This window comes from Paraliobacillus ryukyuensis (assembly GCF_003315295.1).
Lineage (GTDB): Bacteria > Bacillota > Bacilli > Bacillales > Amphibacillaceae > Paraliobacillus > Paraliobacillus ryukyuensis.
Genome location: NZ_QNRI01000006.1, coordinates 1 through 57671, shown reverse-complemented (window position 1 = coordinate 57671; position 57671 = coordinate 1). Strand labels below are relative to the sequence as shown.

The window sequence follows — 57671 nt, the reverse complement described above, 5'->3', positions numbered from 1 at the left end:
CATCTTTATCAACTAAAATCTTGTTCACATCGGAATAAGTCATACGTTCATTCGTGCGAATTACACTTTGAAAAATATCGTGGTTAACAACTTCCCCACTTGCATTGATCTCCATTTCACACCCTAAGGTTAAACGATCTACTTGTGGGTTCAAGGAACAAATACCATTAGATAGCCGATGTGGAATCATTGGAATAACACGATCGACTAAATACACACTAGTTGCTCGATCAAATGCTTCTTGATCAATTGGTGAATTTTCTTCCACATAATAAGAGACATCCGCGATATAAACGCCTAACTTATAATTACCATTTGCTAATTTCTTAACGGTTACTGCGTCATCTAAGTCTTTTGCGTCTGCGCCATCAATTGTAACAATCGGTTCATCTCGTAGATCTCGTCGATTATTAATTTCTGTTGGATCAATTTGTTCAGGTACTTGTTTTGCATGCTGGAGTACTTCTTCTGGAAAATCCACTTGAATACCATGTTTATAAATAATCGAGATGATATCCATACCGGGATCATTTTTGTGCCCTAGAATTTCGATTACTTCCCCTTCGGCACTCATTCGTTCTTCAGGGAACTTCGTGATATCAACAATCACTTTATGTCCGCTTATCGCTCCATTTGATGCATTTTTAGGAATAAAAATATCATTTGGTATACGTTTATCATCAGCAATAACAAAACCAAAGTTACCATTATCTTCGTACGTACCGATAATACGTGTAGCGGCACGTTCTATTATTCGGATAACCACACCTTCTGGACGTTTTCCAAATTCATCTCTACCGTCAATTCGCACAAGTACGAGATCATTGTTCATTGCTGATTGAAGATCGGCATGATTAATATAGACATCATCTTGATCTTCATCGTCTGGTAATAAGAAAGCAAAGCCTTTGGCATGCATTTGGATGCGACCACGAATCAAATTCATCCGTTCAGGCAGCCCATAACGATTTTTGCGTGTTCGAACAATTTTACCCTTTTCTTCCAAATCATTAAGTAATTTCATCAGTACTTTAAACTGATCTGCATCATTCAAGTCCAATATTTCTTCGATCTCTTGGATAGCTAATGGTTTTGTTGCCTCTTGTTCAAAATAATTTAATAGTTTTTGTTGTAGTTCTTCTTGTTCCATTTAATCACCTTCTTTCTATTAGACAGGTCTATATCTATTATGGTTCATGACCAATCCAATAATTCTAAAAATTGATAAATATCTTCGTGTACCTCTTCTTTTTTCTTTCCTAAGGTAATCGCATGTCCAGCGTCTTGATACCATTTAATCTGTTTGTTATCGGCTTCTATATTGTCATAGATATAGCTTGCACTATCTGTATTAATCATATGATCATCTTCAGCTTGGACAACTAATGTAGGCGTATAAATTTGATCAACATGATTTTTTACATCTGTAATCGTATCGCCTAACTCTTGAAACAAAGTAGTTGCGTTCGCTAGCAAGTCTTTGACCTCATCATCAATTACCTTATCGCTTTTACCTTCTACTTGTTTATATTGTCTTGCGTAAATTTGAAATCCTTTTGTCAATTGTGTGTTATTGTCAAAAAACATTGGTGCACACATTGAGACCATACCTTTTACTGGCAACGAATAACTTAGTTTTAATCCTAAAACACCACCTAATGACAAACCAGCTATTGCAATTTTTTCATAACCTAAATCTTTGAGATGTCGATAAGCTGCTTGGACATCTTCCCACCAATCAGATGCTTGTACTTCTAACAACTCTTCTGGTGCACCTCCATGGCCGCGATAAATTGGAGCATGGGTCGTATAGCCCTTTTTCTGCAAGAATCTTGCCAACATGCGAACATCTGCTGTATGACCTGTGAATCCATGTAATAGTAATACCGCACGTTCCCCTTCTTCAAACGTAAACGGTTGTGGTTTTTTTATTTTCATCATTGCTTCTTCCTTTCTACATCATACATCTAAAAAATTGGATAATAATTTTATCTTATCAAATCGGTTTCCGAACTGCACAATGTTTGATTTTTACTATACCAATTATTTATTGAAATAAAACAAAGACAATTGGTGTAAGAATAAACGAAAACCCCCTCTTTCACAAAATGTGCCGAGGGGGTTTTATGAACCGATTATAAAATATAAGCAATTGAAAAAGTTAACAAGAATAACAATACTCCTGTTACAATTGTTGCTCGGTGCAAGACAGCATCTAGACCGCGTGCTTTTTGTTTTCCGAATAATTGTTCTGCACCACCAGAAATCGCACCTGATAGACCGGCACTTTTTCCAGATTGTAATAGAACTAAAACAATAAGTGCTATAGCATCAATAATTAATAACGTAATCGCAACACCTTGCATGGTTGCGCACACCTCCTAAGACGCACTAATACATAAATTTAATGTAGCATAAACACCTATCACATCGCAAGTTATTTTTCCCATAATATAGTTACTCTCTAGTCCCAGCTATTTCGCTTCTCCTGTGCATTGCTATATAATAAAAGAAGCTGACTGCGATACTACATAAAATTTGATTGATTTTGATTATTTTTGACTTAATTTGATTGATTTTTATTATTAATTGCTTTATTATAAATATAAAGCCCTTACAAACTGGAGGGAAAACGATGTTAACACCAAAAAGACATCAATTAATTGAGCAAGAATTAAGTAAAAAACAGATGGTTACCATTCAAGATTTAGTGGATATTACAGGTGCGTCTGAATCCACTATCCGCAGAGATTTAAGCGAATTAGAGAAACAGAGTAGACTCATACGAGTTCACGGAGGAGCATCGATAAAAAATGCAGGTAAGCAAGAACTTAGTGTTCCAGAGAAGTCTTCTAAAAATATTACAGAAAAAAAAGCGATTGCTGCATATGCAACTGATTTAGTTGAAGATTATGATTGTATATATTTAGATGCTGGAACGACTACTTTTGAGATGATTCCTTTTCTAACTAATAAAAATATTACTGTGGTGACTAATGGTATCACGCATTTAGATGCACTGAGTCAATTCGGTATACCTACTTACTTAGTTGGCGGATTGGTGAAATATAATACAAGTGCCTTGATAGGACAGTTCGCACGAATGAGTTTATTAAATTACCGATTTGATAAATGTTTTTTAGGTGTTAATGGTATTCATGCTGAATATGCATATACGACACCAGACCCGGAAGAAGCAGCTATTAAACAAACTGCATTAGAATTATCACAAAAAAGCTTTATTCTAGCAGATAGTTCTAAATTAGATCAAGTATCGTTCACAAAAATTGCAGATTTAAAAGCCGCAACGATTATTATTAATCAAACAGATCATCAAATGTTAAATGCAATTAACAAGAAAACTAATGTAAAGGTTGTGTCATAATGCTTTATACCTGTACGCTAAACCCCTCGATAGATTACATTATACATGTAGAAGATTTCGTAGAAGGTGGATTAAATCGAGGGAAAAATACGTCCTATTATCCTGGTGGAAAAGGGATAAATGTTTCACGTGTATTAAAACGATTAGAAGTAGCCAATACTGCGCTAGGTTTTCTCGGAGATTTCACCGGTGATTTCATCAAAAACAAGCTCCATAATGAATCAATCAAAACAGCTTTTATTGAAGTTGACGGTACAACTCGAATCAATATGAAACTAAAAGCTTCCGATGAGACTGAAATTAATGGGCCTGGACCTGATATTTCAGCACAACAACTAGAAGCACTTTATACGCAAATTAGGCAATTGAATGCTGGCGATTTTCTAGTTGCTGCAGGCAGTATTCCTAGTACGGTTCCAGCAGATTTTTATGTCAAAGTGGCGACAATCTGTGCAGAAAACGGTGTGAAAATGGTTGCTGATACATCGAGCCAAGCATTAAAAGAAATTCTCGGCACATCATTGTTTTTAGTAAAACCGAATCATCATGAACTTGGCGAATTATTTGATGTAACCATTAAAACAACAGAAGATGCAATTACCTATGGAAAACAGCTCCAACAACAAGGCGCTGAACATGTACTAGTATCTATGGGAGGCTCTGGTGCAGTCTATATCAGTCCGGAAGCTTGCTATGTTGCTAAAGCTCCTGTAGGAACAGTGAAAAATACAGTGGGCGCAGGTGATTCTATGGTTGCTGGATTTTTAGCAGCATATACAAAAGGAAAATCACTAGAAGACACATTTCGATATGCCATTGCTACCGGTAGTGCTACTGCATTCCAAGATGATTTATGTGAAAAGAAAGATGTTGATGCACTCCTATCGACAATCGAAATAACAAAAAAATAAAACATAATAGTACTTTAGAGTTTGTTTATACTAGTATTGAACGATGGGTATTGTATCCACTCTTACCATGCTATTTTCACAGTTGTATCGCATTAATATAATTAAAAAATATCTTTATCTTTTCTATAAGTGGACGTCAAACAAATATAATGGTATTGTAATAGCGGTATAAGTTTATAGAAGAAGAATAAATGCTTCTTTATATGCAAATCTTACAATTATGCGACGTTTTAGGTGTAGTTCTTGAAATTGCACCTTAAAAAAGAGTAAAATTGTATTGTAGTATACCTATAAAATATAATTATTTAGGAGGTTTTTTTCATGGCAGCAGAAAAAACAGTTACAATTACAGATTCAACAGGAGTGCATGCGCGTCCAGCGACCGTATTAGTAAATAAAGCAGGTAGCTTTTCTTCAGACGTTACAGTTGAATACAATGGCAAATCAGTAAACTTGAAATCAATTATGGGCGTTATGTCTCTTGGAATTCCTAAAGATGCGAAAATCAAACTTGTTGCAAAAGGTTCAGACGAACAAGAAGCAATCGATGCGATTTACGACGTAATTAAACAAGAAGGACTAGGGGAGTAATTTTTAATGAGTACTATCACGGGGATTGCAGCATCTAGTGGAGTTGCAATTGCGAAAGCGTATAAATTAGCAACTCCTGATCTTTCTTTTGAGAAAAAGAAAGTGGACGATGCAGAAGCAGAAGTAAAACGCTTAAATGAAGCGTTAGAAGTTTCTAAGAAAGAATTAGAGATAATTAAAGAGAACGCACGCAAAACTTTAGGTGATGAACATGCTGAAATTTTCTCTGCTCACTTGCTTGTACTCGGTGACCCAGAACTAGTTAACCCGATCCAAGATAAAATCAAAACGGATTTAGTAAATGCTGAATCTGCATTAGACGAAACAGCAAATATGTTTATTGATATGTTCAAAGCGATGGACAATGAATACATGCGTGAACGTGCAGCTGACATTCAAGATGTCACCAAGCGTGTGATGGCGCATTTATTAAATGTATCATTCCCAGACCCTGCACTTATCGATGAAGAAGTAGTAGTTATTGCAGAAGACTTAACCCCTTCTGATACTGCACAATTAAATAAACAATTTGTTAAAGGGTTCACTACAAACATTGGTGGTCGTACCTCCCACTCAGCGATTATGGCTCGTTCGCTTGAAATTCCAGCTGTAGTTGGAACAAAAACAATTACAGAAGATGTGAAAGAGAACGATATCGTAATTGTGGATGGCATTGATGGACAAGTAATTGTTAATCCATCTAATGAAGAGATTACTCAATACGAGCAGAAACAAGCAGATTTTGAAAAACAAAAAGAAATTTGGGCGCAATTAAAAGATGAACCAACTGTTTCATCTGATGGTTCCCATGTGGAACTAGTTGCAAATATTGGTACCCCTGACGATGTTGCTGGTATTATCAATAATGGCGGTGAAGGCGTTGGCTTATATCGTACTGAATTTCTTTACATGGGTAAAAGCGAACTTCCTACAGAAGATGAGCAATTTGAAGCGTATAAATCTGTATTAGAGCAAATGGGGGATAAACCAGTTGTAGTTCGTACATTGGATATCGGTGGAGACAAAGAGTTAAGCTACCTTGATCTACCGAAAGAAATGAACCCATTCCTAGGCTTCCGTGCCATTCGTCTTTGCTTAGAACGTGATGATATTTTCCGTGTGCAATTACGCGCTCTATTACGCGCAAGTACATACGGTAATCTAAAAATCATGTTCCCGATGATTGCTACACTAGATGAATTTCGTGAAGCAAAAGGACTGTTACTTGAAGAAAAAGAAAATCTTCAAAATGACGGTGTAACTGTTTCTGATGATATCGAAGTTGGTATCATGGTTGAGATTCCATCAACAGCGGTAATTGCTCGTCAATTTGCCAAGGAAGTTGATTTCTTCAGTATCGGTACAAATGATTTAATTCAATATACGATGGCAGCTGATCGTATGAATGAACGTGTTTCATACTTGTATCAACCATACCATCCTGCGATTTTAAACCTTGTTAACAATGTGATTGAAGCAGCACATGCAGAAGGTAAATGGGCCGGTATGTGTGGTGAAATGGCTGGCGACTCCATCGCTATTCCTATCCTATTAGGTTTGGGATTAGACGAATTTAGTATGAGTGCTACATCTATTTTACCAGCACGTACACAAATCAAAGATCTTTCCAAAGAAGAACTAGCTACTTACAAAGAGCAACTTCTTAGCATGAGCACAGCAAGTGAAGTAGAAGCATTTGTACGCGAGAAAACAAATCAATAAGATGTAAAAGAGCGTCATTCCTAATAGGAATGACGCTCTTTTGATATAGATTAATCTTTTATATGATTTGATCGATACATTAAAAATAAAAAATACGGTGCACCTATAATAGCAACAATGATACCGGATGGAATCTCTTTTGGGACTAATAATGTTCTACTTAAAATATCAGCAAACACTAGCACTGTTGCACCTAATAATGCAGTGATTGGAAGAATATATTTTTGCGTAGCACCTAATATAATACGCGCCACATGAGGTGCTATTAAACCGACAAACCCAATGGAGCCCACAGCAGCAACACTAGCAGCGGCTAATAAGGAAGCCAAAAGTGCCAAACGAAACCTGGCTTCTGCTACCTTCATGCCTAATCCTTTCGCAGTGTCATCCCCTAATGCCAGTAGATCAATATTTTTCAATTGCAACAGTAGTAACGGAAAAACAATTAAGAATGGTCCAATTAAATAAGTGAATAACTCTGTCCAACTCTTAGCATACGTGCTTCCGGCTAACCATGTTAGTGCAGATGTAACTGCCATATCCGCTTCAGTTACAAAAATTTGAATAATGGCCGAACCAAATGCTGATACACCAATCCCAAGTAGAGCTAATAAAGTCGGCTGAAATTTTGCTCGATAAGATAAAATCATTACGACCAAAAATGCCAACATTGCACCAAGAAATGCCCCCAGTGGAACAAAGATAGCTGATATACCTGAAATATAAAGAATAGTTAATGCACCAACTCCAGCACCAGATGTAATACCAATTACCGATGGATCTGCTAAAGGATTGCGCAAGACTCCTTGAAAAACAAATCCACTAATAGCCAACAAAGCTCCACTGACAGCAGCTACTAATAAACGAGGTAAGCGCAAATTGAGTATCATATTCTGGATAAAAGGATTTTCTAAACCTAAAAGGGCTCGAAAACTATGAACAAGTTGAATGCCACTATTGCCTGTTGCCATTCCAATAACAATCAAGATGACCAAGCCTAACACGAGTAGGTACATAAATACAGCTGGTGAAACAGAAAATGATATTTTACCTGTTAACATATTACTCGATTGTGCGTTGCTATACTTATTTTTTTGATTTCGTAACACAAGCCATATTAGCCATGGGGCTCCAATGAACGCAGTGATTGCTCCTACTGGTAATTCAGAAAAAGATGGATCTATCCATCTAGCAAATATATCTGCTCCTATTAAAACATTCGCACCCCAAATAAATGATCCAAGCAACAACAGATAATGATTCTGAAAACCTAATAATTTAAGTAGATGAGGGGCAATTAATCCAACAAATCCAATTGGTCCAACCACACTAACCGTTATTGCTGTTAAAAATACAGATACAAGTAGTGCTAGTAAACGAATCAAGTCAACGCGTTGCCCTAATGATTTTGCTACATCTTCCCCTAATCGAAAAATATCTAACGATTTCGCTAACAGAAGTGCTGCTAATAAACCTACTACAACAAAAGGTAACGAAAATTGTACGCCTTCCCAATTATTTTGTACAAGTGTACCTGATCCCCATAAAAATAGACCCGACGTTTCATTTTCGTAAAATAATTGCAATAGCGATGTAAAAGCAGAAAACATCATTGTAATAACCATACCAGCTAACACTAGTTTCACTTGATTACTGGACGTCGTACCTGCGATTACATAAGCCATCCCTGCGGTAAGCAAACCTCCGAAAAAAGCAACGAGCAGCCCGTTGTAAGACACAGAAGCAGGCATGAAAACAGTAGCCAATATCACAGCAAAATAAGAACCAGAATGGATCCCAAGCGTACTCGCAGATGCTAATGGGTTTTTTGTAATGGTTTGCAAAATTGCCCCAGCTACGGCTAATGCTCCCCCAGCAAGTAAGCCCATTAATGCACGTGGCAAGCGAAGATAACGTACGGTATGATGGGCTAGTATATCTTGGGGATTAAATATAGCATTGATAATAACAGAAGGTGCTAAATCAACGCTTCCTTGGTTAATATGGATAAATAATAATAACATCAAAAGGACGGCTCCCCCTCCAAAGGTAAGAGCCGTTTTTATTCCAAATGGTAAGCTTGTAAGTTTCATCGAATCACATCTCAATTTTTATTCCGTTAATGCATTTTTTATTTGATTAGCAAATACTTCAGCTGATAATGGTCCTCCATACGTCCATGTATCTCCTGGTAATCCATACGTATTACCCTCTTCAACGAATGATAAGTTTTCCCACGCAGGATTCCCAGCTAATTGATTAGTGAAAATATTGTCATCTTCTTGCACAATGTAAAAGAAGTTTGCATCTTGGAAGTTTTGCAATGCTTCTACACTTGCTTCATCATAACCGTATAGTTGAAACCCTTCAGATTCATAAGCATTTTCCAATCCTAATTGTTCCATGATCTGCACCGCCATTGCATTATCTTTAAATAAACGTAGTACTGGATTATTGTCGGATGTATAGGCTTGCGATAATACGAACGAGTTATTCTCTACATTGGCATCTGAAATCTCCTGTGCAACAGATGTAAATGTTTCTTCCATTCCATTAATAACTTCTGTCGCTTTATCTTCTTTCTGGAATAGTGTACCTAATTTATTAAAAGTGGTTTTCATTTCCTCAAATTGATTTCCTTGACCTTCTTCAGGATAAGGATTAAAAGCTAAGGTTGGGGCAATCTCTTCTAAGCTATCCATAATCCCTTCGTGTCGATAACCTGCAGTGATAATAACATCTGGATTTAATTCAGCAATAGCTTCTAAGTTAGGTTCTTGACGTGTACCAACATCCACTACATCTTCTGATAATTCTAGCTCAATATTGACCCAATTGTGATAATTTTCAATATCAGCCATTCCTACTGGTTGAATTCCCAAAGCCAATAAATCTTCAGCATATACCCATTCTAACACAACAACACGCTCTGGAACCTCCTCAAACGTTGTCTCATCATAAGCATCTGTTACCGTTATAGATTCTGTACTTTCGTTCGTATTCTCATCACTTTCTTGCGTGCCTTCATTATTACCGCAAGCAGCTAATAGAAAAACAACTGCAATAAAATATATTATAAGTCCTTTTTTGCGCATGTCCAATTCCTCCTATATGTAATTGATAAAGATTATCATTTGCATTATTATCTTACAAAAAGCGGTTCGATTTGTCAATGCAGAGTTCACGTTATTTAGAGATATGATGATTTCCAGGCTCTTAAACCGTTTTTCCATCAGATAAAATATGGTTTTGACCAAATCAAAAAGTCTTCTAAAGGTAAACCTTTAGAAGACTTTTTCGCATACACTCTATATTCTTATTTATTAAGGTTATAGAATGCAGTTTTTCCTGCATATTTTGCTGTTCCAACTAGTTCGTCTTCGATACGAAGTAATTGGTTGTATTTAGCTACACGGTCTGTACGAGACGGTGCACCTGTTTTGATTTGACCAGCGTTTGTCGCAACAGCGATGTCAGCGATAGTCGCATCTTCAGTTTCACCTGAACGGTGAGAAATTACAGCTGTGTAACCAGCACGTTTTGCCATTTCAATTGCTTCAAATGTTTCAGTAAGTGTACCAATTTGGTTCACTTTAACAAGGATAGAGTTACCTACACCTTGTTCAATACCTTGAGCAAGCCGTTTTGTATTTGTAACGAATAAGTCGTCACCTACTAATTGTACGCGGTCACCAATGCGGTCTTGAAGCATTTTGTGGCCTTCCCAGTCGTTTTCGTCTAAACCATCTTCAATAGAAACGATTGGGTATTTGTTGATCATGTCTTCATACCAGTCAGCCATTTCAGCTGAAGTACGTACGACACCTTCCCCTTTAAGGTTGTATTTACCATCTTCATAGAATTCAGAAGATGCAACGTCCATTGCAAGTTTTACTTCTTCACCTGGTTTGTATCCAGCTGCTTCAATTGCTTCAATGATTGTTGAAAGTGCTTCTTCATTTGATTTAAGGTTAGGTGCGAAACCACCTTCATCACCAACACCAGTATTGTAACCTTTTGAACCAAGTACTTTTTTCAAGTTATGGAAGATTTCAGCACCCATACGTAATGCTTCACGGAATGTAGGAGCTCCTACTGGCATAATCATGAATTCTTGAATATCTACGTTATTATCAGCGTGTTCCCCACCATTTAAGATGTTCATCATTGGTGTTGGAAGTGTAGTTGCGTTGAATCCACCTAAGTAAGTGTAAAGTGGCATACCTAAGTGATCTGCTGCAGCATGCGCTACTGCCATAGAAACACCAAGGATAGCATTTGCACCTAATTTTCCTTTGTTGTCTGTACCATCAAGTTCAAGTAATAGTTGATCAATAACTACTTGACGGGTAACATCTAAACCAAGTAATTCTGGTGCAATTACTTCGTTTACGTTTTCTACTGCTTTAAGAACACCTTTACCTAAGTAACGGTCTTTGTCTCCGTCACGTAATTCAACTGCTTCGTGTTCTCCAGTTGACGCACCACTTGGTACTAATGCAGAACCAAATGCTCCTGATTCTGTATAAACTTCTACTTCTACTGTTGGGTTACCACGTGAATCTAATACTTCGCGTGCATAAACATCTGTAATGTATGGCATAATGTTAAACTCTCCTTTTATTTTCAATTATTTTTTAATTAATGAACTACCTGTCATTTCTTTTGGCTTCGTAACATTTAGTAAATCTAGCATCGTCGGCGCAAGATCGCCTAGAATACCGCCATTACGCAATTCAACTCCATCTTTTGTAACAATTACTGGAACTGGATTGGTGGTATGAGCAGTCATTGGTTTACCTTCCAAAGTAATAACTTCATCAGAGTTACCATGGTCTGCGGTAATAATTGCTTCTCCACCTTTTTCAAGGATCTTATCTACAATTTTACCAAGACATTCATCAACAGCTTCAATTGCTTTAACTGTTGGTTCAAGCATACCAGAATGACCAACCATATCTGGGTTAGCAAAGTTCAAAATGATAGCATTTTGGTTACCTTCATCTAACTCTTTAAGTAGAGCATCTGTTACTTCATATGCACTCATTTCTGGCTTCAAGTCATAGGTTGCTACTTTTGGTGAATCAATTAGAATACGTTTTTCACCAGGAAATTCTTGTTCACGTCCACCACTCATAAAGAAGGTAACGTGTGGATATTTTTCTGTCTCTGCAATACGTAATTGATTAAGGTTATTTTGTGATAACACTTCACCAAGTGTATTATCTAAATTGACCGGTTTATATGCAACAAGTCCGTCGACTGTTTCACTAAACTGTGTCATGCAGACAAATTGAACGTCTTTTGGCGGATGTTCACCACGATCAAAATCACGGAAGTCATCATTTGCAAACGTACGTGAAATCTGAATGGCACGATCCGGACGGAAATTATAGAAGATAATTGAGTCTTCATCTTGGATCGTAGCTTTTGGTTGTCCATTTTCATCTGTAATAACAGATGGAATAACAAACTCATCATAGATTTCGTTTGCATAAGAATCATCGACAAGTTGGATCGGATCTTGATATTTAGGTCCTTCACCATAAACCATTGCATCATATGATTTTTTCACACGATCCCAACGTTTGTCACGATCCATGGAATAATAACGGCCAGAGATAGTAGCAAACTCTCCAACGCCTATTTCTTTCATTTTTTCTTCTGTGGCTTCAATGTATTTTTTAGCAGATTTTTGACCAACATCACGTCCATCTAAAAATCCATGAACATAAACGTTTTTCAAGCCTTGATCTGCAGCTAATTGCAAGACAGCATATAAGTGTTCAATATGACTATGAACACCACCGTCAGATAATAACCCAAACAAGTGTAGTGCTTTATTATTATCTTTCGCATGGTTGATTGCATCTAGTAATACTTTATTTTCGAAAAAGTCACCTTCACGAATAGACAAATTCACACGTGTTAAACTTTGGTACACAATACGTCCAGCACCAATGTTTAAGTGACCTACTTCGGAGTTTCCCATTTGACCTTCAGGTAGACCAACCGCTTCCCCACAAGCTGTTAATTGGTTGTGTGGGAATTGGTTCCAATAGCGATCAAAGTTAGGTGTGTTGGCATGTTTAACGGCATTCCCTTTATTTTCATCGCGTAGACCATAACCATCCAGAATGATAAGGGCAGCTAGTTTATTTTGACTCATTTTGTACCAGCCTCCACTAGTTTCAAGAATGAATCAGCTTCTAAGCTTGCGCCGCCTACTAATGCACCATCAATATCAGATTGTGCTAGTAGTTCGTCAACATTTGCTGGTTTCACACTACCGCCATATTGGATACGAACCGCTTCAGCCGCATCTGATGATACAGCTTCTGCAACAACTTTACGAATATGGGTACATACTTCATTTGCTTGTTCTGAAGTAGCTGTTTTACCCGTACCGATTGCCCAGATTGGTTCATAAGCAATAATTGTTTGTTTTACTTGATCTTCTGAAAGACCAGTTAATGCTTTTTTCACTTGATCAGCAATTAAGTCCATTGTTTGGTTGCTTTCACGTTGTTCTAATGTTTCACCAACACAAACAATTGGAGTAATACCATGATTAAAGGCAGCGTGAGCTTTCTGGTTTACTGTTTCGTCTGTTTCAGCAAAGTATTCGCGACGTTCAGAGTGGCCTAATACGACGTAAGAGACACCCAAATCTTTCAACATAACTGGGCTTACTTCTCCAGTGAATGCACCACTTTCTTCATAATGCATGTTTTGAGCAGCAACTGCTAAATCAGTTCCAGCTGTTTTTTTAACTAATGCATGAAGATAAGGGAATGGAGCACAAACAACTGATTCTACTTTATCAGCGCTTGGCACATTGTTTTTGGTAGCTTCAACGAAAGATTCTGCATCAGCTAAAACTTTGTTCATTTTCCAGTTTCCTGCAATTACTTTTTTACGCAATGTCTTCACCTCTCTACGATTTATTTATCTGTTAATGCTTCAACGCCTGGAAGTACTTTTCCTTCCATAAATTCAAGAGAAGCGCCTCCACCAGTTGAAATGTGATCCATTTTTTCTGCCATATGGAATTTTTCAACTGCAGCAGCGGAATCACCACCACCGATAATTGTATAACCTTCTGTTTGAGCTAAGGCTTCAGCAACCCCAATTGTACCTTTAGCAAATGCATCTAGTTCAAATACACCCATTGGCCCGTTCCAAATAACTAACTTGGAATCTTTTACTAATTTTTGGTATGCATCTACTGATTTTGGACCAATATCTAATGCTTCCCAATCTGTTGGAATACTATCAATATCAACGATTTGTGTATTTGCATCATTAGAGAAGTCATCAGCTACTATAGCATCGACAGGCAGTACCATATTGACACCTTTGTCTTTTGCTTTTTGCATAAATTGTTTTGCTAAATCAATTTTATCTTCTTCAAGTAATGATTTACCGATTTCATAGCCTTGTGCTTTAACAAATGTATAAGCAAGACCACCGCCAATAATTAGGTTATCAACTTTATCTAATAGATTATCGATAACACCAATTTTGTCTTTCACTTTCGCCCCACCGATAATAGCGGTAAATGGACGCTCAGGATTAGATAGTGCTTTACCTAACACTTCTAATTCTTTTTCTAAAAGAAAACCAGCTGCAGCTGTTAAATGTTCTGCCACACCAGCTGTTGAAGCATGCGCTCGGTGAGCAGCACCAAAGGCATCATTTACATAATAATCACCAATTTTAGCAAATTCGCTTGCTAATGCTGGATCATTTTTTGTTTCTCCTGGATGGAAGCGTACATTTTCAATAAGCACAACATCACCATCAGTCATTTCACTAACAGCTTTGTCAACTTCTGCGCCATATACTTCATCCGTTTTTGTAACCGTTTGACCTAGTAATTCACTAAGACGTTTTGCAACTGGGTCAAGGCGTAATTCTTCAACAACTTCCCCTTTAGGACGGCCTAAGTGGCTAGAAAGAATTACTTTTGCACCTTTTTCAACCAAATACTGAATGGTTGGTAGTGCTGCTTTAATTCGTGTATCATCCGTAACAACACCCTCACTCATTGGCACGTTAAAGTCTACACGACAAAATACTTTTTTTCCTTTTACATCTAAATCTTTAATAGTCAGTTTATTCAACTTGCTCGACCTCCTTAGCTTCATCTATATGTACAAGTATCATGTACATAACATCATTTCAGATTACACATGACTTGAAAAATGGGAGGAGGATTGCCCCCCTCCCACATGATTGTCCTTTATTAATTAAAGACCTTGTTTTTTAAGATATACAGCTAAGTCTACACAACGAGTAGAGTATCCCATTTCATTGTCATACCAAGAAACAACTTTTACCATGTTTCCTTCCATAACAAGTGTAGAAATTCCGTCAACTGTTGAAGAATTTGTGTTTCCAATATAATCAACAGATACTAGTGGCTCGTCACTATATCCAAGAATACCTTTTAAGTCGCCTTCTGCCGCTTCTTTAAGTGCAGCATTAACTTCTTCTGCAGTTACATCTTTATCAAGTTCAGCAACTAAGTCAACAAGTGAGCCGTCTGGAGTAGGTACACGCATAGCCATACCATTTAGTTTTCCTTCTAATTCAGGAAGCACTAAAGATACTGCTTTTGCAGCTCCAGTAGTTGTTGGGATGATGCTTTCACCAGCTGCACGCGCACGACGATAATCTTTATGAGGTAAGTCTAAGATTTGTTGGTCGTTTGTATAAGAGTGTACAGTTGTCATCATACCGCGTTTGATACCAAATTTGTCATTAAGTACTTTCGCAAATGGTGCAAGACAGTTTGTTGTACATGAAGCATTAGAGATAACATGATGGCTAGCAGCATCATATTTGTCTTCGTTAACACCCATAACAACAGTGATATCTTCATTTTTAGCAGGTGCAGAGATAACTACTTTTTTCGCACCAGCATCAAGGTGTTTCTTAGCATCTTCACGTTTAGTGAAAATACCAGTAGATTCGATAACGATTTCTACGCCTAAGTCTCCCCATCCTAAGTTAGCTGGATCTCTTTCAGAAAGTACTTTGATTTCTTTTCCGCCAACTACAAGATTTGAACCATTAACGGAAACTTCTTGTTCTAATTTTCCGTGAACAGAATCATATTTCAATAGATGAGCAAGCATGTTAGCATCAGTTAAATCATTTACTGCCACTACTTCTACCTCATCATTATTTAGCGCTTGACGGAATACGTTACGGCCGATACGACCAAAACCATTAATACCTACTTTTACAGTCATTCTTGTTTCCTCCTTGTAAATATAATTATAATTAAAGGGAAAATCCCTTTATTAACTCTTTTGCTGCAGCTTCATCTGTAATGAGTACACTACTTTTCCCCTGCTTAAAATAGGAATGAATCGCTTTTGCCTTCGATTTACCACCTGCTACAGCGATAACACTTTTTATTTTAGACAAATCTTCTAATTGCATTCCTACTGTTCGAACTTTATGAATTACTTCGCCTGTGTCGTCGAAATAATATCCAAAAGCCTCACTTACTGCATTACCCGATTGAATCTTATGTAAAACCTCTTCTGATGCTTTACGCCGCTTAGCCATAGTTAATGCATCTCCTATACCGTGTACGACAACATTAGCTTGTCTAATGTTGTGTAAAATTTCTTTCACGGAAGGCTCTTCGATAATTGATTGATATGTATCCTCACTAAGTGGATCTGGTACATAAAGCAAGCGATAATCCCCATTTGCTTTTTTAGCCATTTCAGCACATATCGTATTGGCTTGATTCTCCACTCGCTCTCCTAGACCACCTCTTGCAGGTACAAACAAACAATTAACTGCATGGTTAGAGGGTCGCATCATCTCTGCTACTGCAGTCATTGATGTTCCACCAGTAACAGCAACTGTTTGATTAGAAACTAAGATGGAATGCAAATAGTCTACTGCAGTTTTCCCCAGTTCTTGTTTAACTAGTGCATGCTCATCACTATTCCCTGGTGTTATTATAACATGTTCTAAATTTAATGTATCCTTTATTTGCTGTTCTAACACATTAAATTCAGAAAGGTCGCTCATGAAAAGCTCCAACTGTTCCAAAAGTTGATAACCACTGTTAGTAACATGCATTCCTTTTGATGTTACCTCAATCAATGCTTGGTTATTTAAGAAGTCAATTTCACTGCGTACCAGTCGTTCTTTCATGTTAATATGACCTGCAAGCGCACGACGCCCAATCGGTTCTAGCACTTGAATAAATTGTAGAATTTTATATCTCCGCTGTATGACATCAAGTAAATCAGGGAATAATTTTCTTTGTAAGTCGATTAAACTTTTCATGATTTTACTCCTTTTACAAAAAACGATCGGGGAACTTATCGTCCCTAGTAGTCATTTTTTGTCCCACATACAGCAAAAAAATCTCTACATCAATTATTGTAGCAGATGTCTGCTTTTTCCTCAACAAATTTCTCTTGATTATTCACATAAATTTTAAACCTTTATAGAGAAATATTATTGGTAATGCTTAAAGAGCAAAGAAATGACCCAGTAATTTTGGTGTGCGTATAATTTAACAACACTAGGTTCCCCAAATTAGTCTGTATTATCCATTTTGAATATATTAAAAGAGGGCCAAATAGAAAAAATATTCTTTTAGGCCCTTACGTATCATTTATCTTGTTTATATATTAAGATTTAGGCATAACATTTTCGGTCATCTCTTTTAGAATTGCTGCGGACTCTCTCAATTTCTTTAACTCATTTTCATTTAAGTCTAATTCAAGCTTCTCTCTGACGCCATACTCATTCACAACGGCTGGTATCCCCAAATACACGTTATCAATTCCGTACTCACCTTCAAACAAAGCAGATACAGTAACTATCGCATTCTCATTGTATAAAATAGCTTTTGTTAATCGTGCTAGTCCAAGCCCGATTCCATAATAGGTGGCGCCTTTTCGTTCAATGATGTGATAGGCAGCATCTCGTACATTTTCATAAATATTGATCATATCTGGATCTTTTTCAACATCTGTGATTTTACCATATTTTTCGATTGGAACACCGCCAATCTGAACATGGCTCCAAACGGGTAATTCTGAATCGCCATGTTCGCCAATGATATAGGCATGAACATTTCGAGAGTCCACTTGATAATATTCACTAAGAAGGTAGCGGAAACGGGCTGTATCTAGAATAGTTCCTGAACCGATCACTCGTTCCTTAGGTAAATTAGATACTTCTAAAGCAACATGTGTTAGTACATCAACAGGGTTAGTGGCAACTAATAAGATTCCTTTAAAACCACTATCCATAATGCTTGTTACGATCCCTTTCATGATTTTAGCGTTTTTTGCAGCCAAATCTAATCGTGTCTCGCCAGGTGCTTGATTTGCACCAGCTGTTATCACGACTAAATCGGCATTTTTACATTCGTCGTAATCACCTGAACGAATCTTCATTGGTGAGGCAAAGGCAAACGGCATTCCATGATTGAGATCTCGTGCTTCACCTTCGGCACGTTCTTTATTTAAATCGACAAGTACTAACTCATTAACAATACCTTGGTTCACTAAGGAATAGGCATAACTAGCTCCAACAAATCCAGTACCTATGATCACTACTTTTCTTGTTTTTGATTGATCAAACGTCATTGTTTACCCCTCCATGATTTTGTTTAGTTTAACTCTCCTTAACAAGGACTTTATTCTTACATTACCCTATTGCATAAAGAAGTATGCTTTATGTATATTTATCTAACTTATTTCCTGATATTGTAAAAAAGTTTACAAAAGGCACGTAGTTAGTGGACACGTGCAACCCAGGCATAAATTAATTTTTGGCAAGACGAATGCTTTTTAATGATATATTTATTCGTAGTAGATAAGCAAAGTATCCTATTAAAATAATACTTGCTGCATATTGCCAGATAGCTGAAAATTCATAGATGTCTTGCAAAGCATTTGCTTCCCACAAAATCAGAAGTGAAATTAATACCCAATAAACGTATTTCATTCACTCACCCCCAAAATATTGTCTAAATTTAGACATATATACAAAATACCCTATTTATCTCTTTTATAAAACAAGGATATTTATTTAAATTCATTATAAACGATACAGACCAAAAATTAAATAACCTATCCAAAGTGGCAAATGAAATAAAGCATCACTCAGAGGATGAGTGATGCTCTCGGAAAACGTATGTAGCGGTTACTTGTTAAGCAAAACGAGAAGGAGAGGAGCAAGAGGACAAATTCTGCTCAAGGCCATTTTGCTTTTGTTCTAATGCTTTTAACCGTTGATTAGTAGTAGCGATTATGGAAACCAATTGAGCAATGGTCTGCTCCTGTTGTTGCATCTTTCGTTGTAGCTCAAACACGTCCAGTTCTTTATTAATCATGATACATACGCCTCCTTATGGTGTGGTAATTCAGTTATAGTATATCTCCTACGCCGAAGCAACTTACAAAAAAACAAATATGAATCAACTAGGTAGAGATAATTTTAACTTTTAATAAACATGTTATTTGTTTTAAGAAGTTAGGCTTGTCTGAGAATACAAAAATTACGACAATTTGATGTTATTGACGTTTTTTGGTTTTTTTATTGTGTTGCTTTTCGTTTTGGGTTAGTGGTTCATTAGCGAATTCATGATCAAATTCAGTCGGTAAGGTTTCTTTGATTGCTTGTTCGTCACTAAAACCTGTTGCTCTTTTTTCTTTTTTCTTTTTCTTAGCCAAAAAAATCACCTCCACAATTAATTTGTGTAGATGATTGGAAAATATACGCAGTAAAAAAATTAAGAAGTTAAATGTTGAAATTGCTTGGAGTGCTCAATGGCGAACGTAAGGATTTGGTGATAAGTGAGTGGAGAAGTTGTTGCTTCCGTCAGATGATAGATTTTGGTTGTTCCTTCATCAATAACCCTTACTCTTTCTCCACCTCGAGCATAGATAGTTACGTAAAGGAAAGGATCAACTAAATTATTCTCTTCAATGAATTTTTGGGGAAAATCTGCCTTAATAAGCATGCGATCTTCTACTCTTGTTAGTGATAATTGGCTATATAATTGCAAATTATCAATTGCATTTAAATACATACTCTGTCACCACCTCATTACCATTTTTATGCATTCAGTATAACATATAATTTTCTTCACATAACATATATTAATGGAAAAAATAAAATTGAAGCCTCACTACCATTTATTTTATTAATAGATGGAAGTGAATATTACAATTAACAACACCAATACTAATTTAAGTGCAACTCGTTAGCTTCAATCTCTTGCTTAGTAAACCTACTAAAAAAGCAAGTACACTTGAACGATGAATCAGGTGTACTTGCTTTTTCTTTATTGCATCAAATGATTAATGTTTCGTCTAAGATCATGCAATTGCTCATAGGATTGTTGCCATTGTGGATTTGTAAGTGCATCACTTTCCGTCGCCTTTACTTCTTCTAATTGTGCTTCTATCTCTTTTAATTGCATAATGGCATTTTGCAACGCTTCCTTTTTACTTTGCGATACGATCATTTGTTGTTGTGTTCCCTGCAATTGCTGGCTAATATGATCAAGTTTATGTTGAATACTTGATTGCATTGCATACACTCCTTTTTATTTCGATTAGTTTTCTTGTTAGTTATTCCATTTTTATTTATGCATATACTTTTTTACTTCGGAAATCTTTGTAGTAAAAAATAATAGGAGAGTAAATGCTAAAAGGATGCTAGGACTAATCAGTTTAGGAATTAAAGAAGGATACACTATAAACTTAATTGCAGGTGGTAGTGATGAAGACAAGGCACTGGAGACATTGATTGACTTTTTAGAAAAGCTTTTAAATGATTAATTGAAAAACGAGACTGGGCCAAAGCTAATTTTTAACTACAGTATACGAATGATTGAGGAGAGCTTAGCCATCGCAACTGGAAATACACTCGCGTTCTGCGGGCACGGCCTCGGGCACACAGGACGTGGGTCAGTTAGACATTGTCACAGGACGTGACGGTTTTCGTCTAACTTCTAGCCGCTTTACAAAGTGGAACTTCGGCTCGTGGGACTGCGATTACTCGCCCCATCGAAAACATGCACTGTTTCCGCTAGAGTCTCGTATATTTCCAGTTACTTAGTTATGTTTTCTAACTAAAACGAACGATGGATAAAATAGGTTATCCATCGTTCGTTTATCAGGGATCTTCATTCACTTTTGTCCCAGTCTCGTTTCACTTTATTTATTCAGTAGGTTTCTTTTCCATTACTTTATCAATTAAACCATATTCTTTTGCTTTTTCAGCTATCATGAAGTTATCACGATCTGTATCTCTTTCGATAACTTCAATTGGTTGACCTGTACGTTCAGATAAAATTTGATTTAATTTTTTACGCATTTCGATAATTCGATTAGCATGGATTTGAATATCAGAAGCTTGACCTTGGGTACCACCTAAAGGTTGGTGAATCATTACTTCACTATTAGGTAACGCATAACGTTTTCCTGGTGCACCAGCTGTTAATAGAAATGCTCCCATTGATGCAGCCATACCAACACAGATAGTAGAAACATCTGGTTTGATAAATTGCATCGTATCATAAATAGCCATTCCAGCCGTAATTGAACCACCTGGTGAATTAATGTAAATAGATATATCTTTATCTGGGCTTTCTGCTTCTAGAAAGAGAAGCTGTGCAACAATACTGTTCGCCACATTATCATCAATAGCACTTCCTAACATAATAATTCGGTCTTTTAACAGACGTGAATAAATATCATATGCACGTTCTCCGCGGTTTGTTTGTTCAATTACTGTAGGTATTAAATTCATCTAACATCTTCCTCCTTCAACATTTTCACTACATTTGTTAGTGAAAAATAATTTCTATGTACATAGTACCTAAAAGGTCAATAAAGGTCAAACAAAACACATGGTCATTTGCCTTTTATTTTTTAGCTACAAGTATTTTACCCATCTACTTGGTAAAATAAACCTTGTACTAGTATAGCAGAGAATAATAATTTTATGAATGGTTTCCTGGTCTTCTCCTTTTTAGTTAATTTATAATTGAATTACTCTCGAATATCCGTTATAATTATGTTTGTTCGTTTTTACTATTAATTATGCGCCCGTAGCTCAGGGGATAGAGCAATGGTTTCCGGTACCATGCGTCGGGGGTTCGATTCCCTCCGGGCGCGTACTCAGCCTATATTCTTTTTATAAAAAGAATGTAGGCTTTTTATTTTTTATTTGTTTATTGATTATAATTAATTACCTGCGTTATCCATAGCTTAGCAATGGACATACATCATTAACATATGACTTTCGGCAATGTATGCATCATCTATTACTGCATTTTGACCATTATAAACTTTACGATACATGGTCTTATGCCTGACATAGCCACCCCAAAATTCATGTGTAATACGATGGTATTTCTCGTATTCTTCATAACTCATTATCACTGAATTTAATGCACGCCATGCCCCCACCCAAATGAAAGGGATAGGCTTCTCTGTCAAAATGAGAAACCTATTTGTTCTTTCCAAACAACCAATCCATTCTTCGTTTGAATCGAAAATATTTTGTTCCTAACTATTTTCTTAACTTGCTTCTTTGTTTTGGCTTTATCTTATTCGATTGGAGCCAATTCCACTACAACATTATTCCCCTCTATTCTTTTTCTAACATTACATAACATACGATGCTAGTCGGTGCTATTCCTGCTTAATCCGGATTTAATTAAATAAAAAAAGAAGCACAATATCTGCGCTTCTAACTCTGTTGTATCGGTTGTTCTCTTCTTACTTGTTCAGCGAATTGATCAATTTTTTTCAATCGGTGGTTAATGCCAGACTTACTAATTTTCCCACCACTAACAAACTCACCTAATTCTTTTAATGAGACATCTTGATGCTGAACACGAAGTTTGGCAATCTCTTGTAACTTATCTGGTAATGCTTCTAAGCCAACCGTACGTTCAATAAATTTGATGTTTTCTACTTGGCGAAAAGCAGCGCCAATCGTTTTATTAAGATTTGCAGTTTCACAATTAACTAACCGATTAACAGAATTACGCATGTCCCGCATAATACGGACATCTTCGAATTTTAATAATGCTTGATGTGCACCCATATAATTAAAAAATTCCGTTATTTTTTCTGCTTCTTTGATATAAGTAATATAGCCACTTCTTCTTTCTAATTTTCTTGCATGCAAATCAAATGAATTTACAAGATCACATAGTGAATCATTGTGTTCTTGATAGGCATTAGAAATCTCTAGATGATAGGAAGAAGTCTCTGGATTATTGACTGACCCACCAGCAAGAAAAGCTCCTCTTAAATAAGCGCGCTTACAGCAATCAGATTGCAGATATTTAGAAGAGATGGCTCTTACTAAAGAAAATGGCTCTTGTAGTATGTTTAATTCCGTTAGAAGTTTATGGGCGCCTTCTGCCATTCGAACAATGTAAACATTATTTTTTTTCAATTTCATTTTTTTTCGAACAAGTAATTTGATCGGATAGTGATATAAAGATTTTAACAGGGTATATATTCGACGTGCGATCGCAGCATTTTCTGTTTGAACATCTAATACATAATCTTGTCTTGATAACGAGATGGTGCCGTTCATTCGAATCAATGCTGCAAGTTCAGCTTCAGCACAGCATCCTTTTGTCTCTATTTGGGTCAATTCTTTTTTTATTTCGGATGCAAATGACATTTCTTCACCTTCCCAACTTATTCTTTTGTTTCATCATATTAACGAACTAAGAAGCTTCGCTACTTTCCCCGTATCGTGTCGCAACATTTTTTGGGAATGATCAATAATATCTGCTTCTATTATTTCTAATCCCATTTGTTGTAAGCGATCAATATCATAAACAACTGGGGAAGCATTTTCTTCTGCATATTTTTTTCGGTATTCTTCTTCAATCGGTTTGTTATGCACTAAAATAGAATGCACACATCCCTCGCCAATATGATCTACAATAGCCTCGATATGATCAGCTGCGGTATAATTCGTTGTTTCTCCTGCTTGAGTCATTACATTACATACGTAAATAACCTTTCCTTCTGTTTGTTGCAAAGCTTCGCCAATTTCAGGTACGACTAAATTAGGCATCGTACTAGTATATAAACTACCTGGAGCAATCACAACAAGATCTGCCTGCTTAATGGAATGGATGGCATCTGGTAGCGGTAGTACCGGATCAGGTTGCAAGAACACACGTTTAATTCCTTTATTCGCTAACGGAATATTAGATTCTCCTGCAATGATTTCACCGTCTTCCATCTCTGCATGCAAAAACATATTTTGATTGGCAATAGGATAAATGTTCCCTTTCACATTTAGTACACGTGAAATTTCTTTTATACCATTATAAAAATCTCCGGTAATGGAGGTCATTGCAGCCAATAATAAATTACCCATCGAATGGCCAGATAATCCATTTTTATTCTCAAGGCGATGCTCAAATCGATGTTGAAACAACTTTAACAACAGAGGCTCGACTTCGGACATTGCTGCAATAACATTACGAATATCACCTGGTGCTGGCATAGCCATTTCTGTTCGTAATCGTCCAGAACTTCCACCATCATCAGCAACTGTTACAATAGCTGATAAGTCGATCGGATACTCTTTTAAACCTCGCAAAAGAACAGGCATACCAGTTCCTCCACCTAATACAACAATATTTTTTTTTCGGTTCATATGCATTACTTTCCCTTTCTCTTATCGATGTCACGATGACTAACATGCGTGACATACTGACCAGAAAAATGATGTTTCAAATGTTCCGCAATCGCTACAGAACGGTGTTGTCCACCCGTACAACCAATAGCAATAACGAGTTGGCTTTTTCCTTCTTTTTTGTATTGCGGAAGCATAAATGTTAGTAAGTCAGTTACTTTTTCGATAAATTTTTGCGTGTCAGACCACTTAAATACATACGAAGAGACTTCAGAATTTAAGCCGGTTAATGGCTGTAATTGTTCGACATAATGGGGATTTGGTAAAAAACGAACATCAAACACCAAATCAGCGTCAATCGGTAATCCATATTTAAAACCAAATGATAACGTATGAACAGCGAAGACCTCTTGTTCCGGTTCACCATACTTATCTACTATTTTTTCTCGAAGTGCCTTCGGTTTTAGGTTTGTTGTATTGATAAAATGTTGCGCTCGCCCTCGTAGTTCATCTAGCATCTTTCTTTCTTGCGTAATTCCTTCTAGCGGTAAACCATCTGGAGCCAAAGGATGCGATCGTCGCGTTTCTTTATAGCGAGAAACCAAAGTTTCATCTTTTGCATCTAAGAATAGAATATGCTCTTCTAGCCAATCCGCTTTTGCTAATTGATCTAGTGATTCAAATAATGTATCAAAGAATTCTCTACCTCTTAAATCCATTACTAATGCCACTTGTTGGATGTTATTACTGGCATCTTTCATTAAATCTAAAAATTTAGGCAATAACGCTGGTGGTAAATTATCTACACAATAATAACCCAAATCTTCAAAACTTTGCACCGCTACTGTTTTACCAGCTCCCGACATTCCGGTAATAATGACTAGCTTAATTTCTTGTTCCTTTGACATCGATCATTCCCCCGTTCATTTACAATTCAAGCAAATGCGTAATGTGTTAATTGGTAGTCTGGTTGATATTCAAAAGTACCATATAATATGTCATTTTGAAACAAGATATGCTGATGAATAAATTTATCACTAGGCGCTGTCGGTAAGTTAGCAATATCCTCAACCGGTACCCATTCTAACTCTCCTTCATTGGATTGAGGTATTAACTCTCCTTTGAAATCATGACAAAGAAACGTATACATCATCCATTCACTTTCGATTATGCCTGCTTCCCGTCTAAGCATAGTAAAAATACCTCTTACTTCTGGATTAATGAGATGTAAGCCGGTTTCTTCATGAAATTCTCTTATAACAGATTCTTTAATATTTTCTCCTTGTTCCATTTTCCCACCTGGCATGGCATACCAGCCTTTACTAGGTTTTTTTAACAACAATATATGATTATCATGTCTTAATATACAGTTTGTCACACGTTGCAATCTAACTCACTCATTTCTGCACAATATGTGTATATTATACTATATTTGAGTTTGTCTATCTAACTTTAGCTACGGCGTGAAACAAATTTTTCATTTTTCTCTGGATTATCAAAGGGATTCAACTGGGATTAGACAAAAAAATACACAGGCTATGATAACCTGTGTAGCTATATTTATTAAAAGGGGGTCAATTAGTTAATATCATTATAACCCTTTTATATTTCGTGCATGTTACAAGGGAATTAAAAAGTAATTACTTTATATTGCGATTGATGACAAAGGATTAGACGGTTTTTAATGAGTCTTTTAATTCTTCTATATAAGACTGAGCCGCCTGTGCTGCAATGCTTCCATCACCTGTAGCTGTAACAATTTGACGTAGTTCTTTTTCTCGAATGTCCCCAGCTGCAAAAACACCTGGTATAGACGTTTCCATTTTTTCATTGGTAGGAATGTAACCTTCTTCATTCGTGATACCAAGTGATTTAAATGGTTCACTTAATGGAATCATTCCAATATAAATAAACGTACCATCTGCTGGATGTTCATATTCTTCGCCTGTTTTCTTATTTAACAGGGCCAAGCTACTCACTTTACCGTCTTTCCCATTAATTTCTTTCACGATTGTATCCCAAATAAAATCTACTTTTTCATTATCAAATGCACGATCTTGAAGAATTTTTTGGGCACGAAGTTCATCACGACGGTGCACAATCGTTACCTTGCTCGCAAATCTTGTAAGGTATACCCCTTCTTCTACAGCAGAGTCTCCTCCACCAATAACCATTAGTTCTTTCTCTTTGAAAAAGGCGCCATCACACACGGCACAATAAGATACACCACGACCACTAAACTCTTCTTCACCTGGTACACCTAATTTTTTGTACTGCGCACCTGTGGTGATTATTAGTGTTCTTGTTTTGTATTCTTTTGAACCAGCAATGACTGTTTTGTATTCTTTTCCGTCAATTACTTCTTTAATATCACCGTAAGCATAAACTGCCCCAAATTTTTTAGCGTGGTCAAACATTTTATTAGATAAATCAGGACCTAAGATACTTTCATATCCAGGATAATTTTCTACATCTTCTGTATTAGCCATTTGTCCGCCAGGGATCCCACGCTCCAACATTAATGTATCTAAGTTCGCACGAGAAGTATACACAGCCGCGGTCATACCAGCTGGACCAGCTCCAGCAATAATTACATCATAAATTCTTTCTTCTTCCATTGTGTTTCATCCTTTCAAAAAAATCAATTCGGAATGAATGCTATACCCATTATCGTATGTTCTGCATGTGTAGTCCACTAATCTGCTTACGAATCTGTCACTTTGCTATTCGCCTGTCTCCCAAGGTGCTTGCTCCTGTAATAGGATTGCATGAATCTTCTTTCCTTCATCCCATAGGCGTTGTGCACGATTTATATCCCCCATTTGGTAGGAAACCTTAGCAAAATATCTGTAGTAATTAATATGCCCTTTTAAGCGTGCTTTAGCCAAGCTAAGAAACCTTCCATAAGCACTATCTGGACAACCAACATGTGCAAAAGCAATCGCAATCCGTAACTTTTGTTGTTCATGAATTGGATATACATTCGTTAATAACTGTTTTACTTGTGTAACCAATTCTTGTTTGCCTTGTTCATAATAAAATATCATTAAATTAGTGAGACTGAAAATAGACGAGGGATGTTTCGCTATCCAAGTTTCCTCTAGATGAATTGCTTCTCGTTGTTCACCTGAAAAGAATAATGCATATGCATATTCATGTTTAGCAGTCATATGATCTGGGAATATCGCCATCATCTCTTGTAATAATGGTATTGCTTTTTGCCATTCTTTTCGCTCGATATAATAAAAGGCTGTTTCTTGGTACATAAGCAGTTCTTCTTCCTCTGCATCTAACCAGTCATCATCCATATCATCTTCACTTATTTCCAAAATCGCAACCAATTGTTCAGCTTCTTCTTTAAATTCTCCGTCAGAATCTTTTTCAATATACATTTTTGCGTATTTTTGTGCATCGACAGGTAATCCTAGATGAGCATAATTATTCGCCAAAAAATAGTAACAATCTGTATATGCATCACCTTGTTGTTCTAAAACCTCAAGCAAAATTTGGTTGGCAGCATGGTAAGCGCCGACCTCGGTATAGATAATCGACATCTGACACGGATATAGTGGTTCCATTGGGTTTGTATCTATCGCTTTTCTAAGCCATTTTAAAGCCATATCAAATTTTCTTTTCTGAAAAGCTTGAACACCCTTCGAAAAATAAAAATCGTCCTCAGGAATAAAAGGAATGACATTATTGCTTACTGATCGATTTTCTTTACTTTCTGTTGTCTGACTCATATGTCTCCCTCCTTTGTTTCAGGACAATTACACCGTATGAAGTATATCACATATTTACACTTCTTCCTATAACAATCAGCAGAAATGTCGAAATATCCAAAAAGTCCACATCGTTCTTGCTTTGGTTATTTCCCACAAAAAAAAGGACAATAATTTGTCCAGGGTTTAATGACAGGCAAGCTGTAATTCTCTTTTATAATAGGCTGTTTCTTCGGTATTCCATTTTAGTTTATCTCTTAGATATGCGATCACACCATCACTATTCCGTTTAATTACTTCACTATGAAAATGAATAGCACCTGTTCGTCGCTCAAAAAAATCTAGCGGCATATAGATACATTCTTCTTCTAATGTATAATTAAGTTCAGCAAACAGCAAGGCATCTACTTGATAGTTTTGCGCCGATTGTTGGTATTGATGATAATACGTCCAGATTTTTTCAACGTTTTTTCCATAACGATCAATATAACGCTCTTTTGTTGCTTCGTCTATTGGGATATCTTTTGTTTGTTGCAATTGTTGTTGTTTGAAAGTAGCAAAACCTTGCGAACCACCTACTTCACCACCTGCAATAGGGATTGATTTTGTTTCCGATGAAGAATACAATATCCCTTTTTCATCTTTAAATTGCTTTACAAGATGATCTACAATGATTTCAGCATTTTTTCGAAAGCCATTCATTTCTACAGTAGGGATCAAAATTACTCCAGAACTTGAGTGAAGCATTATTTCTTCTTTTTCTAACGGTTTGTATGGCTTTTTTTTATTTCGAAAAATAGATGAACGTAAACCCACCCAGCTAGATACAATATCATTTTTAGATAGATTCACTTCGGAAAAAGCAGCATTGATTGCTTCTAACAAATAGGTCATATCCGCTTCATCTACTCCAGGATAACCAACTTCATGCACACCATAACACACCTCTGAAGGACCAACATGCACTTTACCTTCTCGAGGAATAGCAACTATTCTGTTCCCATCGGTATGAGTAAAACAGATGGCTTGTTGTATCGGAAAAGTAGATCGGTCAAATACAAGATGTACGCTTTTAGTCAAAACAAAGCGGTTACCTTCTTTTGCTAATTCTTGCAAATCATCAAGCCATGGTCCAGTTGCGTTAACCACTTTTCTTGCTGAAATCACACCTGTATCACCAGTTATTTGATCTTCTACTTCCACACCAATAATAGTACCGTGTGCATCATAGATAAGTTGGATAACTTTTAAATAATTTAATGCTGTTGCTCCGAGTTGCACAGCTTTTTTTAGCACTTCAAGTGTTAAACGGGCATCATCGGTTGCATAGGCAATATCATAACGAGAACCAAGTAATTGATCTTGATTTAATAAGGGCTCTTTTTGCTTAGTAGCTTGTTTGGAAAAGTGTTGGTGATCTTGCTTCGGTAAACTAGCCGCACGTTCTAGCATAGACAATCCTATACGTGTCGTCCATTTTTTAAAATTGCTGTGTTTATCAAATGGAACAAGCATCTGTATTGGTTGCGTAATATGAGGTCCGTTTTCTACTAAAATACTATTTTCTTTAGCTAATTCCGTAGCACGTTTAATATTTCCTTCTCGCAGATCAACTTGCGTCCCATGAAATAGTTTGGAAGACCTACTTGAACTTCCTGAAGCAAAATCTTGCATTTCAACCACTGCCACTTTTAACCCTCTTGCTGTTGCATCAAGAGCAATACCAGATCCGTTAATCCCCCCTCCGATCACTAACACATCAAATTGCTGATTCATCAGCGTATGTTTTATTTCATCTCTATACATATTGGAGAATTTCAACATTACTTCCCCCTTGGAACATATCGATTTTAGGCAAATGAATGAACTGAGATCGATACCATTCAGATGTTATCTAAAAAAGTATCGTTGTTTTTGCGTTCGTGCATTTGTTCTGCAGTATATATTACACGCATTGGATTTCCAGCAACAAATGCACCAGCTGGCACATCTTTATGAACCACTGTTCCAGCTGATACAACCGCACCATCTCCAATGGTTACGCCCGGTAAAACAGTAGTGTTCGCGCCAATCATGACTTCATTACCGATTTTTATTGCACCAAGTCGATATTCTTTAATTAAGTACTCGTGAGCAAGAAGTGTGGTATTGTAACCAATGACACTATTACTTCCAACTGTTATCTTTTCTGGAAACATAATATCTAACATAACCATGAGTGCAAAAGAAGTATTCTCACCCACCTTCATTTGCAAAAAATTTCGGTATAACCAATTTTTCATTGCCAAAAATGGGGTATATCTCGCCACTTGAATCACAATAAAATTCTTCATTACCTTCAAAAATGGAACTGTCTTATATATATGCCACAGTGAATTAGCACCATCTACTTTGTAACGTTTGGTATTACGCATTTGCTACACCTCAAGAATAGGAAGCAAATCTTTCATTTCTTTTAACATATAATCTGGTTCATATTTTGCCAAAGTAGCTTCACCTTTAATTGACCAAGCTACCCCAGCTGTCTTTACTCCAGCGTTGTGACCGGATTCAATATCATGGTAATTATCTCCGACCATAAGTGCGTGCATTGGATTCGCGTTTAATTCTGTTAAAGCTTTAATAATTGGTTCTGGATGCGGTTTTGCGTTCGTTACATCATCTAATCCAATAATAACATCGAACATACCTTCCATTCCAGTTATCTTGACTCCTAGTTCAGCAGTCTCGCGAATTTTTGTTGTCACAATACCTAACTGGTAACCTTTTTCTTTTAACGTTTTTACCGTCTCTACGACAGTTGGATAGGCAACAACATATTTTTTATGGTTAGCAATGTTATGTTCTCGATATGTTTGCACCATTGCTTCTGCCTGTGATTCATCCACATGTCGCATACTTTCATCTAAAGGTGGTCCGATAAATGGTAATATTTCTTCACGGGTATATGTTCTTCCAGTATGTTTTTCTAATGTATGTGTAAATGATGCAATAATCAATTCATTCGTATTAATTAAAGTTCCGTCTAGATCAAATAGAATTGTACGTATACTCATGCTCTGTTTCTTCCTTCCTATTTCTCTTATTGCTTTTGTTCCAAAAATATCCTATTACACTAGTCATGACAATGGCGGTTGTTAAACGGATTAATAATAAAGGCCAAACTGGTATACCTAGCGGGAGAAAGACAAGTGTATCTTCTACTACAGCATGACAAGATACTAAAAATATAAACGCTAAATACATATCTTTTTTCGCTACTCCGTCTTGTTGCACCGCTTGCACCATGACACCAACGCCATAGGCCAATCCAATTGTTAATCCTGTTACAAGCGTCATTGAGGCGTTTTTCTCCATTCCCATCAACCGAGTAAATGGTGCGACTACGTTTGAAATTTTGTCCATCCAGCCTAACTCACGGAAAAATTGTAAAACAATCATTAATGGAAGGACGATCGCCGCTAATTGTAAAATGCTAATAAGTGCAGTTTGAAACCCTTCTAGAGTGATAGCTACTACACCTTCAGGTGACTGCGCGTGGTGTGTTAGTAAACCATATTGAGCTACCGATTTGCCACCATCCCAAAAGTAATTTATGAGCAGGGCAGACAGAATCACTAATGTAATTCGAATACCAACGATGATTGGCCATCGAATGCCAACTCTAGTCGCTACTGAGGATTCAATAAATAGATTGTGTGAAAAGGATAGCATCACGGCCATAATGAAAACTTCTTTTACAGTAAAATCGAACGAAACAATGGCAGCAATCCCCGCATATAAATTAAGACTATTCCCTAATACTAACGGAATTGCTGCTTCACCAGACAGCCCGAAACTATTCATTATCGGCGTGATTATACGAATAAGCCAATCAAATACAGGTGTGTATTGAAGGATTGTAATGATTACCGTAATCGGAAATATGACTTTACTTAATGTCCACGTCACTTGTAGTCCTTGTTTCGCACCTCTTATCAATGTCTGTTTCATCTATTAATCACTCCGATTACGCCACTTTTTTTCCATTGTAATGGCGATTGGCAAGCTTTGTTTTTCGACGATAAATGATAATGGCAATTGAAATAAGAACGATAACGATAGAAATGACTTGGGCAGTTCGTAAGGAACCAATAATATATAAACTGTCGGTACGCATTCCTTCTATAAAGTAGCGCCCAATGGAATAACCTATAAGGTATGTGAGGAACAATTCCCCTCGTCTTGGATTGACTTTTCTTCGGATAACTAACAGTAAAATAAAAATCAATATATTCCATACAGATTCATATAAAAAAGTCGGGTGATAATATTCACCATTTATGTACATTTGATTGACAATAAAATCGGGTAAATATTGCATGAAGTTATTGAAGAATGCCTCAGAAACAACCCCGCCATGCGCTTCCTGGTTAACAAAATTCCCCCAACGACCAATTGCCTGGCCCAAAATAAGACTAGGTGCTGCAATATCAGCTAATTGCCAAAAAGATACATTTTTCACTCTAGCAAAAATAATTGCCGTTATAACTGAACCAATCAATGCGCCATGAATAGCGATACCGCCTTGCCATACAGCAAAAACATCCCACCATGGGCCACCTCGGTATTGATCCCATTCAAAAATAACATAATAAGCACGAGCAGAAATAATCGCGATTGGTAAAGCAAACATAATTAAATCTGCAAATAAATCTTTTTGTAATCCTAATCGATTTGCTTCTCTAGTCGCTAACCACAAACCGATAAAAACTCCAGAAACAATAATGACTGCATACCAATAGATGGTTAAAGAACCTATTTCTAAAAATACACGATCAATTGGCGGTGACACATTATATATCAAATCAAACCTCTCCCTTTACATTTACATATCGTAATCTGAACCTAATTTGGAACCACTCTCGTCTATCATTGTTGTTAAGCGAGAAGAAAACTCCTCCGCTGCATTTACGCCCATTTGCTTCAATCGGAAATTCATCGCTGCCACTTCAATGATGACGGCTAAGTTTCGACCAGGACGAACGGGTAATGTTGCTTTTGGTACGTCTACATCAATGATTTTCATTGTTTCTTCTTCTAATCCTAAACGATCATATTGTTTCTTCTCATCCCACGATTCTAAATTAATAACATAGGATATTTTTTTATAAGAGCGAACCGAACCAGCTCCAAATAAAGTCATCACATTAATAATACCCAGCCCTCTAATTTCTAATAGATGTTCAATTAACGGTGGGGAAGACCCAATAAGTCGGTCATAATCTTCTTGTCTAATTTCGACACTATCATCCGCAACTAAACGATGGCCTCTTTTGACAAGTTCAAGTGCTGTTTCACTTTTACCTACACCACTCTGTCCCGTAATTAAAACACCAACACCATAAATATCAACCAATACCCCATGCATCGCTGTGAATGGAGCAAATTTTGCTTCAAGAAAATTAGTTAGTCGGCTAACCACACGTGTTGTTTTATATGGTGAACGAATTAACGGTACATTTGCTTCATCACATGCCTCCGCTAATTCTTCTGGAATATCCATTCCTCTCGAAACAACAATTCCTGGAGTTTCTGGCGTACACATGCGCTTGGCACGATCTGCTCGATCTTTTGACGTTAAATCTTTATAGTAAGACATTTCTGTTTTACCAAGTAATTGCAATCGTTTTTTTGGATAATAACGAAAATAACCTGTTAACTCAATACCAGGACGAGAGATATCACTCATAATAATTTCTCTATCTAATCCATCTTTCCCGGCTACTACTTCTAATTTAAACTGATCTAACAAGTCTTTTGTAATTATTTTAGTCATCTTGATTCCTCCATCATGACGCTCGCTTATTATTATAATAAGATGTACATTTATTGTAGCATTTTTTGTTAGTACTATCACCAAATTTAATAGGATTAACACAACCCTACTATTTTAACACGTATCCAGCCCCTTACCCCATTAATAAACCATATATTTGTGGCAGAAGTAATCTCATGTTTTCTAATGATCTTTTCTTCAATAATCCCTTGGTCGAGAAGATATTCACGGTACGTACCAGGTAACACGCCACATGCTATTGGTGGTGTATAAAACTTGTTATTGTATTCCACTACTACATTACCAGTCGTGAATTCGGTAATTTCCTCTTTATCATTCCAAAGTAATGTAGAAAATATAGACGGTTCATGTGTTTCATGTACATGATAAATTAAACGATTGGTTGTTTTATGATAATGGAATATATTTTCTTGCACAATAGGTTGCTTTGCTAGCGCACAAACCACCGAAGATGGTGAAGGTGTTAAAGGGTCTACGTGGGTATGTACCATGCCTTGTTTATCAAGCAATAATCGCACTTTATAGTTACCAGTTTGTCGTGTTTGTTTCACTTCTGCTAAAGCGCTTTGAACTTTTTTTTGCGAAAAAGGAGAGTTAAAATACGCTGCTGAATTCGCTAATCGTTTCATATGATAGGATGCAATAAAAAAGTTGCCTTCCGTTAATAACATAGTTTCTAACAATTCGAAGCTAGGACGTTTTTCCGTCAGCAATTTTGCTTTCGTTTGTAATTCTTTAAATTCATTTTTCACACTAGAATCCCACGTAATACCACTACCAACACCGTAGGTTGCTTGTTGCCTTGCTTGGTCAATGACGACCGTTCGAATTGGAACATTAAAGATTGCTTCCTGGTTAGGTGTGATATAACCAATCGCACCGCAATAAATTCCTCTTGGTGATTGTTCAAACGAAGCAATATATTCCATTGTTTTTACCTTTGGTGCACCTGTAATCGACCCACATGGGAATAGCGCTTGAAACCAATCGACTAAACCGATGCCTTGTTTAATATTCGCAGTAACTGTTGAAGTCATTTGGTGTACAGTTGGATAGGTTTCCACTTCAAGTAACTTTTCTACTTTTACCGAACCTAACGTCGCAATCTTTCCTACATCATTACGTAACAAATCTACAATCATCAAATTCTCTGCACGTTCTTTTTCTGAATCATATAATGTTTGTTTTAATTGCTGATCTTGTTCGTACCAAAGCCCTCTAGCAGCTGTTCCTTTCATCGGTTTTGTAGTAATTTTTCCATTCTTCACATGAAAAAATAATTCTGGTGAAGCAGATAAAACATGATAGTTGTCAAAAGAAAAATAAGCACTATAGTTTGCTTGTTGATTTTGTTTTAACTGCTGATAAAATTTGTATGGATCCCCAGAGAATTCTGCTTCCATGTGCGTCGTGTAATTGATTTGATAGGTATCACCACGTTCAATTGCCTGTTTTACATTTTTTATCCCGACTTGATAGGAATCATAATTAGACCTGAATTCCCAATCCGATAAATGATAAGATTGCTTGGAAGCGTAGCCTTTTAACGAAGATGGTTTTTCAAATATAGCAAAATAGACGAAAGGAAAGGCATGGTCTGCTTGAAAAACTTGATAGGAGGCATCAAATGCTGGTGCTGCTTCATAAGCTAAAAAACCAGCAGCATAATAACCTTGTTCCACCGCTTTCTCTACTTTATGTAAGATAGGTATAACATCACCTATGGTTTTCGCTTGATATATGGTAATCGGATCGACAAAAGTTAGCGGTGATATTTTGTCTGTTCCAAATGAAAATTGAAAAAACGGCTTGCTCATCTTTCCTGTTTAACTCCTTTTTATCCAGTTAGCACTTATTATAACTCACCCTTAACTATTTCACCAAATAAACAAAAACACGCAAAAAGACAAACAGCCTTTTGCGTGTTAATCCAATCGATCTTTAATTAATCGAATAAGAATTAAGTTAATAAAAGAAAGTACAATTGCTGATAGAATGGCAATACCAAAACCATCAATAACAAATGCATTTCCGATAACTGCTTGGGATAGCATTAATGTAATCGCATTAATGACAAACAAGAAAAGCCCAAGTGATAAAATGGTGACCGGAAGTGTTAATACTACTAGAATTGGTTTTACTACTGCATTTAAAATGGATAAGATCAAACTAGCCAGTAGCGCTGTCCATATCCCAGCTAAATAAAACGAATCAAACAAATAGGATACGACAATCAGCGCAACCGCATTTAACAGTAACGATACAATCCAACGCATCATTAGGAGATACTACCTTCTTTAGGCATAATAAACGCAGCTACGATATAAAGTACAAACAAAGGAGCGCCTCCAGTGAACACAAATACAATAGCGTAAATTAAACGTAAAATAGTTGAATCGATATCTAAATAATCTGCAATTCCACCTAAAACACCAGCAAGCATTTTATCTGAATTGGAGCGATATAATTTTCTCATCATCCTCATCCTCTCTATTGTTATTATTATGTTTGAACATAAATTTTATCCATTTCTGTTGGTTTATACGATATATTCCTTTTTTCTTATGATGTTAAACACCTTTACAAGGTGAAATCACTATCTTGAAGCGTAACTTGATATGGATATACTAAATAACCTACTATTTTCTATACGATTTCTTTGTTAAATCCAGATTAAGTGGAAATCTCTTCTTCTTAGGCCCACTATTTCTTTGTTAAATCCAGATTAAGCGGAAATCCCTTCTTCTTAGGCTCACTATTTCTTTGTTAAATCCAGATTAAGTGGAAATCGCTTCTTCTTAGACCCACTATTTCTTTGTTAAATCCAGATTAAGCGGAAATCCCTTCTTCTTAGGCTCACTATTTCTTTGTTAAATCCAGATTAAGTGGAAATCTCTTCTTCTTAGGCTCACTATTTCTTTGTTAAATCCAGATTAAGCGGAAATCTCTTCTTAGGCTCACTATTTCTTTGTTAATCGTGCTCTAACAAAAATCAATCCTTTATTCGTCATATCTTTTGTGTCATTCTAATTTATAGTTTCTTTACATAATAGGCTCCTTTTCTACTACCTCTCATTTCAAAATGTGGCTGAAGTGTATACTTAATTCGTTGTAGTGTAATCGGTATATCACACCATTCCAATATCTTTACAGTAGTTATAGGTTCATTGGGAAATAAAATCATAAATTCCTCTACATTTCGTAAAATAGCTGATTGAACGAGCTCACGATTACCACATTTCTCGCAAATGCACTTTTTCCCATTGACCTTTTGATAGAAATGTCTACATTGCAAACATGGGATTCCTTTCTGTAATTCAACATATTGATAGATTGGTAATTGTTCATAAGGGGATTTTTCTAAACGAATCGAATGAAGTTTATTAGCTAAGTGATGAAAAATTGGATCCAATGTGGATGTTTGTGGAAATGAACCAAAGTAACGATTTAATTGTGTTGACAGGATAATTCTTTTCGTTCGTGGCGCTTGAAAAATAGTGCAATTGAGATTTACGAAGACAACGGAAGCGTGGATGGGGATATTGTAATCTAGCTTGTTAAGTAACTGTGTTAATAGTGATTCGGTTCGTTTCAACTGTAGTAAAGGATCATCAATTTCCTTATTAGCAAAGGTGTAAAGTCGTTCGTTTGCATAATAAAATTCACCTGTGTAGTTTTTAACTTCATATAAGTAAATCGCTTTATTAATAAATAGAGCAAGGTCAATTTGGAAGGCTTTATTGTTGTAGGATAACCAGAGGTCACGAATGATAAAATGATGTTGCTGGACTTGTTCAACATATTCATCAAATAAAACTTCTCCTTGGTAGCCCGTTTTTAACTTACGGTATTGCAGTGATTCCTTTTCTGCTAGTGTTTTACGATAGCTGAGATACTCATAGATAATTAGTTCACTTGGTTTTTGTCTCTTTTTCAAAGCGCTCTTTCCTTTCTGGATAATTTATCTATATTCTACATAATATATAGTGGTTAGTCTATACCGTACAAGACTTCAAAAAAAGAATAGAACATGAAAAACACGTTCTATTCGATAAAATTCCAAGTATAAAATTGTTCGGTTGTTAGTTTTTCTTTAATTATATCCGCTAAATCTCCAGTGTCAGGATCAATACTTCCTAAAACACCTGCTGCTTGTGAGCGATGTGCGGAGATAGTTTTAAATTTTGTCTCAAAGTAAGGTGTAACATCGATAGAAACATCAGGTTCTCCTAAGTCTTCCAGATGTGTTCTAGAAAATGCTTGCGCCCAAACTTTTGGCCGTTTTTCATGCTCCATTCTATTAATTGCATCTATCGCAGCGGCACCAAATGCATTGTGATCAGGATGAACTGCATATGCTGGATAATGGGTTATCACAAGGCTAGGTTGCAAATCTTGTAAGTATGTTAGTAAATGTTCAGCGATCTTTTCTCTAGATTCGAATTCTAACGTTTTATCACGATAACCCAGCATACGTAAATCGACATCTAAAACTTCACATGCTTGAATAAGTTCTTGTTTTCGAATGCTTGGTAGTGTTTCTCTATTAGCGAAAGTTGGATTTCCCATATTTCTGCCCATTTCGCCTAGTGTTCCACATAAGTAAGTAACTGGTACCCCTTGTTCACGAAAATGGGTAATTGTACCAGCAGCTCCAAATGCTTCGTCATCTGGATGTGGGTAGATGACAACAACATGACTTTCCATGATATTCAACTCCTTTGATATGTTAGTTACTAAATGGGGTTGCACTTATTTGTAAAGCAACCATTAAGCGACCTTCTTGATCATGACCAGCTAACAATAAGCGATCTTGATTGTCAATCTCGTATTGGCGAATTCCTTCAGCATATACCCAACCATTGGTTGTCTTTAAGCCGATACGGTAACTAGATTCATCTCCAGTTATTTTTGCTTGCTCATAACGAATGGTTGCATTACGCATAAATACACCTGCATTATATGCTTTGGCATTATGATGGCTAGCATAAGCGCCGTTGGTTGTTTCGATATGTATATAGACATCTTGATTTAGAAATTGCTCTAATTTTTCTTGAACTATCTCTGTAACAATCGTTTTCAATTGGTTTACTCCTCTCTACTTATTGGTAATTCTACTTTACCTTAAAAGCGTCATTTAGGTCAAAATGAAGGTAATGAAACGAATTCTTAAAAATGAAATACGAACTGCTATGATGTTTGTCTTGAGCAGTTCGTATCTAGCATCCTAACTATTTAAGAAGATTGTTTCACTTTTTCTTTCGTTTTCATTCGTTCTTCCATTCGACTACGATCTCGTTCTAAAATTGGTTTTAGGTATTTTCCTGTATAGGACTGTGCAACCTCCGCTACTTCTTCTGGGGAACCGATCGCTACAATCTGACCACCTCGTTCGCCTCCTTCAGGACCTAAATCAATGATATGATCAGCTGCTTTGATTACATCTAAATTATGTTCAATAATTAACACGGAATCACCGTTTTCAACCAATCGTTGCAATACTTGTAATAAACGGTAAATGTCATCAGCATGCAGTCCTGTTGTCGGTTCATCTAGGATATACAATGATTTTCCGTTCGAACGACGGTGCAATTCACTAGCTAGTTTCACACGTTGTGCTTCCCCACCAGATAATGTAGTGGCTGGTTGTCCTAAACGCACGTAACCTAATCCCACATCATACACTGTTTGTAATTTACGTTTGATTTTTGGAATGTTTTCAAAGAATTTCAATGCTTCTTCAATCGTCATATCCAACACGTCTGCAATACTTTTGCCTTTGTATTTCACTTCTAATGTTTCGCGATTATAACGTTTCCCATTACATACTTCACAAGGCACATAAACATCTGGTAAAAAGTGCATTTCAATTTTAATTATACCGTCACCACGGCAGGCTTCACATCGACCACCTTTGACATTAAAACTAAATCGGCCTTTTTTATACCCACGTATTTTTGCTTCATTGGTTTGTGCAAACACATCACGAATATCATCAAAAACCCCAGTATACGTAGCTGGGTTGGAACGTGGTGTTCGCCCAATTGGTGATTGGTCAATATCTATCACTTTGTCGAGGTATTCAGTTCCTTTAATCGTTTTGTGTTTACCTGGTTTTTGTTTTGCTCGATTTAAATTCATTGCTAAGCTTTTTTGCAAAATTTCGTTAATCAATGTACTTTTACCAGAGCCTGATACACCCGTTACGGTTGTAAATAAACCAACCGGGATTTTTATATCCACTTTTTTAAGGTTATTTTCTTCCGCTCCAACAACTTCAATATAACGTCCATCTGGCTTTCTTCGCTCTGTTGGTAACGGAATAAATTTCTGGCCAGATAAATATTGTCCTGTTAAGGAACGTTTTTGTTTCATCACTTGTTTCGGTGTACCACTTGCTACAACATTTCCGCCGTGTTCTCCAGCTCCAGGTCCAATGTCAATTAACCAATCAGCAGCAAGCATCGTATCTTCATCATGTTCAACTACAATTAACGTATTCCCTAAGTCACGCATTCGTTTTAAAGTGTTAATTAGACGGTCATTATCACGTTGGTGTAAACCAATGGATGGTTCATCTAACACATATAATACGCCAGTTAAGGCCGAACCAATTTGGGTTGCCAAACGAATGCGTTGTGCTTCACCACCAGATAACGTGCCCGCTGTTCTTGCTAATGTTAGATAGTCTAAACCGACGTTAATAAGAAAGGTTAAACGATCCTGAATTTCTTTAATTATCATAGCAGCAATTTGTTGCTCTTTATTAGTTAACGTGAGGTGAGTAACAAAGTCGCATACTTCTGTTACTGATTTTTCAGTAACTTGCCCAATGTGTTGACCATTAATCAACACTGCTAATGCTTCTTTTTTCAAACGATACCCATTACAAGTTGGGCAGTCATTCTGTGCCATGTACTTTTCCATTTGTTCGCGGATAAAATCAGAAGTTGTTTCGCGATAACGACGAGCAATATTCGCTAAAACTCCTTCAAACATAATTTCATTGTCACGCGTCATGCCATAATCATTTTCATAACGAAAATGGATATATTCTTTTCCACTACCATGCAAAATTTTATCTAACTGTTGTTTCGGTAATTGACTGACTGGTATATCCATATCAATCCCGTAATGTTGGCAAACACTTTTTAATAATTGTGGGTAATATTGTGAACTTGTTGGTTGCCAAGCAACTATAGCACCTTCATTCAAGGAAAGCTGTTTGTTCGGGATCACTAAATCAACATCAACTTCTAACTGCGTACCAAGACCATCACAACGTTCACAAGCACCAAACGGGCTATTAAACGAAAATAATCTCGGTTCTAATTCACCAATGGAAAAACCACAAATTGGACAAGCGTGGTCTTCACTAAATAATAGTTCTTCTTCACCGATGACATCTACTTTGACTTTTCCTTCTCCTAAACGAAGGGCAGTTTCCAATGAATCAGTTAATCTACCTGCTACACCTTCTTTTACAACAATTCGGTCTACCACTACTTCAATCGTGTGTTTTTTGTTTTTTTCAAGGGTAATGTCTTCACTTACTTCACGCATCTCCCCATCTACTCTAAGCCTTACATAACCTTCTTTTTGCAATTTTTCTAGTACCTTAGCGTGCTCCCCTTTTCGACCACTAATAACGGGGGCAAGAATTTGAAGTTTAGTACGCTCTGGGTATTCTAATATTCGGTCCACCATTTGTTGTACCGTTTGCGATGTGATCTCAATACCATGGTTGGGACAGGTAGGACGCCCAACACGAGCAAACAAAAGACGCAAATAATCATAGGTTTCTGTCACAGTTGCAACAGTTGATCGAGGATTATTGCTTGTTGTTTTTTGATCAATAGAAATAGCTGGAGATAGTCCTTCAATCACATCGACATCTGGTTTATCCATTTGCCCTAAAAATTGTCTAGCATAGGCAGATAATGATTCTACATATCGACGCTGGCCTTCCGCATAAATTGTGTCAAATGCCAACGAAGATTTTCCTGAACCAGATAAACCAGTTAATACGATTAATTTATCTTTTGGAATGTCAATGTCAACATTTTTTAAATTGTGCGCGCGAGCTCCTCTAACGGTTATTGCTTTTTTTGCCATTATTTCGTCATCCTTCCGCTTTTAGTTCTAATACTAAATCGCGTAGCTCAGCAGCTTTTTCGAAGTTCAAGTCTCTTGCTGCTTGCTTCATTTCTTGTTCCATTTGGTCAATCATTTTCTCTTTTTCTTTCTTCGTCATCTTACTTAATTTCGGTGCTTCTTCATACGATTCAGATTCTTCTGCTGCCATTGTAGCTTTAATGACATCCCGTACATCTTTTTTAATCGTAGTTGGCGTGATATTGTATTTCTCATTGTATGCTTGTTGTTTTTCGCGACGTCGTTCAGTTTCCTCGATTGCTCGTTGCATGGAATCAGTCATTCGGTCTGCATACATAATGACTTGACCATGTTCATTACGAGCTGCACGCCCCATCGTTTGAATCAGTGATCGTTCTGAACGTAGAAACCCTTCTTTATCGGCATCTAGAATTGCTACAAGTGATACTTCTGGAATATCTAATCCCTCTCTTAAAAGGTTAATTCCTACTAATACATCATACTTACCGACACGCAAGTCTCGAATCACTTCTATCCGCTCTAGCGTTTTTATTTCCGAATGTAAATAAGCTACTTTTATCCCAATTTCCTTTAAATAATCGGTTAGATCTTCAGACATTTTTTTCGTTAATGTCGTGATCAATACCCGTTCATTTTGCTTCGTTCGTTTATTTATTTCCCCAATTAAGTCATCAATTTGCCCATCAATTGGACGGACCTCTACCGGTGGATCCAACAAACCTGTTGGTCGAATAATTTGTTCTGTCATTTTTGGTGTATGTTCTAGTTCATATGGTCCTGGAGTAGCAGATACGAAAACAAACTGATTTGCTTTTTCCTCAAATTCAGTAAAGGTAAGTGGTCGGTTATCTAGTGCAGAAGGCAGACGAAAACCATGATCGACTAATACCTGCTTACGCGCTTTATCTCCATTAAACATTCCTCGAACTTGCGGCAATGTTACGTGGGACTCATCAATTACGATCATAAAATCATCTGGAAAATAATCAATTAACGTATATGGGGTAGAACCCGCTTCTCGTAAGGTTAAATGTCTGGAATAGTTTTCAATCCCCGAACAGAACCCCATTTCCGCCATCATCTCTAAGTCATAGCGGGTGCGCTGTTCGATACGTTGTGCTTCTAATAATTTATTATTCTCTTTAAAATAAGCTAACTGTTCTTCTAATTCTTTTTCAATATTCTTCATCGCTATTTTTAATTTTTCTTCTCCTGTTACAAAGTGAGAAGCAGGGAAAATAGCAATATGTTCACGATCACCAATAATTTCTCCTGTTAAAGCGTCCACTTCACGAATGCGGTCAATTTCATCGCCAAAAAATTCAACGCGTACACAGTGCTCTTCTCGTGATGCAGGAATAATTTCAACTGAATCCCCACGGACACGGAACGTACCACGTTGGAAATCAATATCATTACGGGCATATTGAATATCTACTAAATTTCGTAAGAGTTCATCCCGATCTTTTTCCATACCTACACGTAATGAAAGTACTTGATTGCGATATTCTTCTGGTGAACCTAAACCATAAATACAAGACACACTGGACACAATCAGGACGTCACTTCGTTCAAATAAAGCCGATGTTGCCGAGTGTCGCAATTTATCTATTTCATCATTAATACTCGCATCTTTTTCGATAAAGGTATCGGTGGACGGTACATAAGCTTCTGGCTGATAATAATCATAATAACTAACAAAATACTCAACTGCATTATTAGGAAAAAATTCTTTGAATTCGCTATATAATTGGCCTGCTAATGTTTTGTTATGGGCTATTACTAATGTTGGTTTGTTCACTTCGGTAATCACATTAGACATAGTAAATGTCTTCCCTGTTCCAGTAGCACCTAATAGTGTTTGGGCACGTTTTCCCGAGTTGATCCCGCTAACCAGCTCTTTAATTGCTTGAGGTTGATCCCCTTGAGGGCTATAGTTCGACTTTAATTCAAATTGTTCAGCCATATCGATCCTCCGTTCTTCTATCACCTTTCTATACTACCACATTATACTATAAATCAAACAAAAAGCGAACAAATATTCTTATCATTTGGAATTTGGTAAACTAAGATTTTTGACTAACAATCCCTATACCTACACGTACTATTGTATTATCTTAGTGTGCGAAAAAGCTTGAGAGTCGTTACTCTCAAGCTTTCTTATCTATTATTATTGATAGGACTGATCATATTGATTGACCTCAAATAGATCAATTAATTTCATATCCTTATGTTTATCTTGGAACCAACGAAGTGCAAAATCATTTTTAAATAGTACTAAAAATGCGCCTTCTCGGTCTTTTACTAGCAGATTTCTTTCATCAAATAATGTGGTATCAACTTTTTCTTCATCTAGCCATCTTGGAATCCGTTCACCGATAGACTCTAAGACTATTTCTACATTATACTCATTTCTCATTCGATGTTCAAATACTTGGTACTGTAATTCACCTACAGCGCCAATAATGTAACTTTCCATTGGGTAAGCCGTAAATAATTGAATGGCACCTTCTTGAACGAGTTGTTCTAAGCCTTTCTTAAATTGCTTTGATTTCATTACATTTTTAGCCGTCACTCGTTTAAATAGCTCAGGAGGAAACTGTGGTAATTCATCATAGGCGAATTTTTCTTTGCCTTCAATTAATGTATCACCAATTCGATAGGCATTCGGATCATAAATACCTATGATGTCCCCTGGATAGGCTTCTTCTACTGTATCACGAGAAGATGCAACGAATTGTTGCGTTTGTGACAACTTAATGGTTTTACCAGTCCGCGCTAAATGCACACTCATACCACGTTCAAATTTTCCTGAACACACGCGTAAAAAGGCCACACGATCACGGTGGGAGGGGTTCATATTGGCTTGTATTTTAAAGATAAATCCTGAAAATTCTTCTTTCTCTGGTTGAACTAAGCCTTCGGTTGTTTTTCTTGGATTTGGATTTGGCGCCATATCAATAAAGGTGTCAAAGAACGTTTGTACACCAAATGGTGCGAGTGCACTACCAAAGAATACTGGCGTTTGATCTCCACGCAATACAGATTCTAATGAAAAATTATCTCCAGCTTCGTCTAACAATTCCAATTCCTCTTCGGTCTCTTGAAAAGTTGCATTTTGTACTAAATCTTGATGTTCAGCCTGTTGTAATTCATCATATGGAATATACGATTCTGCTTCATTGCCATTAAATTTGACAAACTGTTTTTGATGACGATCAAAGATTCCTAAAAAACGTTTCCCCATGCCAACTGGCCAATTCATTGGATATGTTTCAATATCTAGTACCTCTTCAATTTGTTCTAGAAGCGCTAAAGGTTCACGACCTTCTCGATCCATCTTATTGATAAAGGTAAAAATCGGTATACCACGCATTTTACAAACTTTAAACAGTTTAATCGTTTGAGCTTCAATTCCTTTGGTTGCATCGATAATCATCACCACACTATCGACTGCCGTTAATGTGCGATAGGTATCCTCACTAAAATCCTCATGCCCTGGTGTATCCAAAATATTCACTTTATAATCTTTATACGGAAAATTCATCACACTAGAAGTAACAGAAATTCCACGTTGTTTCTCTATTTCCATCCAATCTGATGTGGCAAATTTGCCAGATTTTTTTCCTTTAACCGTCCCTGCTGAACGAATTAAATTCCCTTGTAGTAACAGCTTTTCCGTTAAGGTTGTTTTCCCTGCATCGGGGTGCGAAATAATCGCAAATGTTTTACGTTTTTGTACTTCTTCTGCAATATGCATTCTCTCAATCCCTCTCTCATTAGTACGTGTCCAAAAAATAAGGCAAAAATCCAGAAAAGTTCTACATGTTTTGCTTGCTTTTTTTGAACGTCTCATTAAATTATGTCACGCTTCTAAATTGGGGTAAGGGGACTGTTTACATCGGTATATTGCTCCTTCAATTTAAATTTTTCATCCATTACTTTCTATCATCTAACACAGAAAATAAATTTATAAAATTTAATGAATACTGTTATTCTATATTTTTATGCAAACGTATCTAATTTGTTATATCACGATAGTAAAAATAGCATGACTCCAAAGCTAAAGTCAACTACTTATCTTAAGTAGTTGACCAAAACTCAAAAACGCAAGTGGAATAATAGCGTATAAACAGTTCATTTTTATCTAAAAAATCAATCATTGTACTCGTTTTGTTTTTCAAATCTTTTGATATAATAAAAGGATACACAATTTTAATCATTAAGGCGAGGAAATAATATGCGAAGCTTTTATTTAGATAAACAAGATATTATCAACATTACCGGTCAACGTTTTTTTAAAAGAGGCTATGAGTATTTTAAAAAGAACAAAGTGGTCGGGTTAACATATAATCAAAACATTAATACGTGGACTGCTGAGGTTCGGGGAGCCTATAACTACACCGTTCGAATTTTTTTCTTTGAAGATGATGAACTAGAAGCAAAGTGTGACTGTCCAGCATATCATACGCACTTCACTTGTAAACACATTGCCGCAGTCTTATTAGCAATTAGTCGCCATGGCAACAATAAACGCTCTACAATTGACGTACAACCCATTGATCAGCGGATGGAGGAGGGCAAGGCGTCTAGTGATCCATTTACATTAAGATTACTAGATGCATTTAATCAAGCAAACCGCGCTCATGCGTTAGAACGTGAATTAATGCAGGTCGAGTACACGGTTCAGCATAAAAAACAATGGCAACAAAAGCTAGATTCATTAGAAGTTGAGCTGCGTATTGGTACTTCCAAAGCTTATATTGTGAAAGATATTCGCGCATTTCTTACGTATGTTAAAAATGAACAACCTTATGCCGTAACGGGGACGCTCACGTATGATCCAAAAACACATTATTTTGATGCCGCAGACATTAAGATTATCGAACAATTAAATAGCTGTCTTCAGAATGAACGATTATTTGAATCAGCGTATCAAATGGCTGAGAAGCGCAGCCTTGTACTAACACCTAATCTTGCACATGCTCTATTAGACCAAATAAGTATTCGTAAGCATCAATTCATTTCAGCAACGAATCAAACCTATGGGGCTTTTACGATTAAACATGCCATACCCGAATTAACATTTGAAGTCGATCAGACAGGGAAAAATGGTTTTTCAATTAATATGGCTTCTTTATTTCAATATACTTATCTTGAGCAATATGGACTTTTACAAGAGAGAAGTACATTTTACAAGCTCTCTGAGAAACAAAGACAGATTATTGATCAAATTCATGCCGTATTACCCTATCGTAAACAGCCTGTCTATCGGATTGCCCATGAACATATGGAACCTTTTATCGCTAATGTGGTACCGCAATTAAGTGAAATCGGTGAGATCAATTATACCAGGCAAACAGCAGATTTGGTAAAAGAACTAGCACTTGAACCTTATGTCTATTTAGACGAAGCAGATGATGTGCTAATCGCAAACGTTGTTTTTCAATATGGGGAATATAAACTCTATCCTTATGAAAGTTATGACCAACAACAGGTTGTGATTAAACGAGATGCGGAAAAAGAGCAATTCATTTTAAACTTCTTAGAACATGCCGGATTCTATTATTTAAATGGAAGATTTCAACTATTTAATAATGAAAGTATTTATCAATTTTTACATGAAAAAGTAGCTGACTTACGCCAGTATGCGACAATTTATTTCACCGAAGCTAGTCGTTCCCTATTAGGAGACTCCAAACCAAATCTTACACCCAATATTGGGTTAAATAGACGTTTTGGGATGCTTGACGTTAGCTTTGATGTGGAAGGTATCTCAACGAAGGATATTGCACATTTGTTAGAAGCAGTCGTTGAAAAGAAACGATTTGTACGTTTACCTGATGGCCCATTAGTATCGTTAGAAAATGATTCTTTTCATTCTTTTCAATCCTTTGTAGAACAACTGCAGTTATCCAAACAAGATGTACTTAATGGGCAAGTTCAAGTTTCTGCAGCTAACAGCTTTCAATTAGAGGATTTATTCCCTGCTGATACCGCTAACTATCAAGAGACCTTTACCCAGTTGCTTACTGCATTGAAACAACCAGAAAACTTGAATTTCACCTTACCAACTACGTTACAGGCTGATTTGCGAGATTACCAATTGGTGGGCTTTCAATGGTTCAAAACACTTTCTCACTATCAATTAGGTGGTATCTTAGCAGATGATATGGGACTTGGAAAAACGGTTCAAACGATTAGTTATCTATTGAGTGAAAAAGAAGCACAAACGAATGATTATCGTGCACTAGTCGTTGCTCCAGCCTCGCTTGTATATAATTGGAAGAAAGAAATAGATAAATTTGCACCAACCCTTTCTTCTAAAATAATCATCGGTTCAAAGCAACAGCGTCAAAAATTAATCGAAGAACAAGATCAAACGGATATTTATATTACTTCTTATCCCCTAATTCGAAAAGATAATGACTTATATCATAACTTTTTCTTTGATGCCTTGATTTTAGATGAAGCACAAGCAATTAAAAACCATTTGACGTTAACAGCTAAATCGGTACAAGCAGTAAAAGCAACACATCGGTTTGCTTTAAGTGGAACTCCAATCGAAAATAACTTAGATGAACTATGGTCAATTTTTGAATCGCTCATACCTGGTTTTTTAGGAACGAAAAAGCATTTTAGTCAATTGGAGCCGGCGTATATTTCGACGATTACACGACCATTTATTTTACGAAGACTAAAACAAGATGTATTGAGTGAACTACCAGAAAAAATTGAAACAGAACAATATGCTGAACTGACGAAATTACAGAAACAAATTTATTTAACCTATGTCGAGAAGATGCAATTGCAGATTTCGGAAACAATTGCCACAAAAGGTTTTGAAAAAGGCAAGTTAGAAATTCTAGCAGGGTTAACTCGTTTACGGCAAATTTGTTGCCACCCAAGTCTGTTCTTGGAAAACTATCATGGAAAATCGGGTAAAATGGAATACTTATTGGAGTTAGTTGCTGATTTAAGAGCATCTGGAAAAAGACTGTTGATTTTCTCACAGTTTTCTACCATGCTAAAGTTGATAGGAGATGCCTTTGAACAACAGGGGTATCAATTCTATTACCTAGACGGGCAAACACCTTCCGAACAACGAGTGGAAATGGCGGAAGCATTCAATAATGACGAGAAAGAAATCTTCTTAATTTCACTCAAAGCTGGGGGTACAGGATTAAATTTAACAGGAGCCGACACGGTTATTCTATTTGATCTGTGGTGGAATCCAGCTATTGAAGCACAAGCGGCTGGACGGGCACACCGTATCGGACAAAAAAATGTCGTACAAGTCATTCGGTTAATTACTGAAGGAACGATAGAAGAGAAAATTTTTCAACTTCAACAGAAAAAAAGAGCTTTAGTCGACCAAATTATTCAACCCGGCGAAAGTCTGTTATCTAATCTTTCGGAAACAGAATTGCGAGATTTACTACAGTTTGATCGATAAAGCAAATGAGCATTAAAATTTTATTTAAATTAAAAAGCGAACATTACTGAAATATTGTTCGCTTTTTTTGATACCTTTATTAAATTTTCTTTTTTTACTAACCATTGTTGTTGAATCATAGGTCTACGCTCTAACTATCCGATGACCATTTCGATATGTTTTGGTAAAACACTTATTGTTGATGGTGTTACACTACCTCTTTCTCCATCACAATCAATTGCTTGTTTTGGCGTTGCATCTATTCGTATTTCACTTGCTTGTAATGCAATAATTCCTTCTGGATATCCGTCCTCTATACCAACTCTAGATTGTAGCATTGACCAAAAAGCTTGCAAAGAAGCCTCTTTTATAATTAATACATCTAACAAGCCATCTTCAATATTTGCTTCTGGAAAAAACGCTCGAATCCCACCAGTATAACTTCCATTGCCCACAATTACCATTACAGCGTCATCTGTAATTTCGTAATCCGGTGTAGATAAATCGATATGAAACGAACGACGTTTTCCTAAGGTTTGGATGGTGCGTAAATAATAAGCTAATCGCCCCATATTCTGTTTAGAATTGTTATCTACCGTTTCTGAAACTTGTGTGATTAATCCAATGCCCCAAAAATTCAAGAAATAATGATCATTACTTTGCCCAACATCAATCCATTTTGTTTTTTTATTGGTAATTTGCTGGGCAGCTTTTAACGGTTGTTGCAGCATCCCGATCTCTCTTGAAAAATCATTACTTGTTCCACCTGGAATAATTGCAAAAGCAGGACGCGCAGGAAGTGGAGCTAATGCATTAATCACTTCATGTATTGTACCATCCCCTCCTGCTGCAACTATTAAGTCAACTTGATTAGCAACTTGCTTAACATAAGTAGCTCCATCTCCAGCGTCAGTCGTTTGATAGATGGTAACTTCTGAAAAAGTATCCTCCAAAATACGTTCTACTTGATCCTTTATATTATTAAGTTTTCCGTTTCCAGCTAAAGGATTTAATATGACAGCTACACGTTCCATATTCATACCTCTTCCATATTCATATTCTTATAATAAATTCCCCGCTCAAGAAAAGATAAACCATTTACATATTTCCCGGGAAATTTAAGATTTAATCACAGTTTAACTTTAGATAGCTAGCATCGCTACGTACCTGTTAAAGCTAATACATAGAAATAAGCCAAGACCTTAGTCTTGGCTTATTTCTTCTAATACTGCTCTTCTTTTATGTTTTATTTGATCTACTTCATAATGTATATGTTCCATTTTATCATCTAGTGCTTTTACCGTATCAGCAGCCTGCTTTAACTCATGCAATAGTTCTTGTGGAATTGCTTGTTCAAATTTATAAAAAATCTTATGCTCTAAACTTGCCCACGTGTCCATTGCAATCGTGCGAATTTGTATTTCAACAGGAACGCGTTCAGTATGATCAGCTAAAAAAACAGGAACTTCAACAATTAAATGAAAACTACGATAACCGTTTGGTTTTGGCTCATGAATATAATCTTTTACTTTTAGCACTTGAATATCATCTTGCTGACATAACATGTCATGCACTTTATAAATGTCAGCAACAAATGAACAAGTCACTCGAACACCTGCAATATCTAACACGTACCTCTTGGCGTTTTCGACCGTAAGTGCTAATCCCTTTCGCTTGAGTTTACTCATTATGCTAGTTGGCTCTTTTAACCTTGATTTGATATGTTCCATCGGATTATGGTTGTGCATAAACTCAAATTCTTCACTTAAAATACTTAACTTCGTATTAATTTCATCTAATGCAAATTTGTAGACTAACAAATGGTTTTTCCATTCATGAAACTGCTTTTCAAGAGCATTCATTATTTTCACCTTTCTTATGTAGCTTAATCATCTTAATGACAGTATAGCACTTGCTACTAAAAAAAGTGTGTATATTTCATGGTGTTACATTACATTTTTATTGCAAATGTTATTCAGATTTTACTTTCTCTCCGTAAAAAGCATATTGATTACAAAAAAGTACACCCAATTCATGATGTTCCCCTTGATACATCGCACGTTGTACAAATCGTATTTCTCCACGTTCATCCAAGACATCTAACTTGCAATATGTGCGGTTTGCTTGTAACGCTTCGTAAAATTCTTGCTCCGAATTGACAGGACGTGCATTCACTTTCATAATTTTTTCACCAGCTAGTAATCCTATTTCTTGTGCCGGGGTTCCAGGAATCACACCTAACACCATCATTCCTTCTGCTTGAGGTGTGAAGTAAGGATTCTTTTGTCGATCGTTCATACGAAATCGAAAAGAAAGCGTTTCGCGACCTACAAGTGCGATAACAACACTAATCAACGTAAGAATTGGCAAGTAATACCCAGTTATCGCTACCCCCATCACTACAAACCCCAGTATCAGTAAAGATTGTGCATAGCCTTGTAATGCTTTATAAGGAATCATTCCACGTACATAGTGTTCAAAACCAATGACGATTGGGAAACAGATTAAACCAAATTCGTCATTACCTAAAGGAATTATCGGCCACCAATCCATAAAACTTGTAAGATCACCTAGCGGAAGAAGTGTTACTACCGGAATAAGACTGGCTTTTTTAATTCTATGCTGCCCGATAACTTTTCCCCGCGAACCTTGCATACGTTCAGGATAAGATGCATCATTGTGCATACGAGAAATGAAGTACGCTTCATATAATAGAAAAATCCCCATTGCAGTAGTGAAAATCACCCACTGTAAATTTGTCAATTCCATGCTTATGTTGAAAGGAAGATAGTCTTCATAGTACGGTGCAAGTAACAATAATAAATAGGCAAGACCGAATGTATATGCTGGAGAAAGTCTCATAAACGATCGAGTTATGGAAAGCAAGATAGTCAATAACGCTAGTACTCCTACCATACTATAGGAAAAAGTAACCCCTAATCCAAAAGCTATAATTGAAAGGATGAAACCAAATAAAAGGGCAGACCCCCATGTGAAACGGATTTCATCAAATACATCATATATTTTTGACCCAAACATTTTTCTTTCTTTTTTGATTCGAGCAATGGAAGCTAAGAACACGATAAAAAAGAACCAGTAGAAAAGTGGATTAAAAAAGAACCTACCAATCCCTTTTACTATTTCTGTTATCCACACTTCCATTTCTTCCACTCTCCCCATTAATGATGTCATACATAGATTTCTACTTTGTTTTTATTCGATATATATAGCGTATTTCCTGCTTATTTGAAAAAAATAGTGGAATGAGATTATTAAAAAATAACTCTCCTCACGTCTGTTACTAATCAACTAATGATTCTAATGCAGCTTGTTTTTGCAGATCGTCTTTTCCTTTTTGAATTTTTTCGATCACTTTTGTTTGAATTAACTCAGCCGTTTCTTTGTTTAATTCTCCATTAGCCTTTAGATCATTATCAGATTGGAATTGTTTAATTGCTGTCTGCGTCTCTTTACTAAAATAACCATCTTCTCTTGCTGGTTCATAACCCAAACCTTCTAACATCACTTGGGCATTTCCAATGTTATCATTACTGTCGTTATAGGTGAATGACTTTTCTACTTGAATTGGATTTGCATAAAAATAAGCTGGTTGCTCTACTTCAATCGTTGGTTTAACTCCTTTTTCATGAATCCAATTTCCTTTTGGTGATAACCATTTGTATAGAGTCAATTTAATCGTACTGCCATCCCCCATCGGAATAGTCTGTTGAACAGTACCTTTTCCGTAACTTGTTACACCTACTACTTCTGCATTTGCAGCTTCTTTTAATGAAACTGCTAAAATCTCTGAAGCTGAAGCACTTCCTTCATTAACAAGTACGGTTATCGGATAATCTTTTCCTTGTTCGAGATTAGATACATAACGTTCTTTCTTCCCATCCCCGTTTTCAATTTGCATGTAGGGTTGATCTTTTGTTACAAAATTTTTCAGAATATCTTGAACGGAAGTTAATAACCCACCTGGGTTTCCTCGAACATCAATCACAAGTCCTTCAATTCCTTGTTTTTCTAAGGAAGTTAACTCTTCTTTAAAGCGATCTGCGGTCCCTTCTGAGAAAGAAGTGATTTCAATAATACCTTCCTTTTTCCCATCCACTTCAGTTGTTTCACTGTAAACTGTCTCTAAAGGGATATCATCACGTACTAAGTCAACTGTTAAGTGATCTGATACGCCTGGCCGTTCAATTTCTAACGTTACTGTGGTCCCTTCTTCACCACGAATTTTAGATACAGCTTCATATAGATCTAAACCTTCTACACTTTCATCATTAACTTTTAAGATTTGATCATTCGGTTTTAAACCGGCTTCTTCTGCTGGTGAATCTTTAATCGGTGCAATGATGGTTACTTTTCCTTCTACCATACTTACCTCAGCACCAATTCCTTCAAAAGACGACTCGATTTGTTGATTGAATTCTTCCACTGTTTCAGCATCCATATAAACACTATAAGGATCTTCTAATGTTTCTAGCATGCCTTGCACAGCGCCTTCTATCAATGTATCCTTGTCCATTTCTTTTAAATAATTGTCCTGAATCACATTATACGCTTGCATCACCTTTGATAAAGTTGCTGAGTCACCAGCATCACTTATAATGGCTTGTTGTTCATCTTCAGGTAAATCTGCAAAATTAGTTGAACGCTCATTTTCTTCACTAGATACTGTTGGCTGAACTGCTTGCATCACAACATAAGTACTCCCAGCTCCGATCAGTAGTGCAACAACTAACATGATTGCGAGATAACTTTTTCTCATTTGCACGTATTCCACCTCAATCAAATTTCTAATTTCGTCTTCACATATTGTACCATATGTATGCTAGAAAAAGGCACCACAATATATTTGTGATGCCTTTTCTATAGTATGCGTTTTGTATTCAAACCATGCTTACAAATTATTTACATAGAAAAATAGCTTAATGGATTTACACTGTTTGATTTATTAATATTCCATTTCCCTTTATGCAACTCGAAGTGTAAATGTGGGCCAAATGATCTTCCTGTATTGCCAATATAACCTATAATCTGACCTTGTTTAACAACTTGCAAAGTACCAACTTTAGGTGTGTATTTCATATGTGCATATACTGTTTGATAGATTTGGCCATCTATATTATGAGTAATAAACACCGTGTTTCCATAACTTGAAGATTTGTACGAACGAGCTACTACCCCATCTGCTGCTGCATAAATCGGTACATCGCCACCAGCTCGAGCGGTTGCGTGGCCTATATCAATTCCGTAATGTGTGCCACCACGTGTACCATAACGATCAGTAATATACCCTCCACTAACCGGTTTACTAAATCCAGTGCTTGATAAGGTTGGGGATTGATTACTAGTTTCATTACTGCTAGAACTTTCATTGTTATTATTTTTTTTCTTTTCCTTAGCTAGCTGTTCTAAGCGTTGCTTGTCCTGGTTTACAAGTTGCATTGACTTCTCAATAGCTGCTGCTTGGGCATTAAGTGTCTCTTGTTCTTCAGCCAAATTCATCTTGTATTCTTCTAGTTGGCCATGTTGTTCTTCCAATTCTGCCATTAATATCTCTTTTTTATCCGCTTGATTATCTAATTGCACTTGAAGTGAATCAAGTTCATCTTTTTGTGCAACTAAAGATGCTTTAGTATCCTCTAATAATGCTTTATCTGCTTCTAACTGACTTTGTTTTTCCTCTACTGCAACTTTTTTAGTTTTTAATTCTTCTTTATCATCTTGATGTGCTACCATGATGTTCTTGTCTTGGTCCATAATTTTATTAACTACTGTTGCTCGGTTAACAAAATCACCAAAGTTTTGCGCTCCCATCAGTACAGCAAGGTAGTTGATATCTCCACCATTTTGTTGAATAGCGCGCAGACGATTTTTTAACAGTTTTTCACGCTCTGCAATTTTTTTCTCTAATTCTTTAATATCTTCTTTAAGCTGTTTAATTTCGTCTTCGGTCTGTTTAATTTCGTCTTCTGTCTCACTAATTTGGTTACTAGTAGTTGTAATTTCGTTTTCTTTCGCTGCCACTTTTGCTCTTGTGTCTTCTAACTGGGCATTAATAGAATCAATATCATCCGCAGTTTCTGCTTGTTTTTCTTCATTTTTTTCTATTTTTTCACTTGTTTCTTTTTTCTCTGATGACACTTCCCCAGCTTCGTTTTCTACATCGTTCTTATCTTCTTTCAAATCATTTAGTCGATCTTCTAATTCTGATAGACTCTCTGCCGCTACACTCATGCTTGGTAGAAGAACTCCCAACACTACTAGTAAAATACCAAAATACGCAAACCTTTTAATCATATCTAGTATCCTCCCCCTATGAAGCTAATTTGCTATTAATGTAGTATGTGAAAATTTATATTATACTTTTAAGAACTTGCGAACACTCATGACACTTCCCCAAATTCCGATAGCTGCACCGATCACTAGAACGATTAGGGCCAACTGCCAAGCAAATGGATTAAATGGTAATAACTCAATGAAATTAAACTGATTTAGAGCTGTTGTACTATTAGATAAGTAATAGTAACCAGTTAATAGAACGACAATTGGTAAGATACTTCCTAACACGCCTAGCAATAGTCCCTCTACAAAGAATGGCCAGCGAATAAACCAGTTCGTTGCTCCGACCAACTTCATGACTCCAATTTCTTTACTACGTGCCATAATAGTAATTTTGATTGTGTTAGAGATTAAGAATATAGCCGTAAATACCAATGCTAAGATTAATACAAGGCCAATATTTCTAGCATAATCATTGAAACGAAATAGATTTTGAACAACATCTTGTCCATAATTTACTTTTTCCACATGATCTAATGCTTCAATCTCTGAAGCAACCGCCATCGCATCTTGTGGATCAGTCGTTTTAATAATATAGGCATGATTTAGTGGATTATCTTGTTCATACAAGCCCCAAGCATCGCCTTCATCCCCCATGCTGCTAATTAAACTTTCTAATTCTTTCTCTTTGGATGAGAATTCCACACTAGAAACTTCAGGAATTTCTTGGATAGCTTCTCCAAGTGCTTCTACCTCATCATCAGAAGCTGTTAACTCTACCAGTGCTTTAATCTCGACATCTTTTTCTAAATTTCCAGCCACATTATTTAAATTCAGCATTAATGCTAGAAAAGCACCTACTAGAATAAGCGTGGTTGTAACAGCACCAATAGAAGCAATCGTCATCCAGCTATTCCGCCATATATTTTTTGAGCCTTCTCGAAAATGTCGCTTGAATGTTCTAAATTTCATAGCCATACTCCCCCCGTTGTTCATCGCGTACAATAATACCATCTTCAACTGCAATTACGCGCTTTTTGATCGTGTTGACAATTTCTTTACTATGGGTAGCCATAAGAATTGTAGTACCATTTGCGTTAATTTCTTCTAATACCTTCATAATTTCCCAAGATGTGTCAGGGTCCAAGTTACCAGTAGGTTCGTCTGCAATTACTAATTTGGGATGGTTTGCAATCGCCCTAGCAATTGATACACGTTGTTGTTCGCCACCAGATAATTCATCTGGAATAAAACGAGCTTTATTTTTCAAACCTACTTGATCAAGCACTTCCATAACTCGTTTCCTAATATTTTTAGGGGATTCTTCGAGTACTTCTAATGCAAATGCTACATTTTCATAAACCGTTAATTTGGGAAGTAATTTAAAGTCTTGGTAAACAACACCAATGTCTCTTCTTAGATAGGGAATATGTTTTCTTTTGAGGTTTACTATATCGTAATCGTTCACAGTGATTGTTCCTTTAGAAGGGGCCACTTCACGAAAGATTAATTTAATAAAAGTAGATTTCCCAGCACCACTAGGTCCAACTACATAGACAAATTCTCCTTGATTGATGGTTACATCAATCCCATTTAGAGCGGTAACGCCATTCTTATATGTCTTATATACGCCTTGCATTTCTATCATCATTTATCACCTTTACATAGAGTTAGTATGTTTATTTAAGTTAGTTTTCTTTCTTTCGATATAATCAGACATCAAAAGAAGTCTTTTTTATTATAACATCTAAATACAATTTTTTTAGACATTTTTTTATTACAATTATATTTCAAACAGTGTTAATTTTTTCTTGTTTCATTCATTAATTTAGGCGGATTAATTTCATAGTTAACTACAAAAAAAAAAAAAAAAAAAAAAAAAAAAAAAAAACCCATTAAAAAAAAAAAAAAAAAAAAAAAAAAAAACAAAAAAAAATTTTTTTATTTTTTTTTTTTT

Annotated in this window: 52 protein-coding genes and 1 tRNA gene (1 of these 53 running past the window's edge); 7 read left to right on the top strand and 46 right to left on the bottom strand. The window is 36.4% G+C overall.

Going from position 1 to position 57671, the window contains the following annotated elements:
- From rnr to secG, 3 genes are all read right to left on the bottom strand, one after another.
- Positions 1-1150: the 5' portion of a ribonuclease R gene (rnr, locus tag DES48_RS09935; RefSeq protein WP_113868875.1), read on the bottom strand. The gene continues 1154 nt to the left of window position 1, outside the view; only the first 1150 of its 2304 coding nucleotides appear in the window; its start codon is at positions 1148-1150; its stop codon lies beyond the left edge, outside the window.
- Positions 1151-1194: 44 nt separating this feature from the next.
- Entirely contained in the window at positions 1195-1938 is a 744-nt protein-coding gene (locus tag DES48_RS09930) for an alpha/beta hydrolase (protein ID WP_079710873.1), read from the bottom strand.
- Between the two features lie 197 nt (positions 1939-2135).
- Complete coding sequence (gene secG, locus DES48_RS09925) at positions 2136-2366, bottom strand: preprotein translocase subunit SecG (protein WP_079710872.1); 231 nt, start codon at positions 2364-2366, stop codon at positions 2136-2138.
- A 269-nt stretch (positions 2367-2635) separates the two neighbouring features.
- Between secG and DES48_RS09920 the strand changes: the two genes are divergently transcribed.
- The 4 genes from DES48_RS09920 to ptsP all read left to right on the top strand — a co-directional run bounded on the left by DES48_RS09920 (position 2636) and on the right by ptsP (position 6609).
- Positions 2636-3385 carry a DeoR/GlpR family DNA-binding transcription regulator gene (locus DES48_RS09920; protein WP_113868873.1) on the top strand — a complete coding sequence of 250 codons (750 nt, stop codon included), beginning with the start codon at positions 2636-2638 and terminating at the stop codon, positions 3383-3385.
- Complete coding sequence (gene pfkB, locus DES48_RS09915) at positions 3385-4296, top strand: 1-phosphofructokinase (protein ID WP_113868871.1); 912 nt, start codon at positions 3385-3387, stop codon at positions 4294-4296. Before DES48_RS09920 ends, pfkB begins: the two co-directional genes overlap by 1 nt.
- Positions 4297-4617: 321 nt before the next feature.
- Positions 4618-4887, top strand: coding sequence for a phosphocarrier protein HPr (locus DES48_RS09910; protein WP_113868869.1), 270 nt, complete (start codon positions 4618-4620; stop codon positions 4885-4887).
- 6 nt (positions 4888-4893) lie between these two features.
- The gene (ptsP, locus tag DES48_RS09905; protein ID WP_079710868.1) at positions 4894-6609 is read left to right on the top strand and encodes a phosphoenolpyruvate--protein phosphotransferase; all 1716 of its coding nucleotides are present in this window, start codon (positions 4894-4896) and stop codon (positions 6607-6609) included.
- A 50-nt stretch (positions 6610-6659) separates the two neighbouring features.
- On the opposite strand, the gene DES48_RS09900 is transcribed toward ptsP, so the two are convergent.
- The 14 genes from DES48_RS09900 to DES48_RS09835 form a co-directional block, all read right to left on the bottom strand.
- Positions 6660-8702, bottom strand: coding sequence for an iron ABC transporter permease (locus DES48_RS09900; protein WP_113868866.1), 2043 nt, complete (start codon positions 8700-8702; stop codon positions 6660-6662).
- Positions 8703-8720: 18 nt separating this feature from the next.
- Positions 8721-9704, bottom strand: coding sequence for an ABC transporter substrate-binding protein (locus tag DES48_RS09895; protein ID WP_113868864.1), 984 nt, complete (start codon positions 9702-9704; stop codon positions 8721-8723).
- A 221-nt stretch (positions 9705-9925) separates the two neighbouring features.
- Positions 9926-11212, bottom strand: a complete 1287-nt coding sequence (eno, locus tag DES48_RS09890) for a phosphopyruvate hydratase (RefSeq protein WP_079710865.1) — start codon at positions 11210-11212, stop codon at positions 9926-9928.
- A 27-nt stretch (positions 11213-11239) separates the two neighbouring features.
- Entirely contained in the window at positions 11240-12778 is a 1539-nt protein-coding gene (gpmI, locus tag DES48_RS09885; protein WP_079710864.1) for a 2,3-bisphosphoglycerate-independent phosphoglycerate mutase, read from the bottom strand.
- Positions 12775-13533 (bottom strand): triose-phosphate isomerase, encoded by a 759-nt coding sequence (gene tpiA, locus DES48_RS09880; RefSeq protein WP_113868862.1) that lies wholly within the window; start codon positions 13531-13533, stop codon positions 12775-12777. Before tpiA ends, gpmI begins: the two co-directional genes overlap by 4 nt.
- 20 nt (positions 13534-13553) lie before the next feature.
- On the bottom strand, positions 13554-14735 hold the full coding sequence (locus tag DES48_RS09875) for a phosphoglycerate kinase (RefSeq protein WP_079710862.1): 1182 nt from the start codon (positions 14733-14735) through the stop codon (positions 13554-13556).
- Positions 14736-14861: 126 nt separating this feature from the next.
- Positions 14862-15869, bottom strand: a complete 1008-nt coding sequence (gene gap, locus DES48_RS09870; protein WP_079710861.1) for a type I glyceraldehyde-3-phosphate dehydrogenase — start codon at positions 15867-15869, stop codon at positions 14862-14864.
- A gap of 31 nt (positions 15870-15900) precedes the next feature.
- A complete protein-coding gene (locus DES48_RS09865; RefSeq protein WP_079710860.1) occupies positions 15901-16929 on the bottom strand; it encodes a sugar-binding transcriptional regulator in 1029 nt (342 codons plus the stop codon).
- 350 nt (positions 16930-17279) lie between these two features.
- The gene (locus DES48_RS09860) at positions 17280-18245 is read right to left on the bottom strand and encodes an L-lactate dehydrogenase (protein WP_113868860.1); all 966 of its coding nucleotides are present in this window, start codon (positions 18243-18245) and stop codon (positions 17280-17282) included.
- A 178-nt stretch (positions 18246-18423) separates the two neighbouring features.
- Entirely contained in the window at positions 18424-18606 is a 183-nt protein-coding gene (locus tag DES48_RS09855) for a hypothetical protein (protein ID WP_079710858.1), read from the bottom strand.
- Positions 18607-18811: 205 nt separating this feature from the next.
- A complete protein-coding gene (locus DES48_RS09850) occupies positions 18812-18994 on the bottom strand; it encodes a hypothetical protein (RefSeq protein ID WP_113868858.1) in 183 nt (60 codons plus the stop codon).
- A gap of 181 nt (positions 18995-19175) precedes the next feature.
- On the bottom strand, positions 19176-19334 hold the full coding sequence (sspO, locus tag DES48_RS09845) for a small acid-soluble spore protein O (protein ID WP_079710856.1): 159 nt from the start codon (positions 19332-19334) through the stop codon (positions 19176-19178).
- Between the two features lie 59 nt (positions 19335-19393).
- A complete protein-coding gene (locus DES48_RS09840) occupies positions 19394-19693 on the bottom strand; it encodes a hypothetical protein (protein WP_079710855.1) in 300 nt (99 codons plus the stop codon).
- Between the two features lie 255 nt (positions 19694-19948).
- The gene (locus DES48_RS09835) at positions 19949-20197 is read right to left on the bottom strand and encodes a hypothetical protein (protein ID WP_113868856.1); all 249 of its coding nucleotides are present in this window, start codon (positions 20195-20197) and stop codon (positions 19949-19951) included.
- Between the two features lie 61 nt (positions 20198-20258).
- On the opposite strand from DES48_RS09835, the gene DES48_RS16620 reads away from it, so the two are divergent.
- On the top strand, positions 20259-20447 hold the full coding sequence (locus tag DES48_RS16620) for an HPr family phosphocarrier protein (protein ID WP_113868854.1): 189 nt from the start codon (positions 20259-20261) through the stop codon (positions 20445-20447).
- A gap of 382 nt (positions 20448-20829) precedes the next feature.
- Here the strand turns inward: DES48_RS16620 and clpP are convergent, their stop codons facing one another.
- Positions 20830-21420 (bottom strand): ATP-dependent Clp endopeptidase proteolytic subunit ClpP, encoded by a 591-nt coding sequence (gene clpP / locus DES48_RS09825; protein WP_079710852.1) that lies wholly within the window; start codon positions 21418-21420, stop codon positions 20830-20832.
- A 295-nt stretch (positions 21421-21715) separates the two neighbouring features.
- Between clpP and DES48_RS09820 the strand changes: the two genes are divergently transcribed.
- A tRNA-Arg gene (locus tag DES48_RS09820) sits at positions 21716-21788 on the top strand.
- Between the two features lie 577 nt (positions 21789-22365).
- Here DES48_RS09820 and whiA read toward each other — a convergent pair.
- The 21 genes from whiA to DES48_RS09710 all read right to left on the bottom strand — a co-directional run bounded on the left by whiA (position 22366) and on the right by DES48_RS09710 (position 45745).
- Positions 22366-23316 (bottom strand): DNA-binding protein WhiA, encoded by a 951-nt coding sequence (gene whiA / locus DES48_RS09810; protein WP_079710849.1) that lies wholly within the window; start codon positions 23314-23316, stop codon positions 22366-22368.
- Positions 23317-23349: 33 nt separating this feature from the next.
- Positions 23350-24315 carry a gluconeogenesis factor YvcK family protein gene (locus tag DES48_RS09805; RefSeq protein WP_113868850.1) on the bottom strand — a complete coding sequence of 322 codons (966 nt, stop codon included), beginning with the start codon at positions 24313-24315 and terminating at the stop codon, positions 23350-23352.
- Positions 24315-25196 (bottom strand): RNase adapter RapZ, encoded by an 882-nt coding sequence (gene rapZ, locus DES48_RS09800; protein WP_079710847.1) that lies wholly within the window; start codon positions 25194-25196, stop codon positions 24315-24317. Before rapZ ends, DES48_RS09805 begins: the two co-directional genes overlap by 1 nt.
- Before the next feature lie 26 nt (positions 25197-25222).
- A complete protein-coding gene (locus DES48_RS09795) occupies positions 25223-25666 on the bottom strand; it encodes an 8-oxo-dGTP diphosphatase (protein WP_342769945.1) in 444 nt (147 codons plus the stop codon).
- Between the two features lie 292 nt (positions 25667-25958).
- A complete protein-coding gene (gene trxB / locus DES48_RS09790) occupies positions 25959-26906 on the bottom strand; it encodes a thioredoxin-disulfide reductase (RefSeq protein WP_113868846.1) in 948 nt (315 codons plus the stop codon).
- A 105-nt stretch (positions 26907-27011) separates the two neighbouring features.
- Positions 27012-28031: a tetratricopeptide repeat protein gene (locus DES48_RS09785; RefSeq protein WP_079710844.1), complete on the bottom strand. Its 1020-nt coding sequence runs from the start codon at positions 28029-28031 to the stop codon at positions 27012-27014.
- 165 nt (positions 28032-28196) lie between these two features.
- Positions 28197-29834 (bottom strand): glycerol-3-phosphate dehydrogenase/oxidase, encoded by a 1638-nt coding sequence (locus tag DES48_RS09780; RefSeq protein ID WP_113868844.1) that lies wholly within the window; start codon positions 29832-29834, stop codon positions 28197-28199.
- A gap of 59 nt (positions 29835-29893) precedes the next feature.
- Positions 29894-30424 (bottom strand): acyltransferase, encoded by a 531-nt coding sequence (locus DES48_RS09775; RefSeq protein WP_079710841.1) that lies wholly within the window; start codon positions 30422-30424, stop codon positions 29894-29896.
- Between the two features lie 3 nt (positions 30425-30427).
- A complete protein-coding gene (gene ppaX, locus DES48_RS09770) occupies positions 30428-31066 on the bottom strand; it encodes a pyrophosphatase PpaX (protein WP_079710840.1) in 639 nt (212 codons plus the stop codon).
- On the bottom strand, positions 31041-32003 hold the full coding sequence (locus tag DES48_RS09765) for a nucleoside recognition domain-containing protein (RefSeq protein WP_113868842.1): 963 nt from the start codon (positions 32001-32003) through the stop codon (positions 31041-31043). Before DES48_RS09765 ends, ppaX begins: the two co-directional genes overlap by 26 nt.
- 16 nt (positions 32004-32019) lie before the next feature.
- Positions 32020-32856, bottom strand: a complete 837-nt coding sequence (lgt, locus tag DES48_RS09760) for a prolipoprotein diacylglyceryl transferase (RefSeq protein ID WP_425451879.1) — start codon at positions 32854-32856, stop codon at positions 32020-32022.
- Positions 32857-32877: 21 nt separating this feature from the next.
- Positions 32878-33828: an HPr(Ser) kinase/phosphatase gene (hprK, locus tag DES48_RS09755; RefSeq protein ID WP_079710838.1), complete on the bottom strand. Its 951-nt coding sequence runs from the start codon at positions 33826-33828 to the stop codon at positions 32878-32880.
- A 95-nt stretch (positions 33829-33923) separates the two neighbouring features.
- Positions 33924-35666, bottom strand: a complete 1743-nt coding sequence (gene pabB / locus DES48_RS09750) for an aminodeoxychorismate synthase component I (RefSeq protein ID WP_113868840.1) — start codon at positions 35664-35666, stop codon at positions 33924-33926.
- 108 nt (positions 35667-35774) lie between these two features.
- On the bottom strand, positions 35775-36125 hold the full coding sequence (locus DES48_RS09745; protein ID WP_113869014.1) for a phage holin family protein: 351 nt from the start codon (positions 36123-36125) through the stop codon (positions 35775-35777).
- Between the two features lie 2 nt (positions 36126-36127).
- Positions 36128-36328, bottom strand: coding sequence for a PspC domain-containing protein (locus tag DES48_RS09740; RefSeq protein ID WP_079710836.1), 201 nt, complete (start codon positions 36326-36328; stop codon positions 36128-36130).
- Between the two features lie 552 nt (positions 36329-36880).
- Positions 36881-37786 carry a nuclease-related domain-containing protein gene (locus tag DES48_RS09735; protein ID WP_113868838.1) on the bottom strand — a complete coding sequence of 302 codons (906 nt, stop codon included), beginning with the start codon at positions 37784-37786 and terminating at the stop codon, positions 36881-36883.
- 107 nt (positions 37787-37893) lie between these two features.
- Positions 37894-38556: a bacillithiol biosynthesis deacetylase BshB2 gene (gene bshB2 / locus DES48_RS09730; protein ID WP_113868836.1), complete on the bottom strand. Its 663-nt coding sequence runs from the start codon at positions 38554-38556 to the stop codon at positions 37894-37896.
- Between the two features lie 22 nt (positions 38557-38578).
- Positions 38579-38932, bottom strand: a complete 354-nt coding sequence (locus tag DES48_RS09725; RefSeq protein ID WP_079710833.1) for a YojF family protein — start codon at positions 38930-38932, stop codon at positions 38579-38581.
- 152 nt (positions 38933-39084) lie between these two features.
- Positions 39085-41964 carry an excinuclease ABC subunit UvrA gene (uvrA, locus tag DES48_RS09720; protein WP_113868834.1) on the bottom strand — a complete coding sequence of 960 codons (2880 nt, stop codon included), beginning with the start codon at positions 41962-41964 and terminating at the stop codon, positions 39085-39087.
- 7 nt (positions 41965-41971) lie between these two features.
- Positions 41972-43951: an excinuclease ABC subunit UvrB gene (gene uvrB, locus DES48_RS09715; RefSeq protein ID WP_079710831.1), complete on the bottom strand. Its 1980-nt coding sequence runs from the start codon at positions 43949-43951 to the stop codon at positions 41972-41974.
- Positions 43952-44155: 204 nt separating this feature from the next.
- Entirely contained in the window at positions 44156-45745 is a 1590-nt protein-coding gene (locus tag DES48_RS09710) for a peptide chain release factor 3 (protein WP_113868832.1), read from the bottom strand.
- 480 nt (positions 45746-46225) lie between these two features.
- Between DES48_RS09710 and DES48_RS09705 the strand changes: the two genes are divergently transcribed.
- Complete coding sequence (locus DES48_RS09705; protein ID WP_113868830.1) at positions 46226-49441, top strand: DEAD/DEAH box helicase; 3216 nt, start codon at positions 46226-46228, stop codon at positions 49439-49441.
- A gap of 134 nt (positions 49442-49575) precedes the next feature.
- Here the strand turns inward: DES48_RS09705 and DES48_RS09700 are convergent, their stop codons facing one another.
- From DES48_RS09700 to ftsE, 7 genes are all read right to left on the bottom strand, one after another.
- Complete coding sequence (locus DES48_RS09700; RefSeq protein ID WP_113868828.1) at positions 49576-50454, bottom strand: diacylglycerol/lipid kinase family protein; 879 nt, start codon at positions 50452-50454, stop codon at positions 49576-49578.
- Between the two features lie 168 nt (positions 50455-50622).
- Positions 50623-51282, bottom strand: a complete 660-nt coding sequence (locus DES48_RS09695; protein WP_079710827.1) for a GTP pyrophosphokinase — start codon at positions 51280-51282, stop codon at positions 50623-50625.
- A gap of 109 nt (positions 51283-51391) precedes the next feature.
- A complete protein-coding gene (locus tag DES48_RS09690) occupies positions 51392-52612 on the bottom strand; it encodes a PDZ domain-containing protein (protein WP_147232400.1) in 1221 nt (406 codons plus the stop codon).
- A gap of 109 nt (positions 52613-52721) precedes the next feature.
- Entirely contained in the window at positions 52722-54197 is a 1476-nt protein-coding gene (locus tag DES48_RS09685; RefSeq protein ID WP_113868824.1) for a S41 family peptidase, read from the bottom strand.
- 143 nt (positions 54198-54340) lie between these two features.
- On the bottom strand, positions 54341-55732 hold the full coding sequence (locus tag DES48_RS09680; RefSeq protein WP_245911366.1) for a murein hydrolase activator EnvC family protein: 1392 nt from the start codon (positions 55730-55732) through the stop codon (positions 54341-54343).
- Between the two features lie 60 nt (positions 55733-55792).
- On the bottom strand, positions 55793-56686 hold the full coding sequence (ftsX, locus tag DES48_RS09675) for a permease-like cell division protein FtsX (protein ID WP_113868822.1): 894 nt from the start codon (positions 56684-56686) through the stop codon (positions 55793-55795).
- Positions 56676-57362 carry a cell division ATP-binding protein FtsE gene (gene ftsE, locus DES48_RS09670; RefSeq protein WP_079710823.1) on the bottom strand — a complete coding sequence of 229 codons (687 nt, stop codon included), beginning with the start codon at positions 57360-57362 and terminating at the stop codon, positions 56676-56678. The genes ftsX and ftsE overlap by 11 nt, the downstream gene beginning before the upstream one ends.
- Between the last annotated feature and the right edge of the window lie 309 nt (positions 57363-57671).

What these genes read in the sequence shown, in the direction of transcription:
- DES48_RS09930 (WP_079710873.1), bottom strand. Translation starts at nt 1,938, where the DNA reads ATGAAAATAAAAAAACCACAACCGTTTACGTTTGAAGAAGGGGAACGT.
- secG (WP_079710872.1), bottom strand. Translation starts at nt 2,366, where the DNA reads ATGCAAGGTGTTGCGATTACGTTATTAATTATTGATGCTATAGCACTT.
- DES48_RS09920 (WP_113868873.1), top strand. Translation starts at nt 2,636, where the DNA reads ATGTTAACACCAAAAAGACATCAATTAATTGAGCAAGAATTAAGTAAA.
- pfkB (WP_113868871.1), top strand. Translation starts at nt 3,385, where the DNA reads ATGCTTTATACCTGTACGCTAAACCCCTCGATAGATTACATTATACAT.
- DES48_RS09910 (WP_113868869.1), top strand. Translation starts at nt 4,618, where the DNA reads ATGGCAGCAGAAAAAACAGTTACAATTACAGATTCAACAGGAGTGCAT.
- ptsP (WP_079710868.1), top strand. Translation starts at nt 4,894, where the DNA reads ATGAGTACTATCACGGGGATTGCAGCATCTAGTGGAGTTGCAATTGCG.
- DES48_RS09900 (WP_113868866.1), bottom strand. Translation starts at nt 8,702, where the DNA reads ATGAAACTTACAAGCTTACCATTTGGAATAAAAACGGCTCTTACCTTT.
- DES48_RS09895 (WP_113868864.1), bottom strand. Translation starts at nt 9,704, where the DNA reads ATGCGCAAAAAAGGACTTATAATATATTTTATTGCAGTTGTTTTTCTA.
- eno (WP_079710865.1), bottom strand. Translation starts at nt 11,212, where the DNA reads ATGCCATACATTACAGATGTTTATGCACGCGAAGTATTAGATTCACGT.
- gpmI (WP_079710864.1), bottom strand. Translation starts at nt 12,778, where the DNA reads ATGAGTCAAAATAAACTAGCTGCCCTTATCATTCTGGATGGTTATGGT.
- gap (WP_079710861.1), bottom strand. Translation starts at nt 15,869, where the DNA reads ATGACTGTAAAAGTAGGTATTAATGGTTTTGGTCGTATCGGCCGTAAC.
- DES48_RS09865 (WP_079710860.1), bottom strand. Translation starts at nt 16,929, where the DNA reads ATGAAAAGTTTAATCGACTTACAAAGAAAATTATTCCCTGATTTACTT.
- DES48_RS09860 (WP_113868860.1), bottom strand. Translation starts at nt 18,245, where the DNA reads ATGACGTTTGATCAATCAAAAACAAGAAAAGTAGTGATCATAGGTACT.
- DES48_RS09855 (WP_079710858.1), bottom strand. Translation starts at nt 18,606, where the DNA reads ATGAAATACGTTTATTGGGTATTAATTTCACTTCTGATTTTGTGGGAA.
- DES48_RS09850 (WP_113868858.1), bottom strand. Translation starts at nt 18,994, where the DNA reads ATGATTAATAAAGAACTGGACGTGTTTGAGCTACAACGAAAGATGCAA.
- DES48_RS09840 (WP_079710855.1), bottom strand. Translation starts at nt 19,693, where the DNA reads ATGTATTTAAATGCAATTGATAATTTGCAATTATATAGCCAATTATCA.
- DES48_RS09835 (WP_113868856.1), bottom strand. Translation starts at nt 20,197, where the DNA reads ATGCAATCAAGTATTCAACATAAACTTGATCATATTAGCCAGCAATTG.
- clpP (WP_079710852.1), bottom strand. Translation starts at nt 21,420, where the DNA reads ATGAATTTAATACCTACAGTAATTGAACAAACAAACCGCGGAGAACGT.
- whiA (WP_079710849.1), bottom strand. Translation starts at nt 23,316, where the DNA reads ATGTCATTTGCATCCGAAATAAAAAAAGAATTGACCCAAATAGAGACA.
- DES48_RS09805 (WP_113868850.1), bottom strand. Translation starts at nt 24,315, where the DNA reads ATGCATATGAACCGAAAAAAAAATATTGTTGTATTAGGTGGAGGAACT.
- rapZ (WP_079710847.1), bottom strand. Translation starts at nt 25,196, where the DNA reads ATGTCAAAGGAACAAGAAATTAAGCTAGTCATTATTACCGGAATGTCG.
- trxB (WP_113868846.1), bottom strand. Translation starts at nt 26,906, where the DNA reads ATGGAAGAAGAAAGAATTTATGATGTAATTATTGCTGGAGCTGGTCCA.
- DES48_RS09785 (WP_079710844.1), bottom strand. Translation starts at nt 28,031, where the DNA reads ATGAGTCAGACAACAGAAAGTAAAGAAAATCGATCAGTAAGCAATAAT.
- DES48_RS09780 (WP_113868844.1), bottom strand. Translation starts at nt 29,834, where the DNA reads ATGTTGAAATTCTCCAATATGTATAGAGATGAAATAAAACATACGCTG.
- DES48_RS09775 (WP_079710841.1), bottom strand. Translation starts at nt 30,424, where the DNA reads ATGCGTAATACCAAACGTTACAAAGTAGATGGTGCTAATTCACTGTGG.
- ppaX (WP_079710840.1), bottom strand. Translation starts at nt 31,066, where the DNA reads ATGAGTATACGTACAATTCTATTTGATCTAGACGGAACTTTAATTAAT.
- DES48_RS09765 (WP_113868842.1), bottom strand. Translation starts at nt 32,003, where the DNA reads ATGAAACAGACATTGATAAGAGGTGCGAAACAAGGACTACAAGTGACG.
- hprK (WP_079710838.1), bottom strand. Translation starts at nt 33,828, where the DNA reads ATGACTAAAATAATTACAAAAGACTTGTTAGATCAGTTTAAATTAGAA.
- pabB (WP_113868840.1), bottom strand. Translation starts at nt 35,666, where the DNA reads ATGAGCAAGCCGTTTTTTCAATTTTCATTTGGAACAGACAAAATATCA.
- DES48_RS09745 (WP_113869014.1), bottom strand. Translation starts at nt 36,125, where the DNA reads ATGCGTTGGATTGTATCGTTACTGTTAAATGCGGTTGCGCTGATTGTC.
- DES48_RS09740 (WP_079710836.1), bottom strand. Translation starts at nt 36,328, where the DNA reads ATGATGAGAAAATTATATCGCTCCAATTCAGATAAAATGCTTGCTGGT.
- bshB2 (WP_113868836.1), bottom strand. Translation starts at nt 38,556, where the DNA reads ATGGAAAGTCATGTTGTTGTCATCTACCCACATCCAGATGACGAAGCA.
- uvrA (WP_113868834.1), bottom strand. Translation starts at nt 41,964, where the DNA reads ATGGCAAAAAAAGCAATAACCGTTAGAGGAGCTCGCGCGCACAATTTA.
- uvrB (WP_079710831.1), bottom strand. Translation starts at nt 43,951, where the DNA reads ATGGCTGAACAATTTGAATTAAAGTCGAACTATAGCCCTCAAGGGGAT.
- DES48_RS09710 (WP_113868832.1), bottom strand. Translation starts at nt 45,745, where the DNA reads ATGCATATTGCAGAAGAAGTACAAAAACGTAAAACATTTGCGATTATT.
- DES48_RS09705 (WP_113868830.1), top strand. Translation starts at nt 46,226, where the DNA reads ATGCGAAGCTTTTATTTAGATAAACAAGATATTATCAACATTACCGGT.
- DES48_RS09700 (WP_113868828.1), bottom strand. Translation starts at nt 50,454, where the DNA reads ATGGAACGTGTAGCTGTCATATTAAATCCTTTAGCTGGAAACGGAAAA.
- DES48_RS09695 (WP_079710827.1), bottom strand. Translation starts at nt 51,282, where the DNA reads ATGAATGCTCTTGAAAAGCAGTTTCATGAATGGAAAAACCATTTGTTA.
- DES48_RS09690 (WP_147232400.1), bottom strand. Translation starts at nt 52,612, where the DNA reads ATGACATCATTAATGGGGAGAGTGGAAGAAATGGAAGTGTGGATAACA.
- DES48_RS09685 (WP_113868824.1), bottom strand. Translation starts at nt 54,197, where the DNA reads ATGAGAAAAAGTTATCTCGCAATCATGTTAGTTGTTGCACTACTGATC.
- DES48_RS09680 (WP_245911366.1), bottom strand. Translation starts at nt 55,732, where the DNA reads ATGATTAAAAGGTTTGCGTATTTTGGTATTTTACTAGTAGTGTTGGGA.
- ftsX (WP_113868822.1), bottom strand. Translation starts at nt 56,686, where the DNA reads ATGAAATTTAGAACATTCAAGCGACATTTTCGAGAAGGCTCAAAAAAT.
- ftsE (WP_079710823.1), bottom strand. Translation starts at nt 57,362, where the DNA reads ATGATAGAAATGCAAGGCGTATATAAGACATATAAGAATGGCGTTACC.